We start from the raw sequence: 57671 nt of genomic DNA, 5'->3' as shown, positions 1-57671 counted from the left end.
GTCGCCGATGCTGGCCGCGATGGGGCGATCGGGAACAAGCTGCACGGGTCCCGTCTGGCCCGGTGCGATCGGATCGCCAAGCGGGACGACGCGCACCTGAACCTCGACCGCGCCGCAATGCAGATGGGCGGGAAAGGCGGTTGAGACCGGCTTTGTCTCGGACGCCAGCAGGCGGAATTCGGCGTCAATACGGGTGACCGGCGCGTGCAGCGCGGGATCAACTGCCACGTCGCCGCGACGGATGCGGTCTTTGTTGATGCCGTCGCCGGCAAGGTTCAGGGCGCAGCGTTGCCCGGTCAGCGCGCGCTCGGCCTGACGGTTCTGGGCATGGATGCCGCGCACCCGCGCCGTCAGGCCCGCCGGGCTGATCACAAGCTGATCCCCGACCGCCACCTGCCCCGAGACGACGGTGCCGGTCACCACCGTCCCGGCCCCGGTCAGCGTAAAGCTGCGGTCGATGACCATGCGAAACCGCCCAGAGGCCGCGCGCTCGGCCGTCTCGGTCTCGGCGATCCGCAATGCCGCGCGCAGTGCTCCGATCCCCTGCCCCGTCACCGAGGACACCGGCATGATCGGCGCATCGGCGAGCCCTGTGCCCCGCAAAAGCGCCGCGATCTCGGCCGTGCGATCCGGGGCGGCCAGATCCGATTTGGTCAGCGCGACGATGCCGCGACGCACCCCCAGAAGGTCAAGGATCGCCAGATGCTCGCGGGTTTGCGGCATGACGCCATCGTCGGCCGCCACGACCAGAAGTGCCAGGTCGATGCCGCCGGCGCCGGCCAGCATCGTATGCACAAACCGTTCATGCCCCGGCACATCGACAAAGCCGGTGATCGCCCCGCCGCCCAGATCGGCATAGGCGAAGCCCAGGTCTATGGTGATGCCGCGGGCCTTTTCCTCGGCCAGACGGTCGGCATCGACGCCGGTCAGGGCGCGCACCAGCGCGGTCTTGCCATGGTCGATATGTCCGGCGGTGCCAACAATCATCGAAAGGCGGCCAGCAGCGCCTTTTCATCGGCAAGGCAGCGCAGATCAAGGATCAGCGCGCCGTCGTGGATACGGCCGATCACCGGCCGATCGGCGGCCCGCAATGTGGCGGCGAGGCGTTCCGGCGCGTTCCCCGTATCTCCGCTGATCCGCAAACCGCTGCTGGGCAGCGTATCCGTCGGCACCGCGCCCGATCCGACCTGACTGGCGCAGTCGCAGACCTCGACCGTCCAGCCGGGAAGCCGCGCCGCGACTTGCGGGGCAAGACGTGCCGCCTGCGCCGCTATTTCGGCCTGCGGACGCGACAAAAGCCGCAGCGTCGGCAGCCGTTCCGTCAGCCGGTCGGGATCCAGATACAGCCGCAAGGTCGCCTCGATCGCGGCGATGCGGATCTTGTCCAGACGCAGGGCGCGCTTCATCGGGTTGCGGTTGATCGCCGCGATCAGATCCCTGCGCCCGACGATGAACCCGGCCTGAGGACCGCCCAGCAGCTTGTCGCCGGAAAAGGTCACCAGATCGGCGCCCTCGGCCACGGCCTCGGCCACGGTGGGTTCTGGCCGCAGTCCAAAGGCAAACAGATCGACCAAGGTGCCGGATCCGAGGTCGTTCACCAAGGGTATGCCCGCGTCCCGCGCGATAACCGCAAGCTCTGCCGCCGTGACCTCGGCCGTGAACCCCTCGATCCGGTAATTCGAGGTGTGAATCTTGAGGATCAGGCCGGTGTCCGGTCCGATCGCGCCGATATAGTCGCGGCGGTGGGTGCGGTTGGTGGTTCCGACCTCGCGCAGGGTCACGCCGGCACGGGCCATGATGTCGGGCATGCGGAAGGCGCCGCCGATCTCGATCAGCTCGCCGCGCGAAACCACCGCCTCGCGCCCAAGGCCAAGCGTGTTCAGCGCGATCAGCACCGCGGCGGCGTTGTTGTTGACGATGGTGGCATCCTCGGCCCCGGTCAATTCGCACAGCAACTCGCGCAGGTGATCGTCACGTTGTCCGCGCCCGCCGCCCTCTAGGTCGAATTCCAGCGCGGCGGCATCGCGCATGGCGGCGACGGCGGCCTCGATCGCGGCGTCGGCCAGCAGGGCGCGGCCCAGATTGGTGTGCAGGATGGTGCCGGTCAGGTTCAGGACCGGACGCAGCTTTGACTGCGCGCGGCGGTCCAGATCGGCCGCAACCGTCGCCGCGATGGCGTCCGCGTCGGGCAGCGGGTCCGGGCGGTCGGTCCGCAAACGCGACAGTTCCGCCCGCATGGCCCGCGTGACCTGCATTCGGCCATGGCGGTCCACCAGATCACCGGCCTGCGACAACAGCCGGTCCACCGACGGCAATCCCCGCAGATCGCCCATTCACAGCCCCTGAATGAAGGGATCGAACCCGCCGTGGCGAAAGCCGGTGTCGCGCATCAGCAGATCAAGCCCCAGACTCGCCACATCGTCGGCAATGGGGTCAAGCGAGGGGTTCTTGTTGTGATACAGAATTTTCACCCATGAATTGCACTCGGTGCAGACCTCGGCCTTCACGGTGGCGTTCTCATCCTCGACCGAGCGATAGCTGATCCCCTTGGTCGAGCCGCAGCACAGGCACTTGACGCGCACCTCGTTCCATTCGGTCGCGCAGGTGGCGCAAAAGGCATAGCGCACGCCCTCGGCGCCAAGCCGTTCGGTCACGCGTGAGCTTGCCGGAACACCGCCGCAGGACGGGCAGATACCGACCTGGACCGGCACCAGACGGGCCGCATCCAGCGTCTGCGCATGAAGCGCCATGACCACCTGCACGGCGGCGGCCGCAAACATATGCGGGCCGATGCTGTCGGGGGGGATTGCCCGGGCCATGACATTGTCGATCAGCCAGGCGCGATCTTCGGGGCCCGCCTGCCCGAGCGCCTCCAGCGCCTGACGCGCGGCCTCGGGCATGTCGAGTTCCGCAAGCGCCGCGATCATCAGCGAAACCGCCTTTGCCATCAGGTCCGAGCGCGCGATCACGTCGCGGTCCAGCGGCGGCATCCGGCTTGCGCGGCACAGCTCGATCCGCTGCTCGGGCAAGGGCGCCGGGGCGGTCAGCGCGCCCGCGACCGTCGCCTGCGCGCGGGCGATCCCGGCCATGAATTGCAGATAGGACCCAAGATTGCCGGTCCGCGACAACCAGTCAAAGCGATCCGCCCGGCGGGTGAATTCCGCCTGCGGATCCGGCGTGACGGCGAACGGCGGCTTGGCCACGCCGCCGATCAACTGTGGGTTCGGCTCAAGTTTTGTCGTCATTTGGGTCCCAATGGCCATTCGGCCGTCGGGTTACTCTGCCGGACCCTTCCCCTCGCGTCCAGCAAGTTCGCGCAACCATTTGCGATGATGCTTCCACGCCCAGCCGCCGGTCACCGTGCCGCGGGTCATGGCGCGGATGGTGCCGCGGGTCCAGATCGCCGCATAGACATGCATGATAAAGACAAGGATGATCAGCACCGCCGCGATGGCATGGACCAGAACCGCGATGCGCCGGGCCGGGATCGACACGATATCCGGGAAATATTCCTGCCAGATCATGATTCCGGTCCCGATCAGGATCACGATCAGCCCCGCCATCGCCCAGAAAACCAGCTTTTGCCCGGCGTTGTATTTGCCCAGTTCCGGCAGGCTTTCCTCGTTCCCGGTGACCAGATCACCGATATTGGCGACCCATGTCGTATCCTCGGGGCGCGGCAGGTTCAGCCGCCACATCTGCAAAAACAGCAACAGGAAGCTGAAGAACAGCAGCACGCCGATGAACGGATGGATCCAGCGGGTGGTCTGGCCGCCGCCGAACAGTCCGGTCAGGAAATAAAGCGCCGGATCGAACAACGCCATGCCGGAGAGAAGCAGAAGGATCAGCGAGATGGCGGTGACCCAGTGGTTCAGCCGCGTGATGCCGCGATAGCGACTGACGATGACCGGATCCTTGGTTTCGATCCGGTCGCCGGCCTGCGAAAAGATGCGTCGTGCCATTGCGCCTAGGCCTCCTTGTTGGCGACCGGGACATCGGCCGCGCCCGGGCTGTCGTCGACCAGCTCTTCGGCGTTCTCGTCATCCGCGACCGAGACCGTATTCGGCCGCGCCAGAAGGCCATGCAGAACCGAGCCGACCGCCGCGATGCCGATCGCGGCAAGGCCGACGGTCTTGGTCACGCCCTTCCATCCCGCCACCACGGGCGAGATTTTCGGGTCCGCCGGCAGGTCGGAATAAAGCTGCGGCTTGTCGGCATGCTGCAACACGTAAAACACATGCGCACCGCCGACGCCCTGCGGGTCATAAATCCCCGCGTTGTCGTAACCGCGGGACTTCAGGTCCTCGACCCGCGCGTTGGCATGGGTGATCATATCCTCCTTGGTGCCGAAGACGATCGCCTGTGTCGGGCAGGCCTTGGCGCAGGCCGGTCCCTGACCCACCGCCACCCGGTCCGAACACAGGGTGCATTTATAGCTTTTGTGATCGACCTGGCTGATGCGCGGAATATTGAACGGGCAGCCGGTCACGCAATAGCCGCAGCCGATGCAATTATCATGGATGAAATCGACGATCCCGTTGGAATATTGCACGATGGCGCCCGGCGCCGGACAGGCCTTGAGACAGCCGGGATCGGCGCAATGCATGCAGCCGTCCTTGCGGATCAGCCATTCCAGATTGTCGGTCTCGGGGTTCACCCATTCCGAGAAACGCATCAGCGTGAACATTTCCGGCGACAGGTCGCGCGGGTTTTCATAGCTGCCGAAATTGACCCCCACCGCCGGGTGGGTGTCGTTCCATTCGATACAGGCCGACTGGCAGGCCTTGCAGCCGATGCATTTGCTGACGTCGATCAGCTTGGCGACCTTGGCCATTTCGGTCGGCTGCTCCGCGACCGTCCCGCCGGCCGAGGACATGACCACCGCGGCCGGTCCCAGATTGCCCGTCATCGGCTGTACGGGCGGGTTGGCGGCGGCGGTTTTTGGTTCCGGGGCAAGATCGCTCATGACACGGCCTCCCCCGTGGCGGGTTCAATGTTGATCAGGAACGCCTTGAACTCTGGCGTCTCTACATTGGCGTCACCGACAAAGGGTGTGAGGGTATTCGGCCCCCAACCCTTCTTGGCCGCACCGATAAAGCCCCAGTGCAGCGGTATGCCGACGATATGGACGGTCTTGCCGTCGCATTGCAGCGGCCGGATGCGCTTGGTCACCACGGCCTTGGCTTTCACCTCGCCCCGCTTTGACCAGACCCGGACCCAGCCGCCATTCTGGATGCCTTTCTCGGACGCGAGTTCCTCGCTGAGTTCTACGAAGAATTCGGGCTGCAACACGGCGTTGACCGGGTTGTGCTTGGTCCAGTAATGGAAATGCTCGGTCAGCCGGTACGAGGTGCCGACAAACGGGAACTCATCGCTGGTGGCGAATTGCGCCGCGTCGTCGACAAACACCCGTGACACCGGATTGCCGCGCATCGCCGGGTTAAGGACGTTGGCGACCGGGGTTTCGAACGGCTCCATATGGGTCGGGAACGGGCCGTCGCGCATCATCGCCCGGCTGAACAGCCGCGAGGTGCCCTCGGCGTTCATGATGAACGGGCCGACCTCGTCGGGCTTGGCGGTGACGCCGATGTCGGGCACGTCATATCCCGACCATTTCGCCCCGTCCCATTCGATGATCTTGCGCTCCGGGTCCCAAGGCTTGCCCTGCATGTCGGCCGAGGCGCGGTTATACAGAATGCGCCGGTTCAGCGGCCATGAGAACGCCCAGTTCGAGAACATGCCGGTCTCGTCGGGGTCGGCGTTGTCGCGCCGCGCCATGTTGTTGCCGTCCTCGTTCCAGCAGCCGGAATAGATCCAGCATGCCGACATGGTCGAGCCGTCGTCGCGCAACTGGCTGAAGTTCAGAAGCTGCTTGCCGCTGGCGGTCAGCACCTTGGTCGGGTCGGCGGGGTCGAGCACGTCGGCAAGCGCGCGGCCGTTCAGTTCTTTCGCGAGTTCCTCGGGCGAGGGTTCGTTCTCGTCCGCATAGTCCCAGGTCAGGTTCAGGATCGGCTCGGGCAGAACTCCGCCCTCGCTGCGGTACAGCTCGCGCACCCGTAGGAAGATCTGCGCCATGATCCAGGCGTCGTGCTTGGCCTCGCCCGGCGGGGTCACGCCGGCCCAGTGCCATTGCAGCCAGCGGCCCGAGTTGACCAGCGCGCCGTCATCCTCGGCAAAGCAGGTCGAGGGCAGTTCCAGCACCTCGGTCTGGATCGCGGCGCTGTCCACGTCGTTATATTCGCCGTGGTTCTGCCAGAAGGCGGCGGTTTCGGTCGCCAGCGGGTCCATGACCACCAGAAGCTTCAGCTTTGACAGCGCCTCGGTCAGCTTGGCCCGGTTGGGGAAAGCCAGAAGCGGGTTGAAGCCCTGACAGAAGTACAGGTTGACCCGATCCTCTTTCATCAGCTCGAACATGCGCAGGACGTCATAGGTCGGCACGTCCAGCTTGGGCAGATAATCATAGGCCCAGTTGTTTTCAGCCGTCGCCGCGTCGCCCCACATGGCCTTCATGAAACTGACCATGAATTTCGGGTAGTTCTGCCAGTAGCTGGTCTGGTTCGGCCGCAAGGGCTTGTACGCCTTGCTGGACATGTAGGTGGCCCAGTCGACCTCTTTCTCGGTCGGGATGCTCATATAGCCGGGGATAAGGTTCGACATCAGGCCGATATCGGTCAGCCCCTGAATGTTGGAATGACCGCGCAGCGCATTCATCCCGCCCCCACGGACACCGATATTGCCAAGCACAAGCTGCAACATCGCCATGCCGCGAATGTTCTGCGCGCCCTTCGAATGCTGGGTCCAGCCCAGTGCATACATCGAGGTCATGGTCTTGGTGGGCGACGAACATTCGCCGATCATCTCGGCGATCTTCAGGAACTTTTCTTTCGGGGTGCCGCAGACACGTTCGACGAACTCGGGCGTATAGACGTCGACATGCGCCTTGAGCAGGTTCCAGACGCAGCGCGGATCCTGCAAGGTCATATCGACCTCGGCAAAGCCGTCCGCGCCGATCTTATAATCCCAGCTCGACTTGTCGTAATCGCGCTTTTCCTCGTCATAGCCGCTGAACAGCCCGTCGGCCCAGCCGAATTCATCCTTTACCAGCAAGGCGGCATTGGTGAAGTTCTTGACGTATTCCCACTGAACCTTGTCGTTCTCGATCATCCAGCGGATCAGGCCCATCAGGAAGGCGATGTCCGAGCCGGGGCGGATCGGGGCATAGTAATCCGACACCGCGGCGGTGCGGGTATAACGCGGGTCGACCACGATCAGGCGGGCGCCGCGATGCGCCTTGGCCTCGGTCACCCATTTGAAGCCGCAGGGATGCGCTTCGGCTGCGTTGCCACCCATGACGATGACAAGATCAGCGTTCTTGATGTCCGTCCACGAGTTGGTCATCGCGCCGCGACCGAACGTAGGAGCCAAACTGGCCACCGTGGGTCCGTGTCAAACGCGCGCCTGGTTATCGAAGCCGACGATGCCCATGCTGCGGACGACCTTGTAGGTGGCCCATGCGGTTTCGTTCGTCGTCGCCGACGCGGCAAGGAAACCCGTGGTCGTCCAGCGGTTGACGGTGACGCCCGCATCGTTCTTTTCGATCAGGTTGGCGTCGCGGTCGTCCTTGAGCGCGCGGGCGATCATGTTCAGCGCGTCGTCCCAGCTTATTTCCTCGAACTCCGAGGCGCCCGGCTTGCGATGCCGGGGCTTGGTCAACCGGGTCGGCGCCGTGACGAAATCCTTCAGCGCCGCGCCCTTGGGGCAAAGCGTGCCCCGGTTCGTCGGGTGATCGGCGTCGCCTTCGATATGCAAAAGCTCGGCGGTCTGGCCGGACTTCAGATCGCCCTTGGAATACATGATGATCCCGCAGGCGACCGAGCAATATGGACAGGTGTTCCGGGTCTCGGTCGTGGTGGTCAGCTTGAAGGCACGGACATACGCCTCTTCGGCTGCCTGCGCCGCATTGAAGCCCATTGCCCCAAGCGAACTGGCCGCGACCCCCGCGCCCGCAAGTCGCAAGAACCCGCGGCGTGAGAGCTCCATATTCATGGTCCCCTCCTTTTTGCCTGTCATCCCGATAGGTAGGGACCAGTGTGGAACCCGATCGGTGTTGTGTCAAGGAAACCCGCGCGATCTTCGCAATCGGTCAACGCCCCGCACGGATCGCGCGGCGCTAGCCTTTGGCGGGTTCGTCCGGCGGGGCGGCATCCTTGCCGGGCGCGGCCTTTCCGGCGTCTGGTCCCGCGCCGTTGCCTGACCCGCCGGCGTCGGCCAGCAGCGCATCCATGGCGCGCACGAAGCGTTCGACCTCGGGTGAGACCGGGGCGGGCGCGGCGGGTGCGGGGGTGGCGGCGATGACCGCCGATCCGGTCATCTTGCGTTCGGCCCACGCGACCAGTTGGGCGTTCGTGTACCCGGCAAGAAAGGGGTTCGCGCCGACGACACCTTGGCCCACCACCTGCACCACCGGCATCTCGGCCGGTGCGCTCAGCACGCGATGCGCGCCCTCGGGACCAAGGAAATGCGCCAGATACAACCGGCCCGAGGTGATCGCATGGCCGCGGGCGCGCAGATAAGCCTCATTCTCCTGTGCCAGATGGCGGACCATCTCGGTCGAAAGTCCGGGGTCGAACCGCAGCGCGAGCACATCGCTGCGCGACATCGCCCCGACGATATCGGGCCGATAGGTGCCCATCATCCGCATCCACGTGCCGTCGATGAACTGGCCGAGTCCAGTCGCCGTCGACAGCGGGTTCTTGGCCTGCGCGTTGCCGGCGCTTTCGACCTTGATGATCCGCCCGATCAGCGATTCGACCGCGTTCGAGGCCAGAACCTGCGTCCCCCCCGCCAAGGCCCGCATCGGATCGCTGGGCCGTCCGTCCAGCATCAGGTAGAACGTCAGCCCGGCATCCCCGCCGCCTTTGGGCGCGGCGACCGCGCCAAGGGGCGCGCCACCGGCCAGCTGCACGCCTTCGCTGACGCCTTTGGCCAGAGGCCCCAGACCCTCGTAACGCGTGGAAACCCCGCCGCCACCGTCAAGGGTCACCGACAGCCCGCCCGCCGGTGCCGGGCCAATGGCGGTGACGCGGCCGGCGGCGGCGGCGCTGACCGGCGTTCCGGCGGCCGCGTCCCAGGTCACCGCCTTCGCCCCGTCCTGACCAAAGCGGGTCCGCACCACCCCCGCGACCGGCGCGTCCAGCACCGGCGCACCGCCCGTCGGCGCGGCGGCGATCCGCGCCCCCGGGGCGTGACAGCGATACCCTTGGGCGGCCGGGTCGGGCACGACATAGCAGGGCTTTGCGCCCGACGGGCCGTTCACCCCGGCAAACAGCACCCGCCCCGCCAAAGGCCCGCGCAGATCGGGGTCGGCGGCATAGATCATCGTCAGCACATCGCCCGGGGTGGCGACCGCATCGAGATCATAGACCTGCGACATCATCGCGATCATCTCGCCCACCAGCTCGGTCGGGACATTCTTGCGGATCGCGGCGCTGTAAAGCGCGTCCAGCAGCCGGAACTGCGCCGCGCCGGGCATGTCGACCGCGTCGTCGCCAAGCCCGGTCGCGACGTTGAGATCGACCGAGATCCACGGATCGCTGCCCGGCGCCAGCCCGTTTCCGGTATCGGCGACGCTGCCCAGATAACCGCCGGGACCGTAAAGCGACATTTGCAAAAGGCGGTTACCCGCGTCGCCCGGACGATAGCGCAGCGCCACGATCGTGCCCGGTTGCAGCGGTTTGCCATCGCCAAGGCCCGCCGCCGCAGCCTGTGCCGCCAGCCTTTCGGCCTCGCCCGCCGACCAGCCGTTATCGACCAGAAGCGTCTTGAGGTCGGTCTCGACCCGGATCTGGAACAGCAGGTCCTGCCACAACACCGGCCGCAGCGACGATTCGCGCAAGAACGCGGTGCTGGAGCCGGTCGCCGCCGCGCCTGCCGGTATCGGATCCGGTGAGGCACCGGCAGGGACCGGGTCAACGGCGGCCGCAGGGTCGCCCGCAGGGGCCGCATCCGGCAGCGGCTGGCCAAGGCCTGCGTCGGGAACCGGCGCCGGCTGGCCGCGCAAAGCCCGGCTGCGCTGCGCTTGAAACAAGGCGAAATCCTCACGCGAGGTCGGCAATGCCGTCATCAGCCGCCGGTCGCGGACATAAAGCCCCTCTTGCACCATCACCAACCGCTCGGGCGAGGGGGCGCCGACGCGGGTCGGCTCCAGCGTCGAGGGACCCTCCAGCCGGCGCGGCTGGGCGCTGGCAGCTTCGGCGGTTTCGGTCCGCAGGATCATCGGATCGCCGCGGATATTGGTGAACGTATCGGCGACGACCACGGGGGCGATGTCGAACTGGCTTTCCACCTGCACCATCTGTTCGTCGCCGTCCCCAGCAGCTACGCCGTCAGAGCCCTCGGCGGCCGCGACCGTGGTGGCGGGGTCAGCGGTGGCGGGGCCCGTGCTGGCGGGGTCGGTGCCCGCCGCCGCTGGCACCGAGGGCCTCGGACCCGGCGGCGCCGGATCGCCCGACCACAGCGCCGCCACCCCCCAGATCAGACCCGCCAGCAGAACCAGGGCCGCCGCGCCGCCACCGACGCGCAGCCCCCGTTCACGGCGGCGCCTGCTGCGGGCGCGGTTGCGGAAAGCGGCGAATTCCGGGTCGATCTTCAGCATCGGCGATCACCGGAACACGCCGGCGCCCAAGCCGCTGCCGGTCAGGCCGCCGCCGGTGCTGCGCGGGGGCGCGGGCTGGGTCGGCTGGCTGGGTTGGCGTTGCGCGGGCTGTTGGCGCGGCGGTTGGCGCGTCGCAGCGGGCTGCTGCCGGGGCGTTGCGGCGGGGGTGCGGCGGCTCGTCTGCGGCTGGCTTCGCGGCGTGGTCGCGGCGGGTGGGTTGCGCTGAACCGCGGGCTGGGGCGGGCAGATCACGTCGTCCCGGGTGATCAGGGCGCGGAAAAGCTGCGTCGTCGGCTCGGTTCCGACGCTCGCCACGCCCGATGCGGCATAATACCGCGTCACCGCACGCCGGGAACCGTTGCCCCAGATCCCGTCCACCTGGGTGTCATAGCATTCCATGCGCGCAAGCTCGGTCTGCACGGCCTCGGCCAGACGATCGGCCGCCGGATCGAAAGCGCCCGCCGACAACAGATTGGTGAAACGGGCCGGATCCTCGGCCCGGATGCGGCGGCGTTCGGCGACCGGCACGCCAAGCGGCGTGACCGAGGGCAGCGCCGCGAATTCTTCGGGTGCGGGCGGTGTCTCGGTCTCGCCCAGAATGACCGAGGGCGGCGGGAAACCCGGACGGGTCGGAAGCGCCGCAAGGCTTGCGGGCGCGCCGGCCGGGATCACCTGCGCATCGCCGGTCGCGGCGTTCCCCGGCGGGGGCGGGGGCGGCGGCGGAGGTGGTGGAACTGGCGTGGCCGGATTGGCGGCGGGGGGCGACACGCGCCCGATGAGCATGCTCTCGGTCGAGACCGACAGCGGCAATATCGCCGCGCCGACCACGATCGGCTGATCCATATCCCCCGCGGCCCCCGCGCCGCCGCCGCCGGGCCGTGGCACGAAATCGACCTTTTCGCCACCGAAGCCCGCGATTCCGGCGCGGCGCAGCGCAGCGGCCAACGGCTGGCCCGGTGCCCGGAACGCGCCGATCACCCGATCGCCGAAACCGGCCGCCTCGGGGTCGCTACAGCTTTTGCCCGGCGCCGGCGACATCGCCATCAGCACGGCGGGATCGCCGGTCAAGGGCGCGGTTTCCCCGCCGGCACCCGCCGCACAGCCATCAACGATCGCAACCACCTGCGCCGCACCATGGTCGCGCAGCGCCATGGCCGCATCGGCAACGTCGATCGGACCCGCCGGGCCCAGAAGCATCGTCCGCCCCTCTTGCACCTGCGTCTGGCCGGCGAAATACAGCACCGCCACCTGCGCGGGGGGACCTGATGGCGCCTCTGCCGCCGAGGTCTCGGTCAGGCGGCGGACGTCGAAACCCAATCCCAAAAGCTCTTGCGAAAGGCGCGCGGCGTCACGCGCGGGCTTTTGGATCGTACCGCCGCCGGCATTGGCCACGACCGTTGCCTGACGCGGCGCCGCAAGGCATTGCCCCGCGATCAGAACCGCGAGTGTCGCCATTGTCAGGAAACCATAAGTACCGGTCATCAAGCTTCCGCCGTTAAGCCAATCAATCCTATCAAAGTCACTTCGAGGCGGCGAGTCCTCTGCCCGGTCGCGTCGCGCCTATTCGGGTCACGCCTGTTCGGGCCGCCCCTACTCGGGCCGCGCCGCCACGAACAGGGTCCAACCCTTGGCGCGCCCGGTGTCGATTTCGATAAAGCGGGCGTCCAGATAGCCGCGCACCAGACAATCCGCGGCGCCATCTATGACAAAGCGGCGCGGCTCGACACACATCTGCACGGCGCCGGCCAGCACCGCCTTGCCGAAAACATCAGTCGCGAAAGCATAAAGATAACGCGCGGTAAGCGGCTCACGGATCAGGGTCGCACATTGATTGGGTGCGATCCGCCACCAGCCCCGCGTGCTGAACCCGCTTTCGCTGGGCTGCCCGACCGCAAGATTGAGCACGTCGAAGGACTGGTTGCAGACCCGGAAGCCCGGGGCGTCGTCGCCGGCCTGCGCCATCGCCATAGCCGCGAATACCGCCGGCACGGATGCCACAACCATCGCCAGAACTGCCTTTCTCATCCGCATTTCCGCCGAATTCCCTTTGGTCGCCCGTCCGTTATCTGTTACCTTGGGGATATTACAATAGGTGGTGAGTGGTATGCGCGCTTTGATCGTGATGGCCGTAATCGCGAGTTGCTCGGCCGGAAGTGCATTCGCATTGATCGGCGCCCATCAATATATCGTCAACGTCACGCCCGCGCCGATCTCTAAGCCGATCATCCTGCCGTTGCCGGTGCCCGCGATGCCTGATAGCGCGATCGCGCTTGATCCCGAGGTTCTGGATACGCTGCCGGGCGAGAATAGCGCGGCGGTCGCGCTGTTTTCGGCACCGGTGACCGCCGCCCCCGCCAAGGCGACCCCTGCGGGGCCGCGCAGGTCAGCCGCCGCGAAATCGTCACGGCAGCCATCGGCGCCGCTGCCGCGTCCGACATGGCAGGCCCGCGCCGAAATGGCGCCCGCGGCGACCTCGCCCCTTTCCCAGACGTGGTACACCGGGGTATATCGCTGATCCGCACGCTTTCTTTGATTGCAACGCCGGGCCCGGCCTGCTTTCACTGTCGCATGACCAACCGGAACGGAGCCGCCCGCCCGCATGACGAAATTCGCTGTCTCGCTTTGCTTCGTGGCCGCGCTGGCGATATCGGGCGCCGCCGTGGCGCAGACCGCCGATAACGCGACAACCCCCGCCGCGGCGCAATCCATGTCGCTGGAGCTGAACAGCGCCGCGCAGACCGACGCGGGCAGTTGCCGCCTGACGCTGGTCGCCCGGAACGGCAGCGCCGTCGCCACGGCCGCGACCGCATGGCAGGTGGCCGTCTTTGACGCGCAGGGGATCGTCCGCTCGATCCTTGCGCTTGATTTCGGGGCGCTGCCCATCGGCAAGACCAAGATCGCGGTTTTCGATCTGCCGGGGCGGCGCTGTGACGATATTTCCAGAATTGTGGTCAATGACGTGGCCAAATGTGAAACGACCGATGGCGGCAACGATCCCTCGGCCTGCCTGAACGGCCTCAGCGCCTCAACCCGCACCTCCATCGACTTTGGTCTGTAACGGTCCTGCGAATGCCTGAATTTCCCCTGATCCCCGGCGGCCTTGGCGTTGCGAACATTCTGGTTTTCATCGCGCTGGGGATATTGTCCATCGTCGCGGTGACCGTCGCCGTCTTCAAGATCATGCAGTTCCGCCGCATGGGCGTAGGGCGCTATCGCGCCGCTCAGGTGGTGCTGGACGATTGGCTGGGCGGCCGCCCGGACGAGGCGCTGCGCAAGGCCGGAACGAACGCTTCAGTGCTGGACCGGGTGCTGCGTGCGGTCATGTCGGGGCTGCGCGCACGCCCGACCGACCCGGAATATGGCGAAGAGCTTGGCCACCAGATCGCGCTGATCGAGCTTTCCGCCATGTCCTCGCGCATGCGTCTGCTAGAGGCGGTGGTTCAGTCCGCGCCGATGCTTGGCCTTCTCGGGACGGTGATCGGGATGATCGACGCGTTCGGCGCCTTGTCCGCCTCGGATCAGGGGGCGGATCCGCAGCTTCTGGCCTCGGGGATCTGGACCGCGCTGACCACGACCGCGCTGGGGCTTGCCATCGCGCTTTTGACCTATTTCGTCGCCAACTGGCTGGAATCGCGGATCGAAAGCGAACGCCAGTCGATGGAGATGGTCATCTCGACCGCGATCCATGGCCGGGTCGCCGCGCCGCAGCCGCTGCGATAAGGCATATGGCCGGCGCGGCGCATCAGCGGTTGGAGCTGCCACGGTCGACCCGGCGCTATGGGTTTTCGCTGACCGCGCTAGCCGATGCGATGTTCCAGCTTCTGGTGTTCTTCATGCTTTCGGCCAACACCAGCACCTATTCGCTGTTGAACATCCGGGGCGGTGGCATCATGGGCAGCCGCGACGGCGCCCTGCAGCCCGGACAGGCCAACGCGCCGCCGGCGGGCAATGCGACGCGGGCCGATCAGACCGCGATCTGGTCGCTGCGTGCGGACGGCATCGTTTCGGGCGGCCAGCGTTTCGAGTTCGACCGGCTTGGCGATCTGGCCCGGGCGATGCGGGATTCCGGTACGCCCAAGGTGCTTCTGGTGACGCAACAGGGCGCTTCGGTTCAGGGACTGGTCCGCGTGCTCGAGGCATTGGCGGCGCATGACGTCACGGCGGTGCAGGTGACCAGCGCGGTGATGCAATGACGATTTCGCTGCCCCCGCCCCGCCCGCGCATCCACATCGACGTGTCGCTGGCCATCGTCAACATTGTGCTGCTGCTGATCTTCTTCTTTCTGGTGACAGGCCAGACCCAGCCGATCGAGTTGGGAAAGGTCGAGCTGTCCCAGACCTCGGAACTGCCGCTGGACAAGCTGCCCAAGCCGCTTCTGCTGGTCAGCACCGAAGGCGATTGGCTGCTGGACGGCCAGCCGATTTCGCCGGATCTGCTGGGTGTCGCGCTGGACGCCCTGCCGCAGCCGGTGACGCTGAACATCCTGATGAACCGCGACGCGCCGGCGGAAATGCTGGTCGACGTGCTGAACCGGCCCGAGCTTGCCGGCCGCGACCTGCGCGTGGTGACATTGCGCTTTCGGGATGGCGGAACGTGATCGGCGAACGCGCCTATGGGGGGCGGCGGCATTGGTTGCAGGCGCTGGCCTTGTCACTGATGGTGCATGCGGCGGCGGCCTCGACGCTGGTCGACTGGAAATTGCCGCGCGCCGCACCGCCGCCGGTCCCCGACGTGCCAGAGATCCAGATCATCCCCATCGGGCCCGATGCCGAGCTGCCCGGGCCCGAGGTCGTCGCGCCGGAAGCGGTCGAGGTCGCGACACTGACCCCCGTGACACCCGCCCCGCCCGGGGCGCAGAACCCGACCGAGACCGGAATTGCCCCGGCGCCGCAGGATGAAATGCTGGCCCCGGTCAACCTTCCGTCCGAGACGCCGGTTCTGCAACCGCAACAGCCCGGCGCGCTGACCTCGGCCGCCGCGCCGCAGACGCTGGGCCCCGTTCCGGCCGATCAGACCGTCATCGCCGCCCTTCCGCCGGATGCGGACAGGGGCGCGGTGCCGGATATTTCCGCCCCGCCGGACGGCGGCCCGATCAGCGATCTGGTAAGCGGCATTCGCGAAAACCTTGGCGATGCCTGCCTGCTGGCGGTGCCGCGCCAGCAACCGGACGGCAATCTGGCGCTGACCGTGATGGCGGCCGATGATCGCAGCATCTCGGGCTTTATCGACACGATCACCGCCAAGACGACCACGCCGATGACGCCGACCCCGGTTCTGCTGGATCGCCGCCAGTGCCCGGCGATCACATGGCTGCGCGCCAGCCCGCGCTATCCGGCGACGGGACTCGTCGTCACGCTCGCAAGCCGCGAACTGGCCAGCGGCGATCACGTGCAGGGGCGGATCGACGGCGGTGATACCGGACAGACGGTCACATTGCTGATGATCGACGACGACGGCGTGGTGCAGGACGCGCGCCGGTTCATGCTTGATGCCGAGGGCGCCACGCGCTTTGACGCCAAGGTCACCCGCAGCGGCGCGGCGCGCGACACCGGTATCCTGCTGCTGGCGCTGGCGACGCCCGCCGTTCCGGCCGCGGTCGAAACGCAGGCCGGGCGCACCGCCGCGGAATTCTTCGCCGCGCTGGAAGCCGACGCCGCGCCGGGTACACCGGCCGGCGCGGCCGTCTTTACGCTGCGCTGAGGCCCGCCCGCTCAGGCAAAGCGATAGTCGAAGCGCCCGTCCTTCAGGCCGATGGTGACATCCGACATAGGCGTGCCCTCGACCATCCGGCCCAGCACCTGACGCGACAGGTCGGGCAGGATCGAGTTGGTGATGATGTTGTCGATCATCCGGCCGCCGCTGTCGGGGTCGCGGCATTGCGCGACGATATGGGCGATCACATCGTCGTCCCAGCCCAGCCGCGCGCCATGCGAATCCTTCATCCGCCTGACCACCGCGCCCAGTTTCAGCTTGGCGATACCGGCCAGCACCTCGGCACCAAGCGGGAAATAGGGGATGACCACCAGCCGCCCCAGCAGCGCCGGCGGAAACACCTTCAGCAGATCGGGTTTCAGCCGCGCCTCGACGGTGTCGACATCCGGCGTCGTCTCGCCGCCCTCGGCCATCTTCATGATCACCTCGGTCCCGACATTCGAGGTCAGCAGGATCAGCGTGTTGCGAAAGTTGATGGCGCGGCCGTTGCCGTCCTCCATCACGCCCTTGTCGAAGACCTGAAAGAACAGCTCGTGCACGTCCGGGTGGGCCTTTTCGATCTCATCCAGCAGCACCACCGAATAGGGTTTGCGGCGCACCGCCTCGGTCAGGCGGCCACCCTCGCCATAGCCGACATAGCCGGGGGGGGCGCCTTTCAGCAGGCTGACCGAATGCGCCTCTTGGAATTCCGACATGTTGATGGTGATGACGTTCTGTTCACCGCCATAAAGGCTTTCGGCCAGCGCCAGCGCGGTTTCGGTCTTGCCGACGCCCGAGGGCCCGCAAAGCATGAACACCCCGATCGGCTTTTGCGGGTTGCCAAGGCCGGCACGGCTGGTCTCGACCCGCTTGGCGATCATCTGCAACCCGTGATCCTGACCGATCACCCGTTCCTTGAGATGATCGGCCAGCGCCAAAATCGACTGCAATTCATCGGCGACCATGCGGCCCGCCGGGATGCCGGTCCAGTCGCTGATGACCGAGGCCACGGCTTGCTCATCGACATGGGCATAGACCATGCGGTCATCGGGGTTGGTTTCGTCCAGCTTGGCCATACGCTCGGCCATTTCGGTGCGGGCGGCGTCGGGGTCGAAATCCTCGCCCTCGGCGGCGGCGAGCTTTGCCCGCAGATCAAGGATCTGGTCCACGACCTGCTTCTCGCCTTCATACATGCCTTCGGCCGCGGCCAAGCGTTCGCGCAGGCTGGCCAGTTCCGTCTCGGCCTCGGCCAACCGATCCTCGTTCACCTCGCCCAGATCGCGCTGTGCCTGCTTGGCGGCGATCTCGATTTCCAGCGCGTTGATGCCGTCGCGCATATCGGCGATGCGGGCGGGCGTGGTGGCCTGCGAAATCGCGACCCGCGCGCAGGCCGTGTCCAGCAGGCTGACCGCCTTGTCCGGCAATTGCCGCGCCGGGATATAGCGCGCCGAAAGCGCCACCGCCGCCACGATCGCCTCGTCCGAGATGCGGACCTTGTGATGCGCCTCCATCGGGCCAAGGACGCCGCGCAGCATATAACAGCACTGTTCGATCCCCGGTTCATTCACCTGAATCGGCTGAAAGCGCCGGGTCAGGGCGGGGTCTTTTTCGATATGGTTGCGATACTCGGCCCAGGTCGTTGCCGCGATGGTGCGCAGCGTGCCCCGCGCCAGTGCCGGTTTAAGCAGGTTCGCGGCGTCGCCCGTGCCCTGCGCGCCACCCGCGCCGATCAGGGTATGGGCCTCATCTATGAACAGGATGATCGGGGTCGGGCTGGCCTGCACCTCTTCGATGACCGAACGCAGGCGCTGTTCAAACTCGCCCTTCATGCTGGCACCGGCCTGCATGGCGCCGACATCCAGCATATAAAGCCGCATGCCTTGCAGCGCCGGGGGCACCTCGCCCGCCGCCAGCCGCTGGGCGAAACCCTCGACCACGGCGGTTTTGCCGACCCCCGCCTCGCCGGTCAGGATCGGGTTGTTCTGGCGGCGGCGCATCAGAATGTCGATGATCTGGCGGATTTCCTCATCCCGGCCGACGATCGGGTCCATCTTGCCCGATTCCGCATCCGCCGTCATGTCGACCGAAAAACGGCCAAGCGCGGTCTTGGCGCCCTCGCCGCCCGCGGCCGCGCCCGGCGTGCCCGCCCCGACCAGACCCGAGCCGTCCATCGGGCGCATGTTCTCTTCTTCCGACTCGGTCCAAAGCTGCGCGCTTTCGCTGCCCAGCCGGTCGGCCGACACCTCGGCGAAAACCGGCGAGGCGGTCAGCACCTCGCGCCGCAGATGGCCATCGTTCAGCAGCGCCAGCAGCACATGCCCGGTGCGGATCTGAGTTTCGCCAAAGAACAGCGTCGCATAGGTCCAAGCGTGGTTCAGCGTGTCCGCCAGCGTGTCGGCGATGCCGGGGGTTTCGGTGACACCCTTGCGCAGCCCGGCCATTGCGCGGTCGAGATCCTTCAGCACCCGCCCCCGATCCAGCCCCATCGCCCGCAGCGTGACCGAGATGTCGCAATCCTGATTGGAAACCGCGTGAAACAGCCAATGCACGATCTCGACGTTGCGGTTCCCTTCGCCCCGCGCATAGCGCATCGCCTGCAAAAAGGCGTCATAGCCGGCGCGGTTCATCTTGCCGGCGAATTTTTCGATAGTGATCTCGGTCATGCGGTCTCCTGCATCAGGCAGCGGCGTATTCGGGGTCTAGATCAAAGCTGGCGGCCACGACGTAATTGCCGGGCGCCGGCGGGTCCGAGGGGCGGAGCGCGGCCATCCAGCCCAGTTCCGCGCTTTCGCCAAGCCGCGCCGGGGCGACCTCGTCGGCGGGCAGCGACAGCGTGACCTCGACCTCGATGGTTTTGCCGAGATACCAGAAAACGATCTCGGCCATGCGGCGATAGCCGGGCTGGCCAGGCAGGTATTGGCGGTAATCGGCCAGATCGCGCGCCCGCACGTGCAGGCGGATGCGTTCGTTGACCGACCGGACCCGGGCGCCCAGATAGGTGTCATGCCCCAATGTGCTGCCGCGCTGACCCAAGGCCCCCAGATCGGCGGCGTCGAAGTTCATCCAGCTTGGAACATGTTCCTCGACATCGACATCCGCGTTCAGATGGACCGAAACCATCTGGCGCAGGCGGACCGGACTGCGCACCCGGCCACCGAAAAGCGAAACCATGCGCAGCCGCGCCACATCCGGCAGCCCGTCGTGTTCGCGAAACGCCGGCGTGCCGACGCCCGCGACGGTCGCGACGTAATTCTGAAACCGGTCGCCCTGCGGGTGATCGAATTGGGTGATCGCATGGGCATCGGACCACGCACGGAAAAACAACTGCAGGAACCGGGTGGCGAATATATCGGTGAAGGCGACGAATGAATTGTCGCCAGCCTCCAGCCAGCGCAGCACCTCTTCGGTGGTGTTCAGCGGCAGCGCGCCCTGCGGCCCGAAAAAGCCCAGAAACTGGGTGCGCAGATCGGGGCGGCCGTCTTTCCGCTGGCGGCGGTCGCTGAAATCACCGTCGGGGAACGCCAGATAGGGATCCTGACCGATATGCGCGATTTCGTCACGCAGGCGCTGGCTGCGCCCCACCGGCGCGCGGCCCCCGGCCTCGCGTTCCATCCGCCGCAAAAGCGCCAGAAGGCCGGGGCCGTCGGTAGTGCCGGGCGGCAGGGTCACAGCAGGAACCCCGATCCGGTGCGTGGCGGAAAGCGCATCACCTCGCCCCGCTGCTCGCTGACCGCGACAAGCTGGGTAAAGCTGTTGATGCTGACATATTCGGCCAGAAACCTGTCCAGAACCGCCGCCAGAAGGATCATCCCGCTGCCTTCAAAGGCGGTCTCGTCGAAGGTGACCGTCACCTCGAGACCGCGGGCCGGGAAAAAGCCGTCGGCGCGCCGTATGGACCGCACCACCGGCCGGGTCTGAAGCCCGGTCACCCCCTGTATCTGGGTTTCGGTAATGGTGTCGGACAGATCGGCGAACAGCGACAGAAGCTCGCGCAGGCTGGCCGCGCCCTCACGGCCGGCCCGATCGTCCAGACCGAAATGGTTCAGCGACAGATAGCTGAGCAGCCGCCAATGAATATCGCCCTGCATCGTCCTGTGCGGGGCGCGGCGGTCAACCTCGGTCATCGATTCGCGCGGCGGCGTCGGCCCGGCGATGCAGGACAGCGCGACCGTCACATCGTTGTTCAGGTGAAAATCATCGCGCGACCCGGCAATCGGCAGATGTTCGGTCAGATGCCGGTTGGAGCACAGGGTCTTGATCTGCAACCGTTGCGCCGGCTCGCCGTTTTCACCCAGCGGCGGCTCATAGATCGAAATGAACGTCTCGGTCCCGCGATAGCGGTGGCGCAGCCCGAACCGCCGTTCCTGTTCGGTCAGGCGTCGCGGTTTTTGGCGGCTGGTGTAATACAACGCCTGCCGCGACGGGATGGTCGAATCCGGCAGCGCGTACAGGGGTTTGACCTCGACCTTGCTGGTATTGCCGGCGTAATGCGCGAATACCTGGGTGATGCGGTGCACCTCGTAATGGGTGACGGGGCTCGAATCCGGGGTCACGACGAATTCGTGCCGTTTCTGGTCCAGCCGCACCTGATTCGAGCTTTCCTCGAACAGGTTCACCGCGGTCGCGCAATGCAGGCGAATGTCGGATGCGTCCAGATGCGTCGCCAGCGCGTCATTGGCCTGCGACAGCTCAAACACAATCTGGGCCTGCCGGGTGGGAATATTGGCCAGCATCCGGCGCAGGCCGGTCAGGCGGAAGCCGAGGAACTTGCGGGGAAAGGTGAAGGCCTCGCGCAGCAGCGAAAAGCCGTCGAACAGCCGGCGTTCGTCCGGAAACAGCCACTCATCCCGCGCGAAACCGATCTGGTCGATCTGGGCCGGATCGAGGCGCTGGAAAACCGGGTCGCCGTTCTGGTCCAGATGCCGGATCGACACCCGCACCCGGTCGCAGAAAATCTGCTCATAGAGCGCGATGGCCTGCGACATTTCGGCGGTCAGATAAAAGGTCAGTTCATCGGCCTGCACGTCGGCAAGCGCCGTCGCCCGCGCCCCCGAGCCAATGCGGTCCAGCCCGATCACCACGGCGGCGCGGGTCCGCGCGTCGGGGTCCTGCCCCAGCGCCCCGACCGCGCCGGGACGCGGCAGATAGCCGATTTCGGATATGGAAAGTGGCCACAGCGTCAGCGGCGAGGAAAGCCGGAACCGGCAGGAAACCCGCTGCTCGGCATCGACAAAGCGCGCGTCCAGCGTCTCGCCGGGGGCGAAGTGGATGCCTTCGTGAATGTCACTGCGATCGGGGTCAAAGCTCGCCTGCACCAGCATCGCGCTTGGGATTGGAGCCAAGGCCTCGGGGAAGATCTGTTCCAGAAGCTCGGTGGTGAAGGCCCGGAACTCTTCGTCCATTTTAAGCTGGACGCGCGCGGCAAGAAACGCCGTGCCTTCCAGCAGACCGGCGACGGCGGGGTCGGTGTTTTCCCGCAAAAGGCCGCCCAGCCGGTCGGCGATGCCGGGATATTCGGCCGCGAATTCGGCCGAGCGTTCATAAAGCAGCGCGAGTTCGCGGTTATAGATGTCGCGAAAGGCCTTTTTCATTTCTGCACCCGCAGCCGGGACATCAGGATCTTGCCGGCGCCCAGATCGACCTCGGCGACGAAATCCAGCGGTATGTCGGCCGGGCTGGCCATCATTTCGGCGCTGACGTCAAAGGACAGCCGCTGATCGCTGCCCTCGCCGCCGTCACGGACGCGGACCTCGATCGTGCTGGCGATCAGGCGCGGCTCGTGCCGGATCAGCGATTCGCGGATCGAGGCGGCGATCCGGCTGGAGGTCTGATGCGAGCGCGACAGGCTGCTCATGTCCTGAAAGCCGAAATTGACCACCGAGCGCTGGACGAACGGCGCGTCGTCCAGCGAAACCACCGCGTCCAGCCGTACCGTGTTCATCAGATTGGCGATGTCCAGCGTCAGATGATGCCGCAGCGCCAGTTCGGTCGTGCCCTCGCGCGCCTGCCGGCTGATCGCCGTCACATCGCGATCACCGCCCGCCGGCACCTGGCCCGGGCGCCGGAACTTGCCCGATTCCGCCGAGTCGCGAAAAATATGGAAAAGGGAAATCTGCCGTCGCGGCTGGCGATCGGCTTCGGTCGGGATTTGCCGTGGGGAGCGCGTCATTCACGGACCCTGTACCGGAAATTACACCTGCTAACGGAAAAGGCCGGCGGCATTGCGCGCCGGCCTTCTTTGCAACGCCTTGGCGGATGGCTCAGGCCGACCAATCCTTGTTCTCGGCGATGTCCCAGCCAGCCAGCGATTCAGCACCGGCGGCGCCGCTGGTTTCCTGCATGGTATAGGCCACTTCGAACTTGCGGAAGTTCAGCGACAGGTTTTCCTGAACGCGGTCCAGACCGTCCTTGGAGCCACCGGTGTTATAGCTGGTGATCATGATATTGTTCAGCTTGATGCGCAGATACTCGACCGGCGCGGCACCACCCGACTTGCGGACGATCAGCTCGCCCGATTCGATATGCTCGCCCGAAGTACAACGCTTGATCAGGTCGTTGGTCGCACGGTCGACGTATTTGGTCAGCATGATGTCCTGCACGTTGACCTTGCCGCCGCCACCGCCGCTGCCGACATGGGTGGTCCCGCTTTGGGTCAGGCCCCAGGACCACGACAGCACGTCGATTTCGTCGCGGTGGGTGTCGTCTTGCGATTCACCCTTGATGTTGTTGGAAAGCTTAAGAAAAATATCAACAGCCATATGTTAGCTCCTTTTGTGATGCGGCAGCCTGTTCGACGCCTTCAGTTTACTTCGCCTTGGGTAATTTGGAGACCAGACTCATACCGATATCCATGCCCTCGAGCTGGAAATGGGGCTTCAGAAAGAACTTCCCCACATAGTATCCCGGGTTCTCTTCATCTTCGACGACTTCCACCTTGGCACCGGCCAACGGCTTCTTCGCCTTTTCCTTCTCGCTGGCTGTCTCGGGGTTACCCGCGACATACTTGTTAACCCAGGTCTGCAACTGCGTTTGCAGTTGCAACCGATCGGGCGACTGCCCAATCTTGTCCCGCACCATGCACTTCAAATAGTGACTGAAGCGTGACACCGCGAAGATATAGGGAAGCCGCGACGACATATTGTCCGACGCGGTCGCCATATCGTTCACGTACTTTTTAGGCCGGTACAGGGTCTGTGCACCGATGAACGCGGCCTTGTCGGTATGCTTGCGATGGACCAGACCGATCAGCCCGGCTTTCGAAAGCTCGCCCTCGCGCCGGTCGGTGATCGACACCTCGGTCGGGCATTTCAGATCCTTCGAGCCGTCGCCGGTATCGAAGGCGTGGGTCGGCAGGTTCAGCACCTCACCGCCCGACTGGACACCGCGGATCTGCACCGTCCAGCCGTAATCCTTATGCGCGCGGTTGATATTGGCCGCCATTGCATGGGCCGCGTTCATCCACGCGTATTTGTTGCCCGCATGGCCGTCGGTCTCTTCCTCGAAGTTGAATTCCTCGACCACCGAGTTCGAGTTCTGGCCGTAAGGTTCGCGCGAGAGCACCCGCGGCAGGGTCAGCGCGATATAGCGGCTGTTTTCCGAATCCCGCAGGCTGTTCCACGCGGCATATTCCGGCGTGTCGAAAATCTCGGACAGGTCGGGCGGCGTGCCAAGTTCGGTCCAGCTGTCCATGCCAAGCAGTTCCGGCGCCGCGGCCGAGATGAACGGCGCATGGGCGGCGGCGGCGATCTTGCCCAGATCGCGCAGCAGCGCCACATCGGGGGTCGCCTGGCTGAAATAATAATCCCCGATCAGCGCGCCGAAGGGCTTGCCGCCCAGCGTGCCGAATTCGGCCTCATAGATGCGCTGATGCAGCGGGCTTTTGTCCCATTTGGCGCCGGGATAGCGCCGCATCATCTGCTGCAATTCCTTCTTCGAGGCGTTCATCACCTTGACGCGCAGGGTGGAATCCGTCTCAGCGTTGTTGACCGTATAGGCCAGCCCGCGCCACGAGGCCTCCAGCTTCTGGAATTCCTCGTTATGGATGATCTCATTCATCTGATCGGACAGGCGCTGGTCGATCTTGGCCAGCATCGCGTCGATGGTGTCGATCACATCCTCGGAGATCAGGGTCTGATCGTCCATCGCCTCGCGGACCAGCGCGACAACGGCGTTGTCGACCTCTTTCGCGGCGACCTCGGTCCTGGGTTTTATGGTCTGCCGAAGGATGTCCGAAAACTCGTCAAGCTCGGTCAGAGCCTCGGCCGAAGTAGCCTGTTTCAGCGGCTGTTGCGCCATATTATTCCCCGTCGTTCTCGTCCGAAGCGGACTTGGCTGCCTCGCGCTCGGCCAGCGCGGCCATCAGTTCAGGATCGTTCAGAAGTTCTTGAATTTTCGCTTGCGCCTTGGGCTTGGCATTCATGTACCGTTGAAGGTTAGCCAAATGTTCCCGGGCTTCCAGAAGTTTTTTCAGCGCCGGAACCTGCCGGGCCACCTGCGCCGGTCCGAAATCGTCCATAGAGGTGAATTCAAGCGAAACCCCCAGCCGATCCTCGCCCCCCATGCGGTTCTGCACGTTGAAGGACAGTCCCGGGCGGACGCTTTGCAGATAGCCGTCGAGCGTGGCCGAGGTGACATCGGTAAAGTCACGCTCTTCCATCGGCGCCTTTTCGACGGTCGAGGCATTGCCGGACAAATCCGAAAGCACGCCCATGACGAAAGGCAATTCGACCATTTTCTCGCTGTCGTACGGATCCTCGTACGAAATGTGAACACGCGGCGGCCGGTTGCGCTTGATGTAATCGGTCGATTTATCAGATGCCATCGTACTTGTTCCCCATTTTGCCCAGAACGAAACCCTTAATTCCGGGTCAAGTCAATGCATAAGCGGCTTATGTCTAGGCCGTGCGCAAGACTATGCCTTTGGCTCGGCCCGCGGAATTAATTCGGTCACGATCATGTCGAAACCTTTATCCATCATTTCCCGCCCGCGCGCCAGCAAGATTGGAATTGGGCTTGCCGGTTCGGCGCGGCGATAGAAATCCTCGATCGCCCGCAGATGCTCGGCGACATCCCGGTGCCCGGCGATTGTCGGCGGCTCGGGCGGCCGGTCGGAACCCGCCCCGGTCTCGGCGTCAAAGCCGCCCAGCGCCGCCTGCGAAAGACTGCGTAGCCGATCCATGTTCAGGCTGAACCCGGTCTCTGACGCGAATGAGATCACCGCGCGCGGTGCATCGGCGGGCAGCAGCGATTCCAGCGCCTCGGTCAGCGGGCGACCGAACAGAAGCCGCGCCTGCGTCAGCAGCAATATCACCGGCGAGGACGGGTCGTGCCGCACCAGCCACCGTTCACATTCTTCAAGCGTTACACGGGCTTGCGCGCGATCCGTGATCGCCGCCACGCGCGCCGATGGAGCGGGCGCGCTGGGTTGGACAGCCGGTGCCGGGATGCCGGAACCTTCTCCCTGCGCCGGGGTCGGACCTGCCTGTGCTGCCGGCTGTTCGGCGCGTTCTGCGGCGTTCGCGGCGACTTCCGCGTCGTCGCGGTTCCACGGTCGCAGTGCCGGGCGCGCCTGCGCGATCAGGGCCTGCATGTCCGCGATGGCGCGCACGGTATCGCCGACCTCGGGGGCGAAGGGGTTGGTCGGATGCTGGCCGCTCAGTCTCACGATGCGGTCAAGCGCGCCTGCCACGCGATTCAGGTCGGTGTGCAGCCGGGTGATCTCGGCGTCATTCGCGCCATTCCGCAACGCCGATAAAAGCTGCCCGGTGTCGGCGTCCTGTTCGGTCGCCCGGCGCGAGACGGCATTCTGCGCGGCCAGATAACGACGTAACGTCACCTCGCGGGCATTGGTCAGCGGCAGGTGCAAAAGCGGCATCACCACGGTGGTCTGGTTTCCCAGCTCGTCCAGCGCGTTGCGCCGGTCGGTGGCCGAATGGGTGATCACCGGATGCACCTCGACCAGCCATTTCTGCATCAGGCCGGCGGTCGCATCCAGCGTATCGGCGAAATCGCCCAGCCGACCGGCCAGTATCTGAAACCGGGCCAGCAGGGTCAGCAGACGCAGATCGCGGGACTGGCGCAAAAGCGGCTCGATCTCGGCCCATTCCTGCCGCAGGTTGACCGAGCGCGGGTCGAACACCTGCTCCTCACTGCCCTCGCCATCGGTGCCCTGAACGGCGGGGACGAAATAGCGTTCCGGCAGGCGCGACTCGGCCTCATAGTAATAATCCACGAACTCCGGCACATCCTCGCGCTCGAGGTCGGGGCCGCAGGGGCGTTCCCCGGATACGGGCTCAAGCAGCCATTCAAGCGCCATGCGATCGACCTTTCCACCGATTACGAACGATGCGCGGCCTACTCACGGTCGCCACGCGATTTCAAGATCATCTGGCGATAGGCTTCCGAGAAATGCGCCAGGAATTCGTCGAGTATACCGTTTTCATGCGGCGCGGTCTTGGCATCCCACCGCGTCACGAAAATGTCCCACGCCTTGGCCTTGCGATTGCCGGCGATCCGCGCGCCTTCGGCCTCGGCCTCGACGCTTTCGGGCGCCAGATCGCCCAAGAGCTTCGCCAGCGCCGGTTGCAGGGCGGCGAAAAGCGCCACCTGATGCAGGCGCAGATCCTTCAGCGCCTCGTCCATGGCGGCGGGGCCGGCCTGAAAGCCCGCACGCGGACGCAGGAACATCGCCTCGATCGCCTGATCCGGGTCCGGCAGGAATTTCAACGGGTTGTTATCACTCGCCCCAAGCATGGTCCGGTCGACGGTCAGGGCGAAATGCTTGGCCGTGGCGCGGTCTTGCAGCGACAGCATGACCTCGCGCGCGACATGACGCAGCGAGGCGCCAAGCATCTCGGCCAGTTGCTCTGCCGGGACATTGGCGTAATTCGCCGGCGGCAGACCGGCGCCGCGACAGAAGGCGGCGACCACATCGGGGGCGGCCGGTGCGGGGGCGGGCTGCGCCGCGCCCGGGGGTTGCGGATTGCGCGGCGGGGCGGGTTCGGGCCGCGCCGCCGCGCCGCCGCCCAGCCGCGCGCCATAGGGCGGCGCCGGCGGCAATTGACCAAGGCCACCCTGCGGCGCCGCCCCGCCGACGGCCATCCCCGCGTCCGGAAACGGCGTGGCCGAGCCGGCAAGCCCGGGCGAGCCGATGAAATCATCGGGGAAATCATCCAGCCTGCGGGCCGAGGGGCTGGGCGGCAGCGGGTCGATCGGCGCATAGCCGCCACCGCCGACCGCCCAGGGGTCGTCGTTGCTGTGGTCCGGCATGCGCACCGCCCGCGCCGGCAGCGAATCCGGCGTCAGCGCCCCGCCCTGCCCGGCGTCGCCCATATCGGCGATGATGATGTACTGGCCGACCTGAAACCTGTCGCCATGGCTCAGCCGGTGCGGATGCTCCAGCCGGTGCCGCTGTCCTTGCAGAAAGGTGCCGTTGGTCGATACATCGCGCAGGTACCAATGCTCACCCTGGCGATAGACCTCGAAATGCTGGCCCGAGATATGCCGGCTGGCGTCGGGCAGCACCCATCCCATGCCGGACGCCCGCCCCGCCTGCAGCCCGCTGTCCGGCACCACGACATAGGCCGGGCTCGCATCGTCCAGCACCTGATAGTTTTCGATCCGAAGCGTCAGAGACATGGCTGGGCGTGGTCCCTCAATAAGCCCGGAACAGCGGTTCGGCCAAGTCGATGAACCGGGCCAGATAGATCGGCCGCCGGTTCAGGTCACTGCGGGCAAGGCAGGACAGAACAGCGCTGTTGATGGCGCGCGGCGCGCGATACGGCGGCGGCGCCACCGGATCGTTCGGCGCCACCGATCCCCCCGACCACGCCACGCCAAGCCCCAGAAACACCGACGGCGCGCGCGAGGTCGCCCAAAGCGCATCGCGCGCGATGCGGTGGCGCAGCGCCGTGTTCGGCTGGCTTAACCACGATGCGATCATCTCCATCAGCGGGCGTTCCTGCGGGTTCAGATGCTCGGCCATGGCGCGCAGGCATTCATAGCCCCAGTTCACCGCCAGTTCCGGCAGCGCCGCGAACGCGGTGAAGGTGACGGCCTCTTCCGGGGTGGTGCTTGACCGCAGCCGCAGCAGATATTCCAGCCCGCTTTCGTTCAGGCGCGGGCGCTGCTGGGTCAACTCGCTGATTTCGGGCAGAATCCGGTAAAGATCCGACGGAAATTCGGCCCGGACCGTCAGCACGGGCGGTCGGGTCCGTTCCTCCTCGGGGCGGACATCGGGGTCGGTCTTGTCAGCCATCGGATCGTTCTCGGGCGGTGGTTGCAAGGTCATGAAAGAACATGGCTTCGAAGCCGAAGCAAGGTCAACCCGCCGGTTTCGATCTTACTGCGGCAAGGGCGCGGGATCGGGGGTCCTGGGTGGGTTCGGCCCCGTGTCCGCTGGCACGTCCGCCGGGGTGGCCGGAGGCGCGACGGGGGGCGTGCTGGAGGGCACGCCTGCGGGGGCGGCTGGGGGCACGGCCGGGGGCGCGACTGAGGGCGGCGCGGGCAGCATTTGCAAATAGGCCTGATCGACCGCGACCTTGCCGTTGCCGGCGGCGATCTCGTCCAGCACGGCGGGCAGCAGCGTCGCGGCCTCGGCCCCGGCGGGGGCAGTGGCGGGGGCGGTCAACGGCTGGTCAGCCACCACCGCGACGATCATCTGCGGCGTGGCGCCGCTGCCGGGCTTCAGCGCCATGTTGAAGCTGAAGGTCTGCGAGCCGTCGGCCGCCGTCTGAAGCCGGGGCGAAAGATCGTGCACCTGCCCCTCGGACGAGACCAGAAACAGCCATGTCGCGCGGCCTCCGGTGTCGGTAAGACGCCCGACCACGGTGCCGTCGCCGACCAGTTTCTGGGAATCGAGGCTCAGGACAGGGGGCGCCGCCGTGCGCCCGGCCAATGCGCGGACGAAATCGACTGCCGGGCATTGCACCGCAAGGACGCGCTGATCGGCAAGCGCGGGACTGGCGCTGAACGCCTTGTCATAGGCGCCGCGCAAATTCCGCAGGTCGCGCGCGCCATCGGCCAGCACCCCGATCCGCCCCGCGTCGACGCCCGAGGCCACGCGGAACACATGGGTGCAGGCGGGCACCGTTTGCGCGGCAAGCCATCCGTCCCGGGTGGCGGGATCGCGCGGACCAAGCACCCGGTCCAGATTGGCCGCCAGATCGTTCCCGGCCCCTTGCTGCGTGACGGTGCCCGGGTCCTCGGGCGGGGCCGGTGCGGGGCGCAGCGCGAAAAAAGCCCCGGCCGCCGCCAGCGCCGCGACGCCGGCGGCCAGCCCGGCGAACAGCGGCCAGCGGACGCGGGGCGCCGCGCCGGGTTCCGGGATCACCTGCGGCGCGGTTACCGGACCGAACGGGCTGTCCGAACTGTCGACGATACCGGTCGTGCCGCTATGCGTTCCGGGCTGGTCCGGGGTCGCCGCCGGCGCCTCTTGATCCACCCACAAGGGCAGGCGATAGCGGGCCGGGATGCGGGTGGGGTCGTCCAGCATGGCCACCACCGCATCCATCGACGCAGGTCGCGCCGCCGGCGCAGGCTCCAGCATATGCTGAAGCAGCGGGAACAGATCCGGCGGAATCGAGCTGAGATCGGGGATCCGCGTCCTGACCGCCGCGGCTTCGGCGGTGGTGCTGCCCATCTCGAGCGGCGCGCCGCGCAGAACGGCGGCCAGCATCAGCGCCATCCCGTAGATGTCGGCGGCCGGCCCGATCTCACCGCCGTGGTGGCCGAGCTGTTCGGGTGCCACGTATTTGAACTTGCCCGCGAAGCGGCCCTGAAGCCCGTCGCCCATCTCGGCCGAGCGGGCGATGCCGAAGTCGATCAGCACCGCATGATCCACGTCGTCGCCACGCAGCATCACGTTGTCAGGGGACAGGTCGCGGTGGGTGACGCCGCGCGCATGGGCCTTGGCCAGACCCGCCGCCAGCCGCCGCATCATCCGCGCCGCCGCAGCCGCCGGCATCGGCCCCGAAGTCTGAACCCGATCCCACAGCGCGATGCCGTCGATATATTCCATGATCAGGCAATAGCGGCCAAGACCCTGATCGAGGACGAAATTGTGATAGCGGACGATGGCATCGTCCGAAAGCTGACCCAGAATCCGCGCCTCGCGCCGGAACAGCGCCACGATCGCCTCGTCCCGGGCAAGCTCGGGCAGCGCGATCTTGACCGCGACCGGGTCGCCCGTAAAGACGTTCTCGGCCAGATAGACCTCGCCCATGCCGCCGGCGCTGATCTGCTCGCGGATACGGTAGTTGTTGTTGATCAGCGTCCCCGGCGCGACGACCGGGGCGTCTTCGGGCGTCGCCGCCTCGGGGATGAGGATCCGGGTCCGGTCCTCGGCGGCGGTCCGCCCCGGCAGCGACGGATGGGGCGACGGCGGGGTCGAAATGCGGGTGCGGTCATCGTCGGGCGCGCCGGCGGCAGGGGTGGCTATGCGCGTCCGCTCTGCATCGACGCCGGTTGCGGTGTCCGGCTTGGCCTGACCGGGCGCGGCGGATTGGTTGGTTTCCTTATCCGCTGCTGCGGCATGGGGTCTGCCCGGTCCGGGCTGGTCGGGCGCGCGGGGCTGGTCGGGTTCCTCATCCGAAGGCGCGGCATCGGCCGGCGCACCCGGGGACAGCCGTCCGTCTGGGTCGGGAGCGCTCATGCCTGACCGCCCGGATCGGCCGCCGGCGGCAGGCATCGCACGACCACTGCCGTCACATTGTCGCGTGCGCCGCGATCCAGCGTGACCGCGATCAGCCGGTCGGACATGGCCTGCGCATCGCCCACGTTCAGCAGGCCCGGCAGCTCGGCATCGTCGATATGTTCGGTCAGGCCGTCCGAGCAGATCAGGAAAGTATCCCCCGCCTCGACCATGCCGGTCACCGTTTCCGGCCCGTCAACGGCGGTGATCCCGATCGCGCGGGTGATCACGTTGCGGCGCGGGGAATGGCGGGCTTCATCCTCGGTCAGCGTGCCCGCGTCGATCATCCCCTGAACCTCGCTGTGGTCCGAGGTCAGCCGCCTGACCCGGTTTGCGCGAAGCAGATAGATCCGGCTGTCGCCCGCCCATGTGCAGCCGCAGCCTTCCTCGAAAATCGACAGGACGGCGACGGTCGCGCCCATGGTGGTGCCGCCCCGCTGGTCGGATTCGGTCAGAATGCGCTGATGCGCCCGTTCCAGCCGTTGCGCCACGCGGGCGCCAAGGTCATGCGCGGATACCGCCATCCCGACCGAGCCCAATTCCTCGACCACGATCCGACTGGCGACATCGCCGGCCTCATGGCCGCCCATTCCGTCAGCCACCGCCCATATACCTGCGTTTTCAAGGGCGAGGGCGCTGTCCTCATTATGATCGCGCATGCAGCCGCGATCGCTCGACAGCCCGGTATCAAAACGGAACAACATCGATTCCCCGACCATGAACCCTACCCCTCGTCAAACGGCGATGCGGAATCGGCGGCGACGCCCGCGCCGCGTTGCCCGCCCATGATCCAGATCAGCGCATCCGCGTCCGGCATCGCGGGGCCGGCAAGCATGACGCTTGGCCGGCCGCGCCCTTCCCCGCCATCGACCCACCAATAGCTGCGCCGCGATGCCGCCGCCCGCAGTTCCGCCGCAACCAGCGACGGCAGAAGCGCATCCGAGGGCATGGTGTCGTTGACGGCCCAGAAACTTGCGCTTTCACCGGCGCCTTGGGTTTCCGCCGCGCCGAACCCCGCCACGACATCGCGCGCCGGCGGCATCGGGCCCTCGCTCAGCGCGGCCAATTGCGCCTCGGCCGCATCAAAGAATGCCGCGTCGGGCGACAGAACCGGGGGATGGCCGTCGGGACAAGGCGCGACGAGCATCAGGGGAAACCGCCGCCCGACGCTGTCGCGGCTGGGTCGGAGCGCGCCGCGCAGCCCGCTCGGTCCGGCCACGCCCGAGCCGATCCAGAACCGCAGCGGGGGCGCGTTGTCGAATACGCCGGCCCAACCGTCGCCCAAGGCCTCGCGCATCTGGCCAAGTGTCTGGGTCAGCCACGGGATCAACACCTCCTCGGCGCTCCGAACAAGCCCGGCGGCCAGAAAATCGCCATATCCCGGATGCTTGCCGTAAAGCCCCGCGCCGGCCAAGGGCGCGGCGCCCGCCTGCGCCATATCCGCCGCCTGCGGCGGCTTCGGGGTCAATTCAGGCTCTGCGGACATTCGAAATCCCGCAAGGCGCTCATCGTGAAGGGGTTTGTCCGGGCGTTGACGGTGAAATCATAGGTGATCGACCGGCCGCCGACGGTGAATGTCGCGCGCAGCGTATCGCCCTTCTGATTGCGCGCGGTCGCGGCGTTCAGGAACTCGATCAGCGTCCACGGGCTGCCGTCAAACCGCAGGGTGGACTGGCGATCGAGCGCCGGGCTGAGTTGCAGCACGGTCGAGGTCCCCGTGCCCGGCCAGGTGATGGTGCGCGGCAACGCCCCGGTCACGGTCGGCACCATGGCGTCGTTGATGACCAGCATCGCGCTTTCGATCGTCGGATGGGCGTCGACCTGCGCGATGGTGATCTGCACCTCGGGCTTGGGGTTGCCGCTGGCGAAGAAGGCGTTGCGGATTTCCTCGGCCCGCTGGAACTGCAACAGCGCGTTCGGCGACAGGCGTTTGCCCAGTTCCTTGTCCGAGCGATAGCTCAGCCCCTCGGGCGTCCGCTCGACATAGGGTTCAAGAAACTCGGTATAATATTTGTCCATGTCGCCGCCCGGACCAAAGAACCGCGCTAAATTGTCCAGCGACAGGCTGCGCGAGGATTTTGCGAACGGATAGGCGCCGGCGATGTTCTCGCGGCAGAAATAGGTGATGCGGTCCGACAGGGCGCGGTTCATCGTCTCAAGATTGGCGTCGGTCTGACCTTCCTGAAAATCCTCCTCGGCCGAGGTCACCAGCGCGGCGAGCTGTTCGGGCATGCGCGAGTTGTTCGCGGTCAGGTTGTTCAGCAGCGTCGGCAACACCGCGGCCGACTGGTCCGGGCTGCGCTCGGCCAGCCGCAGGTTGTCGTAAACGGCGCCGAGATTCCCCAAAAGCTCGTCGATCGGGCGTTTGCCCGGCTCGCCCAGCACCAGATCGTACCAGCCGATGAAATCCTCGGCGATAAGCTGGATCGGGCGGATCACGCTGTTGCTGTCGGCGCCCCCGCTGCCGCCGCTGCCACCCGACAGGCTGGTCTGGTTCTTGGCGTTGTTCGCGGCGGCATCCAGCAGGATGCGCTGCACCCCGGTCGAGCGGCTGCGGATCCGCGACGCGATGGCCTTGCCGATCTGGCCGCCGGCGCCCGATGCATCGCCGCCCTGGGCCTGATCACCGCCCCCGGCCCGGTCACCGCCTCCGTCGCCGCCCCCATCACCGGCCGCAAGAGCCTCGGGGGTCAGTCCGCTTGATTCCTCGAACTCGCGGGTCAGATGGGTCTGTTCGGCGACGCCCTTCACCAACAGCAGGATGGGCGAGGTCGCCTCGGCCGCCGCCGCCCCCAGCGCGTCATAGCGCGGCTTGTCCGCAGCCATGGAGTTCAGCGCGAGGTTGTTCAGAACTTTGTCCCATGCCGCCTTGAACTCGGTGCGGTAGCGTTGCAGCAAGTCGATGTCGAGCCGCGCCAGCCGGCTTTCGATTTCGTCGGAATTGGCCAGATCGCCCAGCACCCATTGATCGTCGCGCAGCCGCTGGCCGACGACCTCGAGTTGCGGATAGAAATAGCTCCAGAACCCTTCATAGGTATAAAGCGCCGGCACGATCAGCGAATTCAGGTCGGCGCCGTCACGGGTCGTCAGCACCATCGCGGCGGTCTTGCCGGCAACGTCGACCAGCGACCAGTCGGGCAGGTTGGCCGAAACGACGCCGTCGCTGATGATCGTATAGGCCTGTTCGTCCAGCGGCAGTTGCGCGATCGCCTGCCGTGCCGCATCGACGGTCGCCTGATCAATGTCGACCAGCAGGTTGCGGTCGTCGTCCAGCGCCAGCATCGCTTTCAGATGGGTGGTCAGCTGGTCCCTTACATCGACGCCGGTCCGGCCCGGGTAAGTGTCCCGCCAAGCCTGATCGAACCAGCTTATGATGGCGTCATCGTCGGGCTTGGCGCCTTGACCGCCCAGAAGCAGATAGACCTTGAGCGCGCGATAGATCTCGGTGGTTTCCTCGTTGCGGATGATGTTGGGCATCCGCCGCTCCAGATCCAGGATCATGCGCGGCCGCATCATCCGTTCCAGCGCATCCGAATAGGCTTCGGCGGTGGCCGACTGAAGCCGCGCGCGCTGGCCCAGTCCGAACCGTTCCCAGATATCGGGCGTCTCGCTGTTGCCGTAACCGGCCGGCATGGCGCGCAGGTCGTTCAACAGCGGCAGGATCGGTTGCAGATCGGGATCGTTGATCACCTTGCGCTCGATCTCGGGGCCGGCGGCGGCGGCGTATTGGCGGGTCTCGGCGGCGGCGGTGCGCACCAGTGTCGCGTTCTGCCAATAGCTGATGCCAAACGCGGCCAGCCCGGCCACCGTCACCAGTCCGATCGCGCCCAGCGCCAGCCCGCGCAGCAGCCGCGCGCGCCGCACCGCCTTGACATCGTGCGAGACCCAGCCCTGTTCGGCGAAGATCACCTTGCGCAGCAGGTCGTGGAGGAAAAAGCTTTTGCCGCGCCCAGACATGAAGGCCGGCTGGAAGGCCGCAGCACTTCCGGTCTGGTTCATCGCGCCCAGCACCTGATCAATGGGCGTGCCTTCCTGCGTGCCCGAGGTGAAATAGAACCCGCGCAGGATCGCGTTCGTCTTGTAGCGCGTGGGCTCGAAGATGCGGCGCAGGAAATCCGAGACATTGTCGCGCAACAGCGCCATCTGGCCGGGCAGCCCGAAAACCGCGATGCGGGATGCCGCGTCCGGTTCCTCGGACAAGCGGTCGATGACCTCATCCGACAGCCGCGCCAGCAGCCGGTCGAACTCGGCCGGAACAGCCTCGTAGGTCAGGGATTTGCGATCATTGGTCTGGAAGGTGACGCCCCAGACCAATTTCCGGCGGTTCAGGCTGAAGGAGGCGAAATATTCGCGGAAACCGGCGATGAGATCGGCCTTGGTGAACAGCACATAGACCGGGAAATCGACCTTGAGCGCCTCATGCACCTCGGCCAGACGGGCGCGGACGGTCTCGGCATGGGCGGCGAGCGTGGTTTCGTCGCCGCGCATCATGTCCTCGACCGAAAAGGCAAGGATGACGCCGTTGATCGGCTGGTTCGGCCGCGATTTCTTCAACAGTTCAAGGAAAGCCTGCCAGCTGGCCTTGTCGGCGCCGGCATCGCTGTCCTGACTGGTATAGCGCCCGGCGGTGTCGATCAGGACCGCGTCCTCGGCGAACCAGAAATCGGCATAGCGCGTGCCGCCAAAGCCGCTGACCGGATCGGTCTGGGACAGGGGGAATTCGATTCCCGAATTCGCCAGCGCCGTGGTCTTGCCCGCGCCCGGCGGACCGATGATCACATACCACGGCAGATCATACAGATAGGACGCACCCCCCGACCGCTTGAGCGTGGCAAGCGCGGTTTCCATACGTTCGGCAAGTTCCTTGCCGTCGCCGACCGGTTCCTCGGGGACCAGCGCAGCCTCAAGCTCGCGGGCGGCGCGGACCCGGCGGCGCCAGCGGACCAGCGCGATGATCAGAAAGATTGAAAGCACCACGCCGATGATGCCGGCGCGCCACCAGATGCTGGCGGCCCAGTCCCAGCCAGTCATCGGCAGACCGAACCAGACCGCAAGCGAGAACAGCAGCAGGCCAAGGATCATCAGCGGTATGCGCATCCAACGCTGCGCCCTGATGCGGGGAAAGCGGATACCCATGAAATACATCAGTAAGTCCCCTCGCGCCGCAGCATGACCTCGACACGCCGGTTCTGCGCCCGGCCGTCCTCGGTGGCGTTGTCGGCGATGGGATCGGCGGGGCCCTTGCCTTCGACGGCGATCCGCGCCGGATCGTCGATGGTCTTGGCCAGTTCGGCCTGCATCGCCTCGGCCCGGGCCAGCGAAAGCTGTTCGTTGGTCTTGTATTGCCCGCGGCCGCTCATCGGGACGTTATCGGTATAGCCCTGAATCAACACCGGGCCGCCTTCGTCGTTCAGGACCTTGGTGATACGTTCGGCCATGGGCGCGAAACCGTCCTTCAACGTCACGCTCGCGGTGTCGAAAAGCTGAAGATTGCCGACGCGAATGGTGATGTAATCGCCCTTTTGATCGACCGACATCGCCCCGTTCTTGATATCATCCGCAAACGCGCCCCGGATGCGCTCAAGCTGTGGAATTTCCGCCTCGAACACCGGGCCGGGCGCGCGTTCGATGGCGATTTTCACGTCGCCCGGATGCAGCCGCAACAGCGCCTCTGCCGCCGCCGCGCCGTCGCGGTTGATGACCGTGGTCAGGATCGCGAAGGCGGCAAGCAGGGTGATCGCCGCACCGCCCAGCACCATCGGAACCGACACGAACCCAAAGCGGCGCCGGTCCCCCATCACCACCGGCGTCCACGCGACCGAGATGTCCTCGTCCGGGCGCGGGTGGACACGGCGCAGGGTTTCATAGATCGCGGTGCGGATCCGCGACAGTTCGACACCGCCATTCGGCATGGTGCGATACTGCCCCTCGAACCCGAGCGAAAGGCAGGTCAGGATCAGTTCCAGCAGATTATAGCGCTGCGCCGGGGCCTGCATCGCCTTTTCGGTTTCCTGAAAGAAGCCGACACCGGAATCGCGGCGATGGAAGAAACGCGCGACCATCGAATATTGCAGCCAGTCGCCACGATCCGCACCGGGCAGGTTCTGGACGATGTCGTCGGCGGTGCCGGACAGGATATATTTGCCGACCATCGCCTCATGTGGGTCGGCGCCCAGCAAAAGCGCGTTGCGTTCGAACTTGTCCAGCTCGCGCGTGACGTGATCCATCAGCGGCGCGGCCTGCATCTCGACAAGCCCGGTGCGCAGCCGCCCGAACAGGATCAGCAGCCCGGCAGCCGCGGCGACCAGCGGGTTCGAGGACGCGCCCTTGTCCAGCGGCTTGACCTGCAGCGCCTGCGCCAGCGGGATTTTCGGCCCCTGCATGGGTGCGACGGCTGCGTCACCGCGCGGTATATCCGGGAAAAAGCCGCGATCCGTGGGCGCGGCCTGACCGATATTGCCTTGGGGGGAATAAACCGGCGGCGCATAGCCCCCCTGCCCCGGTGGATAGGCCGATGGCGGATAATGCGGGGTTCCGATACCTCCACCCTGCGGGGGATATTGCGGCGGGTATTGCGGCGCGCCCCAGGATGGGGGGGCGGGCGGCTGCGCGCCGTAACCCTGTCCCACCGGCGGCTGTGGCGTCACCGGCCCGCCCAGCCATGTATTCCCGGTTGAGGGCTGCTGCGGGTAATGTCCCTGACCCTGCCCATACCCCGGCGCGGGCGGATAGGGATTCTGCCCGGGCGGCGGTTGCTGGGGGGCGCCCCAACCCGGCCCGGCGCCCGGCGCCATCGGCGCGCCGATCACCGTGCGTTCGGCCGCGCCCGCAGTACGCGCGCCGGATGGCGGCGAAGCGGGGGGCGCGGGAAAGGCGGTATTCGGATGCCGGGCAGGTGTCCCCGGCGCGGGGTTTCCGCCGCCTTGAGGAATGGGGCCTTGAGAACCGGGGCCGAACGGGCTTTCCGTGCCTTCAGCGGCCGGACGCGGCGCGGCCGGACTGGCCCCGGGAAGCGGGCCACCGAATACGGTCTTGTCCTTGTCGTCGCGCCGGTTCGCCATTCCGCCTCGCGTTACGCTTTTTCCGGCACGGCCCACAGCTCCAGCTTCAGCTCGGGCCAGTCACCGGCAAAATGCATTCCGATCGCCGGCGCGGTCGAGAACTCCCGCCACAGGGGCGAATTCTTTTCCAGCCGGAAATAGACATTGGACGACAGAACCCTGATCTGCCGGGGCGGGTTGGGCAGGTGCACAAGCCCGACGCCCGGCAGGTTGTTGTTCACGATCTCTGCCATGCGGGTATTCGGGCCGACCTTGCACAGCTCGGGGAACTGCGACTGGACCTGCGTCTGCGGCTTGGCCGATTCCACCTCGATGATGAAGGTCGCCTCGCGGAACAGGTTGCGGTCGGCCACTTCGGCCAGATAGCTGTTCTGGCGCACCTGCCGCAAAGGCAGCCGGATCGCCCGGCCGATATCCCGCGACAGAAGCCGCTGAATATCCGCCACGACCGGGCCGAAGCTCAGCTTGGGTTCGGCGTGGTTATAGGGCTCATATTTCGGCGCCAGACGGTTGCCGGCGTCGAAGGTGGCCAGTTCGCCCGCCAGACCGACCAGACGCTCATACAGGCGCTCGGGGTGGATGGCGTGGATCTGGCTTATATGGCGCAGCACGCCGATTTCCCGGTTCAGAACCATCAGCATCAGATAATCGATCGCCTGCATGCCGCCGCCCGCGCTGGGATCGGCGGCGTAGCGCGACAGGCTTTCCAGACGCGCCTCGATCCAGCCGATGACACGGGTCAGATAGCCCATGATCTGCGGATGCGCCCCCACGATCAGCGCCGGCGGCGGCACCGTCGGGTCAAGCGAGACGACACCGTCCCGCACCTCGGTGATCAAGGCCAGCCGAAGGTTCTGATAACCGGGGCGCGGGGTCTTGCGCACGGCCAGTTCAAGCCGGGGCACGGCGAGTTCCAGCACCTGTTCGATCCGCGCCCCCGAGGCGCTGTCACCCACGGTTTCGGCGACGATTCCCCAGCGGGTCGTGGCGCCTTCGTCGTCCAGGGGCGAGGTATCGCGCGCATTGGGCGAGGTGTCGGGCAGGGTCAGCCAGATATACATGCCCGCCGCGTCATCCGGCACATCGACCGGCAGCGGCAGCGGCGCGGTTCCCGGCGCGTCGAACGGCGTGCCGTCCGGCATGATCCCGGCCACGGCGCGCAAACCGATGCGGCCCTGCTGGATCACATCGCGGTCGACCTGCATCTCGGTCACGCCCCAGGGATAGGGGGTGATCACGCGGGTGCGGGCAAGGACCAGATTCTCAACCCAGCGGTCGGCCTGCTGGAGGTGATGGGGTTGCAGGAACAACCCCTCTTTCCACGCGACCTTACTGTACCAGGACATACATACCCTCAACTTGGCGGCCCGGTCCGACACCGGGGTGATGCACCTTTTCCACGATCATGCAGCCCGCGCCAAGGGTCAACCCCAAGGCCGCGGGCTACACGGTTCCGTCAGAACTGCCAGCGCACCTGACCGGCGATGCCATAACCGTCAAGCGAGTCGCCGGTCCGCCCGTCGATACGGACGTTGGCGTTGAACTGACGCGGCTTGCGGCCGTCGCCACCGTTGTCCAGAATCTTGATATAGTTCACCCCGACACTCAACTCACCGAAGTCGCCAAGATTGGCCGAGGTCAGATTTTCGGGGGCAAGATCGTCGTCGGCGAAGGTAAAGACCGATTTCGTCTCGCTTGAGAAATCCCGGTACCAGGTGCCGGTCGCAAAGCCGGTGATCGCCGAGTTGCCGGCCTTGGACACCACCGTGCGCGAGATCGTTCCGCCGATGAACCCGACCTTGCTTGTGCTGTCGTCGATTTGGAGGGTCGCGCCATCCTCGAATTTGATCTCGTCCGTCTTGGTCGAGGTGACCGCGAAGCCGGCGGTGGGGATAAAGCTCCATTCGGCATTGGGCAGCGGCACGCGATAGCTGACCGAACCGCTCAGCGTGTTGGCGTCGCTTTTGAACTTGGCGTTGTTCAGCAATAGCCCCCCGGTAGGCGATCCGGCGACCGGCGTGTTGGTCATGTCGAAATCGGTCTGTTCGCGCCGATATTGAAGATCAAGCACCATGCGGTCGCGCGCGGCGGTCACGTAAACGCCGCCATAGGTCTGGGTGAAGTCGGTATTGGTGACGCTGGTGACCCGGCGATCGGTGTCGCTGGACGTCGCGCTGGCGCGATAGACCGGCTGTTCGGTGTTGCCCCGGTTCTGGCCAAGGATGGCGCCGAAGGCCATGTCCCAACCGCTGTAGCTGCCGTTGAAGCAGGCGAAGTCTCCGCCGACCTGCGCGCCCTGATAGCGGGCCTTGATCTCGCTGGGGAAGTTCCGCTCAGCGCCGATGGTGGCGCCGTCGGCGGTCGCCCGCCCGGCGGTGATCCGGCCCCATGCCCCGACACCGCAGGGTTTTTCCTCGGCCCCTACGGCCAGACCGCCCACATAGGGGCTGCTGGGCCGGTTGATGACCGGGCCGATCAGCGACTGGGTCAGGGCGACGTTGCCGGTCAGCGCGGCAATGCTGGGGTCCAGATCCTTGCTGAGCATCAGATCGCCGGTGCTGCCGTCCCGATCCAGCGAATAGATGAACCGCTCGGACTGGCCCAGATCCTCGAGCCCGGTCGAGGTCCAGGTGAAATTGTTGTCGCGGGTGCCGTCCACGTCGATCACGGTCACCGTGTTGCTGGTGCTGGTCACGTCATCGGGCGAGACGATGTTGAAATCCAGCGCCAGTTGCCCCGTCGTGGCGCCGTTGCGCACGGTGATCTTGTCCGCGGTCCAGTTCGCCCCCAGCGCCAGATCAAGCTGATAGGCGCCTCCGGAGATGCCGCCCTGCGCGACAAGCTCATCATTCGCGGCGCCGTCACGCATCGAAACCGTGCCAAGATTGCTGAGCCGGCCGATGGTTTCGCCGGTCCCGTTGACGCGCAGCGTGCCATAGTTGTCCAGCGGCGCCCGCAGCGCGCCCTCCAGCGTCAGACGCACACCTTCCTTGACGATGGCCTTGCGCGCGCCCAGCGTCTCACCGTCCTTGATGGTATAGTCGCTGCCAAAGGTAAAGGTCCCGGTGCTGCCCGGATCCCCGGCGGCCGCAGCGGCGGCAAGGCTCATCCGTGCCGTCGATGCTTCCGGCAGGAAGATCAGTGTCCCGCCGTTATAGGTCACATCGCCGTCGACGGTGCCGTAGACCGTGGTGTTGCCGCTGGTCGTCAGATCGCCCGTCATGCCACGACGCAGTTGCGCCGTTCCCCGCTGCAACAGATCGGCGGAGAGCCCGCCATGGAAGATCGCCGTGCTGCCGGCCCGGTTGACGAAAGTCGTCGCGGTGACGGTGCCGTTCTTGCCGAAAACCGCCGAGGCCGGGCTGGTGCCGTTACCGTTTTCGATATTGCCGGCGACGATGACATTCCCCGCGGCATTCAGGGTTTTCAAGTTGGTCAGGTTCCCTGCGACGGTCAGACCCCGTGTCACCGACGCCATGCCCGAGTTATGGAAATTGCCGCCAACGCTGCCGCCGCCGTTATACTGTCCGGCCGTGGTGACGGTGCCGCTGACCTGCCCGGTCTGGTTGATCGTGCCGCCGGCGCGGCCGACAAGGCTTCCGTCCAGACGACCGATGATCCCGAGCGTACCGCCGTCGCGGTTCTCGAAGCCCTGTCCCGCGATCAGCGTCCTGCCCGCCCCGATGGTGGCCGTGCCGCTGTTGACCGCATGTTCAGTGACCTGTCCGGCAAGGAAGGCTTTGCCGTCGTTGGTAAGGGTGCCGTTGATCCGGGACCCCGACAGCATCTCGAACGACGCGGCGGAGCCGACCTGCACATCGGCGGATACAGCGCCCCCGGCGATCCGGGCCCGGCCATCGCCGATGATCGACAGGCTGTTTGCCGCCAGCGTCTGCGTGGCCCCAAGAACAAAGCTGCCGCCCGATCTGACATCGCCGGTCACGGTCAGCGTGCTGCCGCTGACCGCGAATGTGCCCTCGGACAGGATATTGCCCTGAAGGGTTCCACCCACGCGAAGGCTGGCGCCGCTTTGGCTGGTGACGTTGCCGGCACTTGCGCCGGTGATCGTCATCGCACCGCCGTTCAACACGCTGCCCGGCGCGCCCGAAGGCGTAAGCACCTTGAGATTGTTGAAGGAAACGGTCTGGTTGCTGTCCACGCTTGTGGTCCGCAAACCGTTGACGGTGCCGTTCACCGTGCTGCGCAGCACCAGCCCGCCCTGAACCGAGGTTCCGTTCGCGATCGTCAGGCTTCCGCCAAGATGGCGCAGGGTGCCGGTCACCCGGTTGCCGATCGTCGCCTGCCCCCAGTTGGTGACATCCCCGCCGATGACGCCCGAGCTGCGCAGAATCGCGTCCTGACCGTTCTTCACGTCAGCCTTGATCGTGCCGAGATTGCTCAGAACCGCAGTTCCGTCCGGTGAGGTCACATTGGTGATGGTCGAGCGCGCGTTGCCGGCGGTTCCGTCGATCACGCTGCCGGCGTTGACGGTCAGGCGGCTATAGTTGGTGATGGCGTTCAGCCGGGTCGCAAGCGTGCCCGACACGGTGATTTCGCCCGGCACCTTGTTGATCAGATTGCCGCTGAGGCTGGACAGACCGCTCAGGTTCAGTTTGCCCTCGTTGACGGTCCCGCCCAGCAACTGCACCTGACCGCTGGTGTTCGAGGTCTGACCCAGCCGGATCTGCTGGGCCGAGATGATGATACCGCCGGTGCCTGCGTCGATCGTGCCGTCGTTGGTGAACACGCCCCCGACGTTGACCCGGGTCGACGCGTTGTCATCAAGGTTCGAGATCGTGCCGGTGTTGCCGAAATTGCCGGAAATGGTCGAGATGCCGCGCAAACGCGTGTTGCTTGAGGCGTTGACGTTGCCGTTGATATCCCCGCCCATCAGCGAAAGCGTTCCCGAGGATACCACGTTGCCGGTCACCGTGCCCGCGACATCAAGGCTGCCGCTGTTGGTCACGTTGCCGATCAATAGGCCCGAGCCCGAGACGATGATGCGGCCGGTATTGTCGACATCTTGCCCGCGGGTGTTCACGGTTCCGTTCACGGTCAGACGCGCATTCTGGAAGTTGGTGATCGCCCCCGTCGAGACGTTGGACCCGGCCATCGTCGTCAGCGTGCCCGCGTTGACGACCGAGGCGGTCACGCCGGTGCCGCGCATCTCGGTGGTGCCGGTCTTGGCGTTGGTCAGCGTGCCGTTCACGGTGGCGCCGGTCAGATACAAAAGGCGGCTGTTCTGGACATGCCCGGTGACCGTGCCGTTGTTGACGGTTGCGGTGGCGCGGTTGGTCAGGTTGCCGAAAATTTGGCCGCCTTCCTTGACCGAGACAACGCCGTCGTTCCGCACCGCGCCGGCGATCTCGCCCGTCACGTTGAGCTGGCCGAAAACCTGGTTGTGGACAAAACGCTCGGCCGTCGGGACGGTCTGGCCAAAGGACAAGGTGCCATCGACGTTCATCAGACCGCTTGAACGAACGGTGTTTTCCGTGGTCAGGGTGACGGCGTCACCGATCGTCACGGTGCTGCGGTTGACAAGGCTGTCGGCCGATGACGTGCCGGTCACGGCAAGCGTACCGCCGGTGCCGTTCACGATCCTGCCGGTGACGCTGCCGTCCAGGCTCATGTTACCGGTGTTGTCGACCGAGCCGAGCACCGTCCCGCCGTCAATGTCCAGCGTGGCGTTGCCTGCGTTATAGACGATCCGGTTCGCCTCGGGCACCGAAGCCCCAAAGTCGAGGCGTCCGTTTACCGTCATGACGCCGGCCAGATTGCGGGCCGATCCGCCGAATACCAGCGAGGTATTGCCCAGGACGTTGGTCTCGTTGCGGTTAATGAACGAGCCGACCGTCAGGATCGTCGGTCCCGCCTGAGCGGTGCTTAGTACACCCCGGTTTTCCAGCGCACCGGTAATGGTTCCCCGCAGGCTCGCCGTGCCCAGGTTCAATACATCGCCCACCACCGTGCTACGGGCCAGCATCGCCAATGTGGAACCAGCGGTGTTTTCGACCCTGATATTGGCGGAGACCGTATTGTTGGCATCCACGGTGAACGCGCCGCCGTTCACGGAAACGCCCGCGCCGGTGACGTTAAGATCGCCGGTGGTGCGTGTGGTCCCGCCGGTGATCGTCAGCTTCCCGGCCAAAGTGCCCTGCATGCGGGCGGTACCGCTGCTGACCACGTTACCTTTGACCGTTCCGGTCTGATACAGTGTCCCGGCGTTCTGGATGTTGCCGGTCGTGGTGCCGCTGATCCGCAAGGTTCCCGCGCCCGTCACCGGCGTGGCGGCGGTGGTTCTGATGCCGTCGGAGTCGGTCGACTTAACCGTCAGATCCGTTGCGGTAACGTCGGTCTCGGCGGAAAACTTGCCGATCGTCAAGTTGGTCGGGTCGTAGCTCACGCTGTTGGTCCCGGTCAGCCGCAGCCTGCCCTGAATCGTCAGCGGCCCCACCACATCAAGTTGGGACGATCCTTCCACGACATGGTTCACATCGCCGGTGATGATGCCCTGCAGATCAGCTCGGCCGCGGTTGGTCAGACTGCCGTTCAAGGTGCCGCTGGATATCAGCCAGGCGTTTTCCTGGTTGATCACATTGGCGGTCAGATCGGTCGCTGTCTCGAATCTGGAGCTGTTCACCAGCGTCGCCGCGGTAAACGCCGCCGTGGTGGTCAGTTCATTCTCGTTCCGAAAGATCCCGTTGGTGGTGATGACCTTGTCGACGTCCAGCGTGCCCGCGGCGTCGGCGTGAACGACCAGCGGCGACTGAAGGAAAAGCGAGCCCGCGATCACCGTGCCCTGGTTAAGCTGGATCTCGCGCGCATTCACCGCAAGACTGACGGCCGGGCCGCCCAACGTCCCGCTGTTGACCAGCCGGCCGCCGATCACCAGCATTTCGCCGGCGGTCTCTGACGCGATGGTGCCGCGGTTGGTGAAGTCGACGGATGCGCCCGGTTCATTCAGGTCGCCGATCTCGGTCCGCGCAACCAGCGCGACATCCTCACCCTGATCGACCTCGACGCCGCCCAGAATGCGGCCCCCGGTCAGACGCAACTCGCCGTTGTCGAGAGTTACCTTACCCCCGATCGTGGTCCCCTCTCGGGTCACGACGGAGGCGCCACCACCGTCGATCGTGACATCGCCGCTTACCGAACCGCCGTTCATCAGCAGATCCAGCCGGCCTTCTTCGTTCAGACGGACATTGCCGTCGATCATGCCGCCCAGGCGAAGCGTCGCCTTATCGACGGTGGCCAAGATCGGTTCGAACAGATCCGGGTGATCGGCAGTCCCGGAATATGTCAGCAAGCTGGAGACCGCCCCGCCGCCCTCGATCCGGAACGCCGGAGCGATGATGTTGTTATTGATCCGGCCATTGACGCCGGAGCTTATGAAAACCGAGACGTCATCGCCGTTGGTGTCGAAGCCGGCGTCCCAGTCGTACCCCGAAATGATCCCCGAACCGGTGATGACATAGCCGTTTTCGATGAAGTGGATATTGTCGACCTGCACTTCGGTGTTGAGATCGACCATGACGCTTTGGCCGGGCGGCGCAGGAAGGTTGCCGAAATAGACGCTGTCACCATCTTCGTAAAAGTCGGGCGTCTCGTTGGGGCCGCTTTGGGAATCCCAGTTCAGGTTGTCGGTCGCCTTGCTCCAGGTGCCGTTCAGCACGTTCCACCAGACGTTGTCCGATTTTGCCGGCCCCCCGGTCACGCTCAGCGTCCCGCCGATCAGTGCGGTTGTCAGCAGAAGCCGCGTCAGAACAGGCGAGATGAACAGGCGACGGGGGGACCGGGGACTGGGACGCATCAGTGTCTCTCACTAATCAAAAATCGGGCAATGGGGACGATAACGGCATATTGATCAAATTCTATACAGATAAACATATCGTTTTGACTACGCCGAAAAGCGGGTCCGGCGTGATGATGCCGGCACGCAACACTTGCGGCGGGACTTACGGCGGGGGCGGTTTCCGGCTCACCGAACCTGGCCGATTCGTCCGGCGGCAAGGGCGGCCATGTTCAGGATGTCGCTGACCGTCGAACTGGTCGAGCAGATCTGAATCGGCTTCGGCAGCCCGGTCAGGATCGGCCCGATCACGGTCGCGCCGGCCATTTCCTGCATCAGCTTGACCGAGATGCTGGCCGAGTGGCGCGCCGGCATCACCAGCACATTCGCCGGTCCGGTCAGCCGGCTGAAGGGATATTTCGCCGCCTGATCGGGGTTCAGCGCCACATCGACGGTCATTTCGCCTTCATATTCGAAATCGACCTGCCGCTTATCAAGCACCTTCGGGGCCTCGGACATCTTGATCGCGCGCTCGGACAGCGGATAGCCGAAATTCGAGAAGGACAGAAACGCCACCCGCGGTTCGAGTCCCAAAGCCCGGGCGACATGCGCGCCACGTTCGGCGATATTGGCCAGATCCTCGGCCTCGGGCCATTCGTGAACCAGCGTGTCGCCGATCAGCACGACCTTGCCCTTGTGCAGAACCGCCGTCATCCCGACCGCCCCGTCCTGCGGGCGCGCGTCGAACACCAGATTGATCTGCGCCAGCACATGGGCCGATTTGCGGGTGGCGCCCGTTACCAGCGCGTCGCCATGACCCTGCGCCAGCATCAGGGCGCTGAACACATGCCGGTCCCGGTTGGCGAGCTTTGCCGCATCCTCGAAGTCAAAGCCGTTGCGTTGCATGCGGGTGTAAAGCTGCTCACGATAGGAATCGATGTGGCGGCTGTTGGCGGCATTCACGATCTCCAGCTCGCGCACCGCGTCGCCCAGACCCGACTGCTCCAGTTTGTCGCGCACATCCGCCTCGCGTCCGACGACCAGCGATTTGCCCATGCCGCCGCGCTGCCATGCGACCGCGGCGCGCAGGACGCGGGGATCGTCGCCCTCGGCGAAGATGATCCGCGACTGAACCGAGCGCGCCCGCGCGTGGATGCCCTGCAGGATCGCCGCCGTGGGATCCATGCGGGCACGCAGATCATGTTCATAACGCGCCATGTCGATGATCGGGCGCCGCGCCGCTCCGGTATCCATCCCCGCCCGCGCAACCGCCGGCGGCACGATATGGATCAGGCGCGGGTCGAACGGCGCCGGGATGATGTAATCGCGGCCAAAGGCCAGCTTGCGGCCATAGGCCATTGCGACCTCATCGGGCACATCCTCGCGCGCCAGCGCCGCCAAAGCCTGCGCACAGGCGATCTTCATCTCATCGTTGATGGCGCGGGCATGGATATCCAGCGCGCCACGGAACAGATAGGGAAAGCCCAGAACGTTGTTGACCTGATTGGGATAATCGCTGCGGCCGGTGGCGACGATCGCGTCGGGACGGACGGCATGGGCCTCTTCCGGGGTGATCTCCGGGTCCGGGTTGGCCATGGCGAAGATCACCGGATTTTCGGCCATGCTTTCGACCATCGCCGGGGTCACCGCGCCCTTCGCGCTGACGCCCAGAAATACGTCGGCGCCCGCCATCGCCTGTTCCAGCGTGCGCAGCGGCGTGTCGACCGCATGGGCCGATTTCCATTGGTTCATGCCCTCGGTACGGCCTTGATAAATAACCCCCTTGGTGTCGCACATGATGCAGTTTTCATGCTTTGCGCCCATGGATTTCAGAAGCTCCAGACAGGCGATCCCGGCGGCACCGGCGCCGTTAAGGACGATGCGCACATCCTCGATCTTCTTGCCCGACAGCTCCAGCGCGTTGATCAGACCGGCGGCGCAGATCACGGCGGTGCCATGCTGGTCGTCGTGAAAGACCGGGATGTCCATCACCTCTTTCAGGCGCTGCTCGATGATGAAACATTCCGGCGCCTTGATATCCTCAAGGTTGATGCCGCCGAAGGTCGGCCCCATCAGCCTGACCGCGTTGATGAATTCCTCGGGATCCTCGGTATCCAGTTCGATATCGATGGCGTTGACGTCGGCGAAGCGCTTGAACAGGACCGCCTTGCCCTCCATCACCGGCTTGCTGGCCAGCGCCCCCAGATTGCCCATGCCAAGGATCGCCGTCCCGTTCGAGATCACCGCCACCATGTTGCCCTTGACGGTATAGTCGAACGCGGTCTCCGGCCGATCGGCGATGGCCTGCACCGGCACGGCAACGCCCGGCGAATAGGCAAGGCTCAGATCGCGCTGGGTCGCCATCGGTGTCGAGGGCACGATGTCGTATTTCCCCGGGCGCGGCTCGAGATGATAGGCCAGCGCCTCTTCGGGTGTGATCCGGGGCGAGCGGTTTTTCGGTATGCGCGGCATGGTGGCTCCTCCTGACCCCCGGGGATGTTCCGCGCCCCGATATCCCATGCCCGGCTTGGCTTGGGATATCGGGGCGCATGCCTATATCAGCCGAATGACGGAAAAAAGGAAAGCCGATGCAACGCTCAATTCTTGACCTCGCCCCGGTGCCCGAGGGGTCAGACGCGTCGGATGCGCTGGCCAATACGCTGAATCTGGCGCGCAATGCCGAAAACTGGGGTTATCACCGCTATTGGCTGGCCGAACATCACAACATGCCCGGCATCGCCAGCGCCGCCACCGCGATCCTGATCGGGCAGGTCGCCGCCGCCACGAAAACCATACGCGTCGGCGCGGGCGGCGTGATGCTGCCGAACCACGCGCCGCTGCGGGTGGCCGAGGAATTCGGCACGCTGGCAACGCTTTTTCCGGGGCGCATCGACCTTGGGCTTGGCCGGGCGCCGGGCGGCGACATGGCCGTGGCCCGCGCCCTGCGCCGCAGCATGGGACAGGCCGACACCTTCCCGCAGGATGTGGTCGAGCTGATGACCTATCTGGGCCCCGAACGACCCGACGCCGAGGTGCGCGCCCATCCGGGCGAGGGGACGCGGGTGCCGATCTGGATGCTGGGATCGTCGCTGTTCGGCGCCCAGCTCGCGGCCTATCTGGGATTGCCCTATGCTTTCGCGTCGCATTTCGCGCCGGGCGATCTGGAGCAGGCCATCGCCATTTACCGCGAAAAATTCGAGCCGACCGGGCAGGAGGAAAAGCCGCGCTTCATGCTGGCCATCAACGTCATCGCCGCCGACACCGATGCCGAAGCCCAGCGTTTGCGCACCAGCCAGATGCTGGCCTTCGCGCGCCTGCGTACCGGGCGGCCGGGCAAACTTCCCCCGCCGGTCGACGATATCGACGCCGAAATCCCGGCGCAGATCAAGCCGATGGTGGCGCACGCCCTGTCCATTTCCGCGATCGGCAGCCCGGCCACGGTGCGGGCGCAATTGCAGGATCTTGTCGACCGCTATCGCCCCGACGAGGTTATTCTGACCGGCCAGATCTGGGATCCCGAGGCGCGGCAGAAATCCTTCAGGATCGCGGCCGAGGTCATGGATTAGGGCGTCGGCGTCAAAACCGGTGCCGGCGCGGCATGACACGCCCGGGTAACGCGCAGGTGGCGGCCAGCCGTTTTCGCCTTTCATCGCTTTCTGCGGGTGATCAGGGGGCCGGCCCCCGGTCCTCGCGAGACGTGAAATGCGACCCGGCGGGAGCCGATCGGACGATCGGGATGTTGTCGTTGCGTGCCTTGGCCCAACAGCCTGACCTTACCAACAGGAAAGCCGTTTCATGACCGATATCCAGATCCGCAAGGAAGCCGGCCGATATGTCGCCACCATCCCGGGCAAGCCGGGCGAGGCGGAGCTGACCTTTACCCGCGATGGCAACGTCGTCCACGCCGACCATACCGGCGCACCGGACAGTCTGCGCGGTACCGGCGCGGCGGCTGCGCTGGTCGAGGCCCTGATCCATGACGCCCGGACCGAGGGGTTTCGCATCGACCCCCGATGTTCCTATGTCGCGAAGAAATTCGACGACAACCCGGATTGGGCAGAGCTGCGGGCCGTTTGACGTTCGGACGGCGTGCAGAATGCGGGCGCGCCGGTAATCTGGTCCGGTGATCTGGTCCGGTGATTTGCTTACGTCCGCGGACCACGCCTCACGACCGCCGTGCGGCCAAGGGATCCCGCCAGAGGTTGAGGCCAGAAGTTGGCGCGGCACATCAGTCGATCACCGGCAGCGCCCCGACGATCTCGTCGCGGCGGCTTTCCAGCCACGGCGGCAGGATCAGTTTTTCGCCCATGTTCTCGGCGGGTTCGTCCACCTCGAATCCGGGGCCGTCGGTGGCGATTTCAAGCTGGATGCCGCTGGGATCGCGGAAATAGATGCTGCGGAAATAATGGCGGTCGATGATGTCCGACACCCGGATACCATAGGATTCGATCCATGCCTTCCATTCCGCAAGCCGTTCCGCATCGGGCGTTCGGAACGCCAGATGATGAACCGCGCCGGCGCCCTGATGCGCCACGGGCGAGCCGGCCTCCGCGGTCACGTGAAGACGGGCATCAAGCCCGCCGCCGCCCATCCTGAAAACCTCGGTCCGGCCGATGTCGTCGGGATCGGCATAGCTTCCCGCCGGTTGCATGTTCAGTATGTCGCAAAAGAGCGCCCGCGTCGGTGCGATATCCGGGACCGACAGGGTGATCGGGCCAAGGCCAATGATCTGATACGCGGCCGGAATCGGGCTATATTCCCATGTCGGTCCTGTCGCGGCGGCATCCGCTTCGACCAGCCGGTAACGCTGCCCCTCGATATCCTCGAAATCCACTGAGCTGTGACCGTCGACGATCCGCCGCGCGCTGCGTGGCAACCATTCGTCCGCCAGCCGCCAGATCCAGTAATCCAGACTGCCGGCGGGGACCACCAGCCCTGTCCGGGTGATCGCGTTCGTCCCGCGCCGTTCCCGCCCGACCGGCCAGGTAAAAAAGGTGATATCGGTTCCCGGACGTCCCCGCCCATCGGCGAAGAACAGATGATACGCCGACGGATCGTCCTGATTGACCGATCGTTTCACCAGCCGCAGGCCCAGCACCTCGGTCATGAAACGTTTGTTGGCCCGCGCATCGGCGGTGATCGCCGTCAGATGATGGAAACCGGTCAGTTCCATGGCGTGCCCTTGTTCATGCCTGCCCGATAATCCGATATACAGGTGAATATCGCGTTAACTGCCGGGCGGGCGGCGCAGATAGACGTAATAGGCCCCCTCGCCGCCATGACGGACATGGGCCGGAGCGATCTGCTGAACCACCGCCGACAGCGGCGATTGCGCCAGCCAGCGCGGCACCTGATGGCGCAGCGCCCCGGCCCGCACCGGAATCGGGCCGTCGTCGTCCGCGGGCCGGCGGCTGCCCTTGCCGGTAATCACCAGCACCAGCCGCCGCCCGGCAGCGCGGGACGCGGTGATGAACCGGATAAGTTCGGGGTGCGCCTGCGCAAGCGTCAGGCCATGCAGGTCGATCCGCGCCTCGGGGGCAATCTTGCCGCGCCGCATCTGCTTGTGCTTGCCGGCATCCATCCGCAGGGGCTGGCTGGCCAGATGCTCGGACAACGCCGGCGCCAGATCATGCGCAAGCGGCTTTTTGCCGCCCGATATGCGCAGCAAAGCGGTATCGGCGGTCCGGGTTCCGGGTTGGGGGTGATCTTCGGGAACGGTGACGGGCAGGCGCGGGGCGGGTGGCTGCTTGCGCTTGGGGTGGGCCGGCCGCGCAGTCGCGGCAACACGCGCCCAAAGCTCGACCTCATCGGGCGACAGGCGCCGTCCCTTGCGTGCCATGACCTACCCCTTGCCGCCCCACCGGCGCCAATTTGCGATCAGTAGCCGGTCGCCACAAGCTGCCAGTTAGGATCGGCCTGCCCCATGCGGCGCGCGAAGGTCCAAAGATCGCGCTGTTTCTGCGCGGTCTTTCCGTCACCTTCGATGACGTTCCCGTTGGCATCGCGGGTGGTTGAGATCATCTCGCCGACGAAGCGCACGGCAAGCTGCGCCTCGCCCGTCGCCGGATCGAACTCGGCCCCCTGAAGGGCGGTTTCGCGCACCCCCAGAAACTGCGCCTCGACGGTTTCACCCCGCTCATTGCGGCCGGCGATGACCCCGTCGAACGCATCGGCCACGGGCGGCGCAAGGAAGGCGCGAACCTGCGAGATGTCGCCTTTCTCGAACGAGGTCAGGATCATCTCATAGGCGCCTTTCGCACCGTTGAGAAAATCATTGACCGAAAATGCGGGCTCGATCGCTTTCATGTCGCGCAGCGCCTTTTCCGTGGGGCTTCCGGCCGGGGCATGATCGGATATGTCCTGATCGCCAGCCGAGGCGCGGCCATCATCGGCCGGGCCGCCGACGCGGGCCGGTGGCTCGTTCTCGGTCGGGATCCGGGGCGCTTCGAACCCGTCACGGGTCCCCAAGACGTTCCGCAGCCGAATGATCAGAAAAACTGCGATCGCCGCCAGAACCAACAGTTGCACAACGGCGTTCGTCATCAACTTCTCCATCCTAAATCACATCACGCCATTTGTCTGAGGCGCTTCAGCTATTATGTAGGGATCATGGTGGGCCAAGTCCAGTTTGTGCCCGTAATTCGGCCCGATCGGAGGGGGCCTGCTTAAGATGTGGCTGATTATCCTGTTCATCGTGATACCGATCATCGAGATCTCGCTGTTCATTGTCGTCGGACAGGCGATCGGTGTGGGGCCGACGATTCTTCTGGTGCTGTTGTCGGCGGTGGTCGGAACCTGGCTGATGCGGCGTCAGGGCCTGCGGGCGCTGATGGATCTTCAACAATCGTTCCGCGAAATGCGCGACCCCAGCGCGCCGCTTGCGCATGGCGCGATGATCCTGTTCGCCGGCGCATTGCTTTTGACGCCGGGCTTTTTCACCGATTTTCTGGGGCTTTTGCTGCTGGTTCCGGGGGTGCGTGACTGGATGATGCGTCAGGTGCGCGAACGCATGGTCGTGACCCGGCAGGGCTTCGGCTTTGACAGCGCGCCCGATGCGGGGCCGGACTGGTCTAACATGTACGACAGGGACGCCCCGGCCCGGCAATGGCCGCCCCGGAACCCCGCCGGCACCATCGATGGCGAATATGTGATCGAGGATGAGGCGCCGATCCACCCCGACGATCAGCCGGCCAACCGTCCGACCCGGCGCGGCAAGTCGGGCTGGACCCTGCAATAGCCGCATCAACCCGCGGGCCGGCGCGATGATTTGGCGCCGGCGCGCCGGACTGCGGCATTGAGGCGCTGGTGAAGCGGTGCTAGAACCTTTCGCAAATCGCACGCCCGCCGACTGGCGATGGCTTCAACCGGATAGGATGACTGATGAGCGACGAGACCTCGAACAACGCCGACCAACCCGAACAGCAGGCCGAAACGCCGCTGCGCATGTCGATCCTCGCACAGTATATCCGCGACCTGTCGTTTGAAAACGCGGTGGCCCAGAAGGGTATCAGCAGCGGCGACGTATCGCCCGAGATCACCGTTCAGGTCAGCCTTGACGCCCGCAAGCGCGAGGCTGCGAACCAGTACGAGGTCCTGTGCAAATTCCGCGTCGCCTCTAACAACGCATCGGACAAGGCGCCGCTGTTCCTGTGCGAGCTGGATTATGGCGGGGTCTTTCACATCGAGGGCGTGCCCGAGGATCAGTTGCACCCGTTCCTGATGATCGAATGCCCGCGGATGCTGTTCCCCTTCGTGCGTCGCATCATCTCGGACGTGACGCGCGACGGCGGCTTCCCGCCGTTCAACATGGATCCGGTCGATTTCGTCGCCCTTTACCGGCAGGAACTTCAGCGCCGCGCCCAGTCGCAGGCCGATCAGCAGCGCCCGCCCGGCCAGCCGCTTTCCTGAAGGCCGTCAGATGACCAAAGCCCCCCGCGCCTGGCAACGTATGTTGTCGGGGCGGAGGCTGGATTTGCTTGATCCGACGCCGATGGACATCGAGCTGTCGGATATCGCGCATGGTCTGGCCTTTGTCGCCCGCTGGAATGGCCAGACGCACGGAGACTGGGCCTATTCGGTGGCCGAGCATTCGATATTGGTCGAAGAGATTTTCGCGCGCCTTCAACCCGGTATCGCCGCGCGCTGGCGTCTGGCCGCGCTTTTGCACGATGCGCCGGAATATGTCATTGGAGATATGATCTCTCCGGTCAAGGCGGCGCTGGGTACGGAATACGGCAAGCTGGATGCCCGCCTTGCCGCAGCCGTGCATCTGCGTTTTGGTTTGCCCGCCGCTCTGCCTGTTCCGATCAAGAAGGCCATCAAGCAGGCCGACCGGATTTCGGCGCGTCTGGAAGCGGTGCAGATCGCCGGATTTTCAGGACTGGAGGCCGAACGGCTGTTCCCCATGCCGGCCGGCATGCAACTGTCCGGCCTGAGCATAAGGCTGCGTCCACCGGCCGAAACCCGGGCGGCCTATACGGAACGCTTCAATCATCTGATGTCGGAAATGGATGCGGGCAACGCGCCGCCGCCAGTTCGCTAAGGCTCAGATCGACAGATCTTCGATCTTGCCGCCCGACGACAGATGTTCGCGCACCCACACCGGCTGACGGCCGCGACCCGTCCAGGTCTGGGCCGGATCTTCCGGATTGGCGTATTTCGGCGGAACGGTACCACCCGACCGGCGCGTCTTGGCCGGGGCGCCGGACGTCAGGTCCGCCAATGAAAAGCCATACTCGCGCGCGGTCTCTTCCAGCCGGGTCACGGCTTCCTTGCGCCGACGGCTTTCAAAATCGCCGATGGCGCGCTCCACGCGGTTTCTCAGGTCGTGCAACTCTTTCAATTCAAGTTGGCCGAGCTCAATATTCATTTTACATATCTTTCCGGATCAAATGTGGTTCGGTAATCAAAATGAATTATCGCGAGTAATTCAAGTCAAAAATACCCGTCTCCGACATCCGTCGGGCTACTTGGGGCCACGCTTGGCTAAAATCCGCTGTAATGTGCGCCGGTGCATATGCAGCCGTCGCGCGGTTTCGCTGACATTGCGGTCGCATTGCTCGAATACCCGTTGAATATGCTCCCAACGCACCCTGTCGGCGGACATGGGGTTTTCCGGCGGAACTGGCAATACCTCATCACGCGACAATAACGCTGCCGTTACGTCATCCGCGTCCGCGGGCTTGGCGAGGTAATCCGAAGCGCCCAGTTTGACCGCCGCCACCGCCGTGGCGATGGCGCCATAACCGGTCAGGACGATCACCCTTGCGTCGGGACGGGCGGCGCGCAACGCCTCGACCACGTCAAGCCCGCTGCCGTCCTCAAGCCGCAAATCAATCACCGCATAAGCCGGAGGGCGCTCGCGCACATGTGAGAGTCCCTCGGCGATGGATCCGGCCACCACCACGTCAAAACCGCGCTTTTCCATCGCCCGGGCCAGTCTGTTGACGAAAACCGGGTCATCGTCGACCAGCAGCAAGGACGGATCAGGGCCCAGATCGTCTGGCGTATGCGAACTGTGGTTCATGCACTATGCCTATTCATCCCGGGTTGAAAACGCAACCGCGGGCCGCCATCGGCCAGCGCGGCGGGATTCTCATGAATCGGCCACATCGAGGAAGCACCCTACCCGCTCGGCCATCTGCTCGGGCGTCACATCGCGGTTGAAAAACTCGACCGTATTGTCGCCCGGCAGAACCAGATAGGTCTGGGTGGAGTGGTCGACGAGATAATACGGATCGGTGCCGTCATCACGCGCATTGAAATAAACCCGCCATGCATCGGCGGCCGCCTTTACTTGCTCGGCCGTACCGGTCAGGCCAACCAGTTTCGGATCATATCCCTCGGAATAGTCACGCATAACATCAAGCGTATCGCGTTTGGGATCTATTGTGACAAATACCGGCTGCACATCCTTGCCCTTTTCCTGAAGGATGGCCGCAGCCATGGAATTCCGGTTATTATCAAGCGGACAGACGTCCGGGCATTGCGTATAACCGAAATAGAGCAGCGAGGGTTTGGTGAAAACCTGTTTCTCGGTGACCGTGGCACCGTCCATGTTCACCAGCTCGAACGATCCGCCGATCGCTCCGGCGCCCCCCGCGATCACACCCTCGCGGCACTGGGCGAAGCGATCAGAGGGGTCGCCGCTGTTCCGCTTCTGCAGCAGAAGCCAGCCGCCAAGCAGAAGCAAAAGGGTGGTGAGGATGCCTGTCAGCATGATTAATCTGTCTCGGCGCATACCGTATCTCTTCCCGATGGTTTCCGTTGATCGTCGCACGGGGGGTTTGTATCAATTTCCAAATCAGGTCAATCTTGCCCCATGCCGCACACGCTTCGCGATAACGACACGGCCAACCAGGTGGCGCTCTATCTGCCCCACAGTGCCGAACCGATCCGGCTGCGTACACTTGTCCTTTTGCGATGGGTGGCGCTTGCCGGTCAGTTGGGCGCCGTCGTCGCGGCGTTGAAGCTGGGGTTGCGGTTCGATTTCTGGCCCGTGGTTGCGACGATCGCCGCCGGCGCGCTGATGAATCTGTCGGTAACCGCCTATTACGCCAGCCGCCGCCCCGCCGGCCGGCGTCTGGATTCGCGCGGCGCGCTGGCGCAACTGATTTTCGACGTGATCCAGCTTTCGGTTCTGGTGGGTTTGACCGGCGGCATGTCCAACCCGTTTGCGATGCTTATCCTTGCGCCGGTGACCATCGCCTCGACCGCGCTGAGTGCGCGCCAAACCGCAGCAATCGGTGCAATTACGCTGGTCGCGATCACGCTTGCCGCGATATTTCCGCAGCCCGTCAGCACCACCCAGGGGATCATCCTGCGCGTGCCGGATCTGCTGGCCGTCGCGCAATGGTCGGCGATCGGTATCGGCGTGGTTTTCTTCGCGCTTTACGCCCACCGCGTGGCGGGGGAACTGGCCGAGACGACTTCGGCGCTTCTTGTCACGCAGGCGGCCCTTGCGCGCGAACAGCGGCTTCAGCATCTGGGTGGCGTCGTCGCCGCAGCCGCGCATGAGATGGGCACGCCGCTTGCCACCATAAAGCTGGTGTCGTCCGAGCTTGCGGACGAGCTGGCCGAGGCGCTTCCCGACCGCAGCGATCTTGCCGAGGATGCCGCACTTCTGCGCGAGAGTGTGACAAGATGTCGCGACATCCTGCGGTCGATGGGAAGCGCGGGCAAGCAGGACCTGCTGTTGCAGACCGCGGCGCTGCAAACCGTCGTCGAAGAGGCCGCGCGCCCGCACAGCGACCGCGGCATAGCCGTCGATCTGGATCTGGGGCAGAATGCGCGGCTGATGGTGTTGCGCGACCCGGGGCTGGTTCATGCCTTGCGGAACCTGATCCAGAACGCGGTCGATTTCGCGCAAACCCGGGTGGTGATAAGCGCGGATGCGGAACCGTCCCGGATCGGGCTGACCATTCACGACGACGGGGCCGGCTATTCCGCGCATCTTCTGGGCCGGCTTGGCGATCCGTTTCTGACCACGCGGCGCACTCAGGACCGTGGCGGCTATGAGGGCATGGGACTCGGGCTGTTCATCGCCCGCACCTTGCTGGAACGCAGCGGCGCGGCAATCACGTTTCAGAATGCCGAGCCGCCCGACACGGGCGCGGTGGTCCGGATCATCTGGCCACGCGATCGTCTGGTCGCCGAATCGGGCCGCAAGGCGATGGGGGAAAACCCCCTGGTCAGCGCCTGACCCCGCATTTTGTTAACGCTTTCGAAACCGAATCCCTCTAGGGTTGCACTCATGTTGCATAACTGGGGGCGCCAGAATGGCGGGTT

Annotated in this window: 46 protein-coding genes (1 of these 46 only partly in view); 12 read left to right on the top strand and 34 right to left on the bottom strand. The window is 65.5% G+C overall.

All coding sequences use genetic code 11. The features are described from left to right. The 10 genes from selB to ACFSCT_RS09090 form a co-directional block, all read right to left on the bottom strand. Positions 1 to 987, bottom strand: the 5' portion of a protein-coding gene (selB, locus tag ACFSCT_RS09130; RefSeq protein WP_379142093.1) for a selenocysteine-specific translation elongation factor. The gene continues 927 nt to the left of window position 1, outside the view; only the first 987 of its 1914 coding nucleotides appear in the window; the start codon lies at positions 985 to 987; the stop codon falls past the left edge of the window. Next, positions 984 to 2333, bottom strand: a complete 1350-nt coding sequence (gene selA / locus ACFSCT_RS09125; protein WP_379142092.1) for an L-seryl-tRNA(Sec) selenium transferase — start codon at positions 2331 to 2333, stop codon at positions 984 to 986. The genes selB and selA overlap by 4 nt, the downstream gene beginning before the upstream one ends. Continuing rightward, positions 2334 to 3245 (bottom strand): formate dehydrogenase accessory protein FdhE, encoded by a 912-nt coding sequence (gene fdhE, locus ACFSCT_RS09120; protein WP_379142090.1) that lies wholly within the window; start codon positions 3243 to 3245, stop codon positions 2334 to 2336. A gap of 30 nt (positions 3246 to 3275) precedes the next feature. Beyond that, positions 3276 to 3962, bottom strand: coding sequence for a formate dehydrogenase subunit gamma (locus ACFSCT_RS09115; RefSeq protein ID WP_379142088.1), 687 nt, complete (start codon positions 3960 to 3962; stop codon positions 3276 to 3278). A 5-nt stretch (positions 3963 to 3967) separates the two neighbouring features. Beyond that, positions 3968 to 4966, bottom strand: coding sequence for a formate dehydrogenase subunit beta (fdxH, locus tag ACFSCT_RS09110; protein ID WP_379142087.1), 999 nt, complete (start codon positions 4964 to 4966; stop codon positions 3968 to 3970). Beyond that, positions 4963 to 7434 carry a formate dehydrogenase-N subunit alpha gene (fdnG, locus tag ACFSCT_RS09105; RefSeq protein ID WP_465263180.1) on the bottom strand — a complete coding sequence of 824 codons (2472 nt, stop codon included), beginning with the start codon at positions 7432 to 7434 and terminating at the stop codon, positions 4963 to 4965. The genes fdxH and fdnG overlap by 4 nt, the downstream gene beginning before the upstream one ends. A gap of 12 nt (positions 7435 to 7446) precedes the next feature. Further along, positions 7447 to 8046 carry a molybdopterin-dependent oxidoreductase gene (locus tag ACFSCT_RS19560; RefSeq protein WP_465263179.1) on the bottom strand — a complete coding sequence of 200 codons (600 nt, stop codon included), beginning with the start codon at positions 8044 to 8046 and terminating at the stop codon, positions 7447 to 7449. Between the two features lie 124 nt (positions 8047 to 8170). After that, positions 8171 to 10654: a peptidoglycan DD-metalloendopeptidase family protein gene (locus ACFSCT_RS09100; RefSeq protein ID WP_379142085.1), complete on the bottom strand. Its 2484-nt coding sequence runs from the start codon at positions 10652 to 10654 to the stop codon at positions 8171 to 8173. Between the two features lie 6 nt (positions 10655 to 10660). Then, on the bottom strand, positions 10661 to 12136 hold the full coding sequence (locus ACFSCT_RS09095; RefSeq protein ID WP_379142082.1) for a hypothetical protein: 1476 nt from the start codon (positions 12134 to 12136) through the stop codon (positions 10661 to 10663). 108 nt (positions 12137 to 12244) lie between these two features. Continuing rightward, positions 12245 to 12679, bottom strand: coding sequence for a DUF1036 domain-containing protein (locus tag ACFSCT_RS09090; RefSeq protein ID WP_379142080.1), 435 nt, complete (start codon positions 12677 to 12679; stop codon positions 12245 to 12247). A gap of 79 nt (positions 12680 to 12758) precedes the next feature. Between ACFSCT_RS09090 and ACFSCT_RS09085 the strand changes: the two genes are divergently transcribed. The 6 genes from ACFSCT_RS09085 (at position 12759) to ACFSCT_RS09060 (ending at position 16354) form a co-directional block, all read left to right on the top strand. Next, positions 12759 to 13169, top strand: a complete 411-nt coding sequence (locus ACFSCT_RS09085; protein WP_379142079.1) for a hypothetical protein — start codon at positions 12759 to 12761, stop codon at positions 13167 to 13169. An 84-nt stretch (positions 13170 to 13253) separates the two neighbouring features. Then, positions 13254 to 13712: a hypothetical protein gene (locus ACFSCT_RS09080; protein WP_379142078.1), complete on the top strand. Its 459-nt coding sequence runs from the start codon at positions 13254 to 13256 to the stop codon at positions 13710 to 13712. An 11-nt stretch (positions 13713 to 13723) separates the two neighbouring features. Next, complete coding sequence (locus ACFSCT_RS09075; RefSeq protein WP_379142076.1) at positions 13724 to 14374, top strand: MotA/TolQ/ExbB proton channel family protein; 651 nt, start codon at positions 13724 to 13726, stop codon at positions 14372 to 14374. Between the two features lie 5 nt (positions 14375 to 14379). Then, positions 14380 to 14847 (top strand): ExbD/TolR family protein, encoded by a 468-nt coding sequence (locus ACFSCT_RS09070; RefSeq protein ID WP_379142074.1) that lies wholly within the window; start codon positions 14380 to 14382, stop codon positions 14845 to 14847. Next, positions 14844 to 15251: an ExbD/TolR family protein gene (locus tag ACFSCT_RS09065; RefSeq protein ID WP_379142073.1), complete on the top strand. Its 408-nt coding sequence runs from the start codon at positions 14844 to 14846 to the stop codon at positions 15249 to 15251. The genes ACFSCT_RS09070 and ACFSCT_RS09065 overlap by 4 nt, the downstream gene beginning before the upstream one ends. Then, positions 15248 to 16354: a hypothetical protein gene (locus ACFSCT_RS09060; RefSeq protein ID WP_379142071.1), complete on the top strand. Its 1107-nt coding sequence runs from the start codon at positions 15248 to 15250 to the stop codon at positions 16352 to 16354. The genes ACFSCT_RS09065 and ACFSCT_RS09060 overlap by 4 nt, the downstream gene beginning before the upstream one ends. An 11-nt stretch (positions 16355 to 16365) precedes the next feature. On the opposite strand, the gene tssH is transcribed toward ACFSCT_RS09060, so the two are convergent. The 18 genes from tssH to ACFSCT_RS08970 all read right to left on the bottom strand — a co-directional run bounded on the left by tssH (position 16366) and on the right by ACFSCT_RS08970 (position 48356). Continuing rightward, complete coding sequence (tssH, locus tag ACFSCT_RS09055) at positions 16366 to 19008, bottom strand: type VI secretion system ATPase TssH (RefSeq protein ID WP_379142069.1); 2643 nt, start codon at positions 19006 to 19008, stop codon at positions 16366 to 16368. 13 nt (positions 19009 to 19021) lie between these two features. Next, on the bottom strand, positions 19022 to 20014 hold the full coding sequence (gene tssG / locus ACFSCT_RS09050; RefSeq protein WP_379142068.1) for a type VI secretion system baseplate subunit TssG: 993 nt from the start codon (positions 20012 to 20014) through the stop codon (positions 19022 to 19024). Further along, positions 20011 to 21936 carry a type VI secretion system baseplate subunit TssF gene (gene tssF, locus ACFSCT_RS09045; protein ID WP_379142066.1) on the bottom strand — a complete coding sequence of 642 codons (1926 nt, stop codon included), beginning with the start codon at positions 21934 to 21936 and terminating at the stop codon, positions 20011 to 20013. Before tssF ends, tssG begins: the two co-directional genes overlap by 4 nt. After that, on the bottom strand, positions 21933 to 22514 hold the full coding sequence (gene tssE / locus ACFSCT_RS09040) for a type VI secretion system baseplate subunit TssE (RefSeq protein WP_379142063.1): 582 nt from the start codon (positions 22512 to 22514) through the stop codon (positions 21933 to 21935). Before tssE ends, tssF begins: the two co-directional genes overlap by 4 nt. A 91-nt stretch (positions 22515 to 22605) precedes the next feature. Beyond that, the gene (locus ACFSCT_RS09035) at positions 22606 to 23103 is read right to left on the bottom strand and encodes an Hcp family type VI secretion system effector (protein ID WP_379142060.1); all 498 of its coding nucleotides are present in this window, start codon (positions 23101 to 23103) and stop codon (positions 22606 to 22608) included. Between the two features lie 46 nt (positions 23104 to 23149). Then, positions 23150 to 24640 (bottom strand): type VI secretion system contractile sheath large subunit, encoded by a 1491-nt coding sequence (gene tssC / locus ACFSCT_RS09030; RefSeq protein WP_379142059.1) that lies wholly within the window; start codon positions 24638 to 24640, stop codon positions 23150 to 23152. A gap of 1 nt (position 24641) precedes the next feature. Then, positions 24642 to 25166: a type VI secretion system contractile sheath small subunit gene (gene tssB, locus ACFSCT_RS09025; protein ID WP_379142057.1), complete on the bottom strand. Its 525-nt coding sequence runs from the start codon at positions 25164 to 25166 to the stop codon at positions 24642 to 24644. Positions 25167 to 25256: 90 nt separating this feature from the next. Then, positions 25257 to 26660, bottom strand: coding sequence for a type VI secretion system protein TssA (locus ACFSCT_RS09020; protein WP_379142055.1), 1404 nt, complete (start codon positions 26658 to 26660; stop codon positions 25257 to 25259). A 38-nt stretch (positions 26661 to 26698) separates the two neighbouring features. Continuing rightward, entirely contained in the window at positions 26699 to 27982 is a 1284-nt protein-coding gene (gene tagH, locus ACFSCT_RS09015) for a type VI secretion system-associated FHA domain protein TagH (protein WP_379142053.1), read from the bottom strand. Between the two features lie 16 nt (positions 27983 to 27998). Further along, on the bottom strand, positions 27999 to 28601 hold the full coding sequence (locus ACFSCT_RS09010) for a DUF6931 family protein (RefSeq protein ID WP_379142052.1): 603 nt from the start codon (positions 28599 to 28601) through the stop codon (positions 27999 to 28001). 84 nt (positions 28602 to 28685) lie between these two features. Further along, on the bottom strand, positions 28686 to 30995 hold the full coding sequence (locus ACFSCT_RS09005; protein ID WP_379142050.1) for a serine/threonine-protein kinase: 2310 nt from the start codon (positions 30993 to 30995) through the stop codon (positions 28686 to 28688). Then, entirely contained in the window at positions 30992 to 31753 is a 762-nt protein-coding gene (locus ACFSCT_RS09000) for a PP2C family protein-serine/threonine phosphatase (protein WP_379142048.1), read from the bottom strand. The genes ACFSCT_RS09005 and ACFSCT_RS09000 overlap by 4 nt, the downstream gene beginning before the upstream one ends. 5 nt (positions 31754 to 31758) lie before the next feature. After that, positions 31759 to 32520, bottom strand: a complete 762-nt coding sequence (gene tagF / locus ACFSCT_RS08995; protein WP_379142045.1) for a type VI secretion system-associated protein TagF — start codon at positions 32518 to 32520, stop codon at positions 31759 to 31761. Then, positions 32499 to 36179: a type VI secretion system membrane subunit TssM gene (tssM, locus tag ACFSCT_RS08990; RefSeq protein WP_379142043.1), complete on the bottom strand. Its 3681-nt coding sequence runs from the start codon at positions 36177 to 36179 to the stop codon at positions 32499 to 32501. Before tssM ends, tagF begins: the two co-directional genes overlap by 22 nt. After that, the gene (gene icmH / locus ACFSCT_RS08985; protein WP_379142042.1) at positions 36179 to 38095 is read right to left on the bottom strand and encodes a type IVB secretion system protein IcmH/DotU; all 1917 of its coding nucleotides are present in this window, start codon (positions 38093 to 38095) and stop codon (positions 36179 to 36181) included. Before icmH ends, tssM begins: the two co-directional genes overlap by 1 nt. A gap of 11 nt (positions 38096 to 38106) precedes the next feature. Then, a complete protein-coding gene (gene tssK, locus ACFSCT_RS08980) occupies positions 38107 to 39441 on the bottom strand; it encodes a type VI secretion system baseplate subunit TssK (RefSeq protein ID WP_379142040.1) in 1335 nt (444 codons plus the stop codon). 110 nt (positions 39442 to 39551) lie between these two features. Then, positions 39552 to 45905, bottom strand: a complete 6354-nt coding sequence (locus ACFSCT_RS08975) for a hypothetical protein (protein WP_379142038.1) — start codon at positions 45903 to 45905, stop codon at positions 39552 to 39554. A 168-nt stretch (positions 45906 to 46073) separates the two neighbouring features. Next, the gene (locus ACFSCT_RS08970) at positions 46074 to 48356 is read right to left on the bottom strand and encodes an NADP-dependent malic enzyme (protein ID WP_379142035.1); all 2283 of its coding nucleotides are present in this window, start codon (positions 48354 to 48356) and stop codon (positions 46074 to 46076) included. A 116-nt stretch (positions 48357 to 48472) separates the two neighbouring features. Here ACFSCT_RS08970 and ACFSCT_RS08965 point away from each other — a divergent pair, with 116 nt between their 5' ends. After that, the gene (locus tag ACFSCT_RS08965; protein WP_379142033.1) at positions 48473 to 49450 is read left to right on the top strand and encodes an LLM class flavin-dependent oxidoreductase; all 978 of its coding nucleotides are present in this window, start codon (positions 48473 to 48475) and stop codon (positions 49448 to 49450) included. 229 nt (positions 49451 to 49679) lie between these two features. Then, complete coding sequence (locus tag ACFSCT_RS08960; protein ID WP_379142032.1) at positions 49680 to 49961, top strand: GNAT family N-acetyltransferase; 282 nt, start codon at positions 49680 to 49682, stop codon at positions 49959 to 49961. A 151-nt stretch (positions 49962 to 50112) separates the two neighbouring features. Here ACFSCT_RS08960 and ACFSCT_RS08955 read toward each other — a convergent pair whose 3' ends face one another. The 3 genes from ACFSCT_RS08955 to ACFSCT_RS08945 are packed head-to-tail and all read right to left on the bottom strand — an operon-like array spanning position 50113 to position 52427. Then, the gene (locus tag ACFSCT_RS08955) at positions 50113 to 51057 is read right to left on the bottom strand and encodes a VOC family protein (protein WP_379142031.1); all 945 of its coding nucleotides are present in this window, start codon (positions 51055 to 51057) and stop codon (positions 50113 to 50115) included. A gap of 54 nt (positions 51058 to 51111) precedes the next feature. Next, on the bottom strand, positions 51112 to 51723 hold the full coding sequence (locus ACFSCT_RS08950) for a Smr/MutS family protein (protein ID WP_379142030.1): 612 nt from the start codon (positions 51721 to 51723) through the stop codon (positions 51112 to 51114). Between the two features lie 38 nt (positions 51724 to 51761). Continuing rightward, positions 51762 to 52427 carry a Tim44/TimA family putative adaptor protein gene (locus ACFSCT_RS08945; protein WP_379142029.1) on the bottom strand — a complete coding sequence of 222 codons (666 nt, stop codon included), beginning with the start codon at positions 52425 to 52427 and terminating at the stop codon, positions 51762 to 51764. Between the two features lie 127 nt (positions 52428 to 52554). Between ACFSCT_RS08945 and ACFSCT_RS08940 the strand changes: the two genes are divergently transcribed. The 3 genes from ACFSCT_RS08940 (at position 52555) to ACFSCT_RS08930 (ending at position 54426) form a co-directional block, all read left to right on the top strand. Continuing rightward, entirely contained in the window at positions 52555 to 53121 is a 567-nt protein-coding gene (locus ACFSCT_RS08940; RefSeq protein WP_379142028.1) for an FxsA family protein, read from the top strand. A 143-nt stretch (positions 53122 to 53264) separates the two neighbouring features. Further along, positions 53265 to 53792 (top strand): protein-export chaperone SecB, encoded by a 528-nt coding sequence (gene secB / locus ACFSCT_RS08935; RefSeq protein WP_379142027.1) that lies wholly within the window; start codon positions 53265 to 53267, stop codon positions 53790 to 53792. A gap of 10 nt (positions 53793 to 53802) precedes the next feature. Next, positions 53803 to 54426 (top strand): HD domain-containing protein, encoded by a 624-nt coding sequence (locus ACFSCT_RS08930; RefSeq protein WP_379142025.1) that lies wholly within the window; start codon positions 53803 to 53805, stop codon positions 54424 to 54426. 3 nt (positions 54427 to 54429) lie between these two features. Here the strand turns inward: ACFSCT_RS08930 and ACFSCT_RS08925 are convergent, their stop codons facing one another. The 3 genes from ACFSCT_RS08925 to ACFSCT_RS08915 all read right to left on the bottom strand — a co-directional run bounded on the left by ACFSCT_RS08925 (position 54430) and on the right by ACFSCT_RS08915 (position 56103). After that, the gene (locus tag ACFSCT_RS08925) at positions 54430 to 54753 is read right to left on the bottom strand and encodes an H-NS histone family protein (protein WP_379142024.1); all 324 of its coding nucleotides are present in this window, start codon (positions 54751 to 54753) and stop codon (positions 54430 to 54432) included. A gap of 96 nt (positions 54754 to 54849) precedes the next feature. Beyond that, positions 54850 to 55410, bottom strand: a complete 561-nt coding sequence (locus tag ACFSCT_RS08920) for an ActR/PrrA/RegA family redox response regulator transcription factor (RefSeq protein ID WP_379142022.1) — start codon at positions 55408 to 55410, stop codon at positions 54850 to 54852. A 69-nt stretch (positions 55411 to 55479) separates the two neighbouring features. Then, positions 55480 to 56103 (bottom strand): SCO family protein, encoded by a 624-nt coding sequence (locus ACFSCT_RS08915; protein ID WP_379142020.1) that lies wholly within the window; start codon positions 56101 to 56103, stop codon positions 55480 to 55482. A gap of 102 nt (positions 56104 to 56205) precedes the next feature. On the opposite strand from ACFSCT_RS08915, the gene ACFSCT_RS08910 reads away from it, so the two are divergent. Next, entirely contained in the window at positions 56206 to 57585 is a 1380-nt protein-coding gene (locus ACFSCT_RS08910) for an ActS/PrrB/RegB family redox-sensitive histidine kinase (protein WP_379142018.1), read from the top strand. Positions 57586 to 57671: the final 86 nt, after the last annotated feature.

Origin of the sequence: Paracoccus pacificus, assembly GCF_042680785.1 — a bacterium.
Classification (GTDB): domain Bacteria; phylum Pseudomonadota; class Alphaproteobacteria; order Rhodobacterales; family Rhodobacteraceae; genus Paracoccus; species Paracoccus pacificus.
The sequence above is the reverse complement of the archived record's forward strand: the minus strand, read 5'-3'. Positions and strand labels throughout refer to the sequence as shown.

What these genes read in the sequence shown, in the direction of transcription:
- selA (WP_379142092.1), bottom strand. Translation starts at nt 2,333, where the DNA reads ATGGGCGATCTGCGGGGATTGCCGTCGGTGGACCGGCTGTTGTCGCAG.
- fdhE (WP_379142090.1), bottom strand. Translation starts at nt 3,245, where the DNA reads ATGACGACAAAACTTGAGCCGAACCCACAGTTGATCGGCGGCGTGGCC.
- ACFSCT_RS09115 (WP_379142088.1), bottom strand. Translation starts at nt 3,962, where the DNA reads ATGGCACGACGCATCTTTTCGCAGGCCGGCGACCGGATCGAAACCAAG.
- fdxH (WP_379142087.1), bottom strand. Translation starts at nt 4,966, where the DNA reads ATGAGCGATCTTGCCCCGGAACCAAAAACCGCCGCCGCCAACCCGCCC.
- ACFSCT_RS19560 (WP_465263179.1), bottom strand. Translation starts at nt 8,046, where the DNA reads ATGAATATGGAGCTCTCACGCCGCGGGTTCTTGCGACTTGCGGGCGCG.
- ACFSCT_RS09100 (WP_379142085.1), bottom strand. Translation starts at nt 10,654, where the DNA reads ATGCTGAAGATCGACCCGGAATTCGCCGCTTTCCGCAACCGCGCCCGC.
- ACFSCT_RS09095 (WP_379142082.1), bottom strand. Translation starts at nt 12,136, where the DNA reads ATGACCGGTACTTATGGTTTCCTGACAATGGCGACACTCGCGGTTCTG.
- ACFSCT_RS09090 (WP_379142080.1), bottom strand. Translation starts at nt 12,679, where the DNA reads ATGAGAAAGGCAGTTCTGGCGATGGTTGTGGCATCCGTGCCGGCGGTA.
- ACFSCT_RS09085 (WP_379142079.1), top strand. Translation starts at nt 12,759, where the DNA reads ATGCGCGCTTTGATCGTGATGGCCGTAATCGCGAGTTGCTCGGCCGGA.
- ACFSCT_RS09080 (WP_379142078.1), top strand. Translation starts at nt 13,254, where the DNA reads ATGACGAAATTCGCTGTCTCGCTTTGCTTCGTGGCCGCGCTGGCGATA.
- ACFSCT_RS09075 (WP_379142076.1), top strand. Translation starts at nt 13,724, where the DNA reads ATGCCTGAATTTCCCCTGATCCCCGGCGGCCTTGGCGTTGCGAACATT.
- ACFSCT_RS09070 (WP_379142074.1), top strand. Translation starts at nt 14,380, where the DNA reads ATGGCCGGCGCGGCGCATCAGCGGTTGGAGCTGCCACGGTCGACCCGG.
- ACFSCT_RS09065 (WP_379142073.1), top strand. Translation starts at nt 14,844, where the DNA reads ATGACGATTTCGCTGCCCCCGCCCCGCCCGCGCATCCACATCGACGTG.
- tssH (WP_379142069.1), bottom strand. Translation starts at nt 19,008, where the DNA reads ATGACCGAGATCACTATCGAAAAATTCGCCGGCAAGATGAACCGCGCC.
- tssF (WP_379142066.1), bottom strand. Translation starts at nt 21,936, where the DNA reads ATGAAAAAGGCCTTTCGCGACATCTATAACCGCGAACTCGCGCTGCTT.
- tssE (WP_379142063.1), bottom strand. Translation starts at nt 22,514, where the DNA reads ATGACGCGCTCCCCACGGCAAATCCCGACCGAAGCCGATCGCCAGCCG.
- ACFSCT_RS09035 (WP_379142060.1), bottom strand. Translation starts at nt 23,103, where the DNA reads ATGGCTGTTGATATTTTTCTTAAGCTTTCCAACAACATCAAGGGTGAA.
- tssC (WP_379142059.1), bottom strand. Translation starts at nt 24,640, where the DNA reads ATGGCGCAACAGCCGCTGAAACAGGCTACTTCGGCCGAGGCTCTGACC.
- tssB (WP_379142057.1), bottom strand. Translation starts at nt 25,166, where the DNA reads ATGGCATCTGATAAATCGACCGATTACATCAAGCGCAACCGGCCGCCG.
- ACFSCT_RS09020 (WP_379142055.1), bottom strand. Translation starts at nt 26,660, where the DNA reads ATGGCGCTTGAATGGCTGCTTGAGCCCGTATCCGGGGAACGCCCCTGC.
- tagH (WP_379142053.1), bottom strand. Translation starts at nt 27,982, where the DNA reads ATGTCTCTGACGCTTCGGATCGAAAACTATCAGGTGCTGGACGATGCG.
- ACFSCT_RS09010 (WP_379142052.1), bottom strand. Translation starts at nt 28,601, where the DNA reads ATGGCTGACAAGACCGACCCCGATGTCCGCCCCGAGGAGGAACGGACC.
- ACFSCT_RS09005 (WP_379142050.1), bottom strand. Translation starts at nt 30,995, where the DNA reads ATGAGCGCTCCCGACCCAGACGGACGGCTGTCCCCGGGTGCGCCGGCC.
- ACFSCT_RS09000 (WP_379142048.1), bottom strand. Translation starts at nt 31,753, where the DNA reads ATGGTCGGGGAATCGATGTTGTTCCGTTTTGATACCGGGCTGTCGAGC.
- tagF (WP_379142045.1), bottom strand. Translation starts at nt 32,520, where the DNA reads ATGTCCGCAGAGCCTGAATTGACCCCGAAGCCGCCGCAGGCGGCGGAT.
- tssM (WP_379142043.1), bottom strand. Translation starts at nt 36,179, where the DNA reads ATGTATTTCATGGGTATCCGCTTTCCCCGCATCAGGGCGCAGCGTTGG.
- icmH (WP_379142042.1), bottom strand. Translation starts at nt 38,095, where the DNA reads ATGGCGAACCGGCGCGACGACAAGGACAAGACCGTATTCGGTGGCCCG.
- tssK (WP_379142040.1), bottom strand. Translation starts at nt 39,441, where the DNA reads ATGTCCTGGTACAGTAAGGTCGCGTGGAAAGAGGGGTTGTTCCTGCAA.
- ACFSCT_RS08975 (WP_379142038.1), bottom strand. Translation starts at nt 45,905, where the DNA reads ATGCGTCCCAGTCCCCGGTCCCCCCGTCGCCTGTTCATCTCGCCTGTT.
- ACFSCT_RS08970 (WP_379142035.1), bottom strand. Translation starts at nt 48,356, where the DNA reads ATGCCGCGCATACCGAAAAACCGCTCGCCCCGGATCACACCCGAAGAG.
- ACFSCT_RS08965 (WP_379142033.1), top strand. Translation starts at nt 48,473, where the DNA reads ATGCAACGCTCAATTCTTGACCTCGCCCCGGTGCCCGAGGGGTCAGAC.
- ACFSCT_RS08960 (WP_379142032.1), top strand. Translation starts at nt 49,680, where the DNA reads ATGACCGATATCCAGATCCGCAAGGAAGCCGGCCGATATGTCGCCACC.
- ACFSCT_RS08955 (WP_379142031.1), bottom strand. Translation starts at nt 51,057, where the DNA reads ATGGAACTGACCGGTTTCCATCATCTGACGGCGATCACCGCCGATGCG.
- ACFSCT_RS08950 (WP_379142030.1), bottom strand. Translation starts at nt 51,723, where the DNA reads ATGGCACGCAAGGGACGGCGCCTGTCGCCCGATGAGGTCGAGCTTTGG.
- ACFSCT_RS08945 (WP_379142029.1), bottom strand. Translation starts at nt 52,427, where the DNA reads ATGACGAACGCCGTTGTGCAACTGTTGGTTCTGGCGGCGATCGCAGTT.
- ACFSCT_RS08940 (WP_379142028.1), top strand. Translation starts at nt 52,555, where the DNA reads ATGTGGCTGATTATCCTGTTCATCGTGATACCGATCATCGAGATCTCG.
- secB (WP_379142027.1), top strand. Translation starts at nt 53,265, where the DNA reads ATGAGCGACGAGACCTCGAACAACGCCGACCAACCCGAACAGCAGGCC.
- ACFSCT_RS08930 (WP_379142025.1), top strand. Translation starts at nt 53,803, where the DNA reads ATGACCAAAGCCCCCCGCGCCTGGCAACGTATGTTGTCGGGGCGGAGG.
- ACFSCT_RS08925 (WP_379142024.1), bottom strand. Translation starts at nt 54,753, where the DNA reads ATGAATATTGAGCTCGGCCAACTTGAATTGAAAGAGTTGCACGACCTG.
- ACFSCT_RS08920 (WP_379142022.1), bottom strand. Translation starts at nt 55,410, where the DNA reads ATGAACCACAGTTCGCATACGCCAGACGATCTGGGCCCTGATCCGTCC.
- ACFSCT_RS08915 (WP_379142020.1), bottom strand. Translation starts at nt 56,103, where the DNA reads ATGCTGACAGGCATCCTCACCACCCTTTTGCTTCTGCTTGGCGGCTGG.
- ACFSCT_RS08910 (WP_379142018.1), top strand. Translation starts at nt 56,206, where the DNA reads ATGCCGCACACGCTTCGCGATAACGACACGGCCAACCAGGTGGCGCTC.